The following is a 46,480-nucleotide window of genomic DNA, read 5'->3' on the forward strand; positions in this document are numbered from 1 at the left end:
AATATAATATATAATTGTGGATAACTAAAAAGGAATGGCCGGATACGGCGGATATGTTTCGACCGACTTGCGTCGATAGTAAATGCCGATAGCCTAAACTTCCGTGAGGTTGTCTGGAGATACCTATGGCTAAGGTCAAAGATAATAGACTTTAAACATAAAAGCAATAGGTTTTAATGATAAAAGCTATTATTTTTGAATATTGTCATCCCGGTGACGTGCCATCAACACCGGGGTGACGTTTCAATATCATCCCGGTGATAACTTACTCTTCTACCTGCTGGATGTATACAAATGTTAATGGTGACAAACACAAAGGCTAAAGTAGTATGTTTTTACCCCCGGTTGTAACCGTTTTTAAGGATAACTATTTGATAATTAGGTATGACAAACTCTCTGCTCGCCCCTATAGAATAAGGTAAATAATTTATACCTTTTTGTTGTCGGACGACTAAGTTTTGCTTTTGTTTTTCTGGCGGAAACGAATAAAGTTTTTACCTTTGCAAATTATCAACAAGATGTTAATAAATATACTAATAGTAAGAATATCAATAATAAAGATTGATGATAACCTTGTTGATAGACTATTGAAATCAGGAATAATATAATAGATATACTATGTTGACAAATCAATCGATTGGGTATATGGACGCACCGGTTCCGAAAGATATTGATCTGAAGGAAGCTATCGATAAGTTGCGTAAAGAAAAGAATGCGGTTATTCTTGCCCATTATTATCAGACAGGTGATATACAGGATATAGCTGATTATGTAGGCGATAGCCTGGCATTGGCCCAGTGGGCGGCTAAAACGACAGCGGATATCATTGTGTTGTGTGGTGTTCATTTCATGGGTGAAACGGCAAAGATACTTTGTCCGGACAAAAAGGTGTTGGTTCCTGATCTGAATGCCGGTTGTTCGCTGGCAGACAGCTGTCCCGCTCCCGAATTTGCCGAATTTGTAAAACAGCATCCCGGCCATGTGGTCATTTCTTATGTGAATACGACAGCTGCAGTAAAAGCGGTTACAGATGTGGTGGTAACTTCTACGAATGCCCGCCAGATCGTTGAAAGTTTCCCGGAAGGGACAAAGATGATCTTTGGTCCGGACCGTAACCTCGGAAATTATATCAATAGCATCACCGGACGTAATATGCTGCTTTGGAACGGAGCTTGTCACGTACATGAACAGTTTTCACTGGAAAAGATACTGGAATTGAAAAAACAGTACCCGGATGCGGAAGTGATTACGCACCCGGAATGTAAACAACCCGTAATACAGGTTTCAGACTTCGTAGGATCGACTGCTGCACTTTTGAAGCACACTATCAAGTCGGATAAGAAACAGTTCATTGTAGCGACGGAAAGTGGCGTTATTCATGAAATGAGGAAAAAGAGTCCGGATAAAGAGTTTATACCGGCTCCTCCTAATGACAGTACCTGTGCATGTAACGAATGTAATTTCATGCGGTTGAATACAATGGAGAAGCTTTATAACTGCCTGAAATATGAAATGCCGGAGATATTTGTAGATGAAGAGGTACAAAAGAAGGCTATCAAACCGATTCGGAAAATGTTGGAAATATCAGAAAAGTTAGGTTTATGATATAAAGAAGCCGGAGAATACTTAAATATCTCCGGCTTTTATTTTGTTGATTATTTGACAGGTCGGTTTATTTTACGACCATTATTTTGGTAACTACGCTTTCTTTGGCTTCCGGTGTAGCTGCTAACACCAGGTAGATTCCGGTGGCAACACGACTTCCGCCTCTTTTACGGCAATCCCAGGTGAATGTTCCACCGGCAGATTTGCCCTGGTAAATGATATTACCCCTTATATCTGTTATTTTTACGTTTGAATCGTTCATAAGCCCGACAATGGTTACACGGTCGTTATGTTCGGGACGGACAGGATTGGGATAAGCATATATATCCGAATAATCTTCATTGCCTTCTGTCGCATCGGTTATATAGGATACCAGTCCTTTTTCAGTACCGATAAAGACTTCTCCGGTAAATTGGTTAATAGTTAATGAATTTATCTGGTTGGACGGAAGAGGGGAATTGGCAGTAGTAAAGTTGGATATTGTTTCCATACCGTCTTCACTGACCAGGAAAACCCCGGAACTGTTTGTTGCAATCCATTTCCGGTTGCCTCCGTCGACAGCGATGGCATTGATCTTTTCACCATCCAATAGATAATAGGGCTCTCCGTTATCGTTTGTTCTAACAATACGGGATGCGGATATATTGTTTATATTGTTTCCCGGATTGGTACAAACGATCGGACCTCTGGAGGTCCCAATCCAGACATGACCGTTTTTATCTTCCGTTACACAATAATATCCGCTGGCATCGATGGTTCCGTTCGTATCGCTAAATGTTTCATATAAATGGGATTCATCATCACTTTTATCGTCTATGGTCCCTTTATCATCAAAAATGAGGATACCTTCGTCGGCGTTGATCCATTTACGGTTGTTGGAAGTGATAGTTATTTTATCTACTTTATGGGCATTGGTGAATTTATTAAATCCGAAGCTGGCCCAGGTTCCGTCTGTTTTCAGTACTTTAAGTGCATCCGTTACTTCACAGTTAGTGGCCCATAAATTGCCTTCTTTATCGAAAGTAACACCTCCTATACGGACATAATCCAAAGGGTTGAGTCCTGGTATGTAAGTAATCGGAGTTAATGCGCTGTTCGTATGGTCATATAATTGTACGACTTCATTATTTTTAATTTCGACTATACCTTCTCCGTAAGAAGAAATAAAATAGTGTTCAGGATCTTTCGGATCAACAGCTATTCCCGTATAATCTCTTACTCTTCTGAATTTATTGTTTACCTCGTTTTCATTAAAATTATACCATTTCCCATCCTCATATTCCATTAAAGTACCGGCTCTTCCCCAGCGATCAGTTCCACGTCCTCCTCCGGCTACTAATAATTTATTTTCGTGCATTGTCATGAAATAATTATAGTTTCTTTTAGGATATTTGGTGTTATCGTTGGTATTTTCCAGTATAATTTCGTATTGATTATTATTTTTTCTTATTCCTTTTATCCCGCTGGTACCCGAAGCGATCCAGAAAGTGTTGGGATCTTTAAGAGATGCAATATCGTTAATAACTACTGCATTCACGACATCTCTATCGGTAAAGGATGAATAAATATATAATTCGGAATAGGTGTAAGTTATCAGTTTGTTATTCTGAATAACCATCTGTTTTAAATCCCTATTTTTTAATAGGTTTTTTACAGTTCCGTTTGATTCCTGATAATAAATTCCTGTCTTGCTTTTATCACTGGGATCGGCAAGGAAACAGAGATTATTCTTAAATAAACCTATTTGACGAATACTTTCCGTACCAAACTCAGAAGAAGATAATGTATAGTTTTTCCATTCATTATAATCCAGTAAATTACTATCCAAAGAAGCAAAAATTAATCCGGCAGCAGTGGCAGCATAAATATGATCGGTATCGATAACGACAGAATATACTTTTTTATTTAGCTTATATGTATCTTTGATTTCTTTTTTGGCCATATTTAAGACTATGATTCCGAAATTGGTAGATAAATAAGCTAGTTCTTTATTAAGATAGATGTTATTTATAGTTTTATCTGTTATATTTGAATTATCGAGTAAATAGGATAAATTGTAAATACCGGAATCACTTAACAGATCGATATTTCCATTACTATATGTAATTAATAGTGTATTTACTTCAGGATTGAAAATGATAAAGTTTATATCGCTATCACTTAATCCTGTTTGTTTTGAATAATGAGTTATACTATTATCTTCTTTGTTATAACTGTAAAGAGATCCATCTGCTACTGCATACACATGATTATTTGCTTCGGCAATTTTAGTTGTCGTATAATATGCCAGATAAGTACTCCATTCTCCTACACTTTTTTGAGCTGAAGTATTAAATAATACTATGTATAATAATAGAAGAGTATATATTATTCTTTTCATAATTTATTTTGATAATGTGGATAAGAAAGCATTCAATTTTTTTACAGCTTCCGCCCGGTGGCTGATTGTATTCTTTATATCATTACCCATTTCGGCAAATGTTTCCGTATAATTATCCGGCATAAAGACAGGATCATATCCGAATCCGCTTGTTCCGCGCTTTTCTTTCGTTATCTGGCCATTAACGACCCCTTCAAACAGATATTCCTTATTATTCAGGATAAGTGCTATAACAGTACGGAAACGGGCTTTCCGGTTTTCTTTACCGTTCATTTCCTGAAGGAGCTTTTTCATGTTAGCTTCTGAATCATGTCCCGGACCGGCATATCGTGCAGAATATACGCCGGGAGCATTGTTTAAAGCTTCCACTTCAAGGCCGGTATCGTCAGCAAAACAGTCATAACCGAATTTTTCTTTGATATAGCGAGCTTTCTGAAGAGCATTACCTTCCAGGGTAGCAGCTGTTTCCGGTATATCATCATGGCAATCGATGGCGGCCAAGCTTACTATTTCTGTATGACCGGCTGTTATTTTTTGTACTTCATCCAACTTATGTTGGTTATTTGTTGCGAATACGAGTTTCATATGTGTGAATATCTAAATAAAAAAGCACTTCTGTACGATATATATAACGTATGGAAGTGCTTTTAATTGTTTGAATAATATTTTAAGTTTTTATCTGATCGAAACCTTCTCCGTAAACTCCCCGGACAATGCTTTGGGAAATGAAAGCCTGGTGGTCAATCTGTTTTACCAGACGGAAGATAGATACCGATTCTGACTTTTTTGCCAGTAGTACGACTACTTTTACCGGTTTTCTGGAATAACCTCCTACACCGTCCAATATGGTACATCCCCTGTCCAGATCGTGGATGATCCTCTCGGCTATTTCATCATACTTTTGGGAGAATATGAGGAACTGTACCGATTGACGGTTTCCATTCAAAACCATGTCAAGAACATAGTTGCTGATTATCATTTCAACAAAACCGAAAACGATCTTATCCACATTGTGGAAGAGGAAAAAGGAAGAGCTGATAATGAAAAAGTCGCAGAATAGCAGTGCACGTCCAATAGATATATTCTTATATTTATTGACAATCGCTCCGATAATATCCGTTCCTCCGGTACTTCCGTTTGCTGAAAATACCAATCCTAACCCGGCTCCGCAGAGGAGTGCCCCGATCATGATTGCCATAAATGGTTGATCGTGCAATATAGGATTGCCTTTCAATAACCATTCAAAGAATGACAGCGAAGCGGAAAGCGAGAATACTCCGAAGATTGTTTTGATAAGGAATTTGAATCCCAGGATCTTCAGAGCAGCTAATAGTAAGACTACATTGATAACAAAGTATGAAACCGATACCGGTATTGCACCGCCGGTGGCAAAGAATATCAGTGCACAGATACCGCTTACACCACCGGTGACAATTTCATTAGACAGGATGAATGCATTGAATCCGAAACCATATAATAAGGTTCCGAACAAGATCATCAGATAATCCTGTACTGAATAATAAACTTTATAAAACTGAGCCGTTTTCATCAAATAACGATATTAACGATCTTACCCGGAACGACAATGATCTTTTTAGGAGTCTTGCCTTCCGTCCACTTAGCGGAACTTTCGTGGTTGAGAGCTGCCTTTTCAACCTCTTCACGGGGCATGTCAGCCGGAAGTTCCATACTGAAACGGGCTTTTCCGTTGAATGAGATAGCGTAAGTAACTGAGTTTTCTTTCAGATACTCTTCGTTGTGCTGAGGCCATTGAGCATCGCAAACTGTAGTCGTATGACCACATTCATGCCATAACTCTTCTGCAGTATGAGGTGCAAACGGAGCCAACAGAATGATCAATTGTTCCAGGATGGCACGTTTATTGCATTTCAGGCTGCTTAATTCATTAATACAGATCATGAAAGCACTGATAGAAGTATTATAAGAGAAATGCTCGATATCGAATGTAACTTTCTTGATCAGTTTGTGTAATGATTTTAATTCTTCGGCTGTCGGTTCTGCATCTGTTATCTGCAGGCTGTCGGTATTTCCGTAGAACAAAGCCCAAAGTTTTTTCAGGAAACGGTGAACACCGTCGATACCGTTTGTATCCCAGGGTTTGGATTGTTCCAGCGGACCTAAGAACATTTCATACAGACGTAATGTGTCGGCACCATACTTTTCAACGATCATATCCGGGTTTACTACGTTGAACATGGATTTTGACATCTTTTCAACAGCCCATCCGCAGATATATTTACCGTCTTCCAGGATGAACTCTGCGTTGTTATATTCCGGACGCCAGTTCTTGAAAGCTTCGACATCCAGGATATCGTTGTTTACGATGTTCACATCCACATGAATAGGAGTAACTTCATACTGGTCTTTCAGGTTCAGTGAAACGAATGTATTGGTATCCTTTATGCGATATACAAAATTGGAACGTCCCTGGATCATACCCTGGTTAATCAGTTTCCGGAACGGTTCTTCTTCACAGATAACTCCCATATCATACAGGAATTTATTCCAGAAACGGCTATAGATTAAGTGACCGGTAGCATGTTCAGTACCACCGATATACAGGTCTACATTATGCCAGTATTCATTTACCTGTTTGTCTACCAATCCTTTGTCATTATGCGGATCCATATAGCGCAGATAATAAGCAGAGGAACCTGCGAATCCCGGCATAGTACAAAGTTCTAATGGGAAAATGGTTTTGTTATCTATTTGGGTCGTTTCGACTACTTCTTTCTTTACGGAATCCCAGGCCCATTTGGTTGCATGTCCCAACGGAGGTTCACCTGTAGCAGTCGGCAGGAATTTATCCACTTCCGGCAGTTGTAACGGCAATGCTTCGAAAGGTAACATCTGAGGCATTCCGTCCGCATCATAATATACCGGGAACGGTTCGCCCCAATAACGCTGGCGGCTGAAAATAGCATCACGTAAACGATAGTTTATCTTTACACGTCCTAACTGATGATCCGATACATATTTCTTGGTAGCAGCGATTGCTTCTTTTACCGTCAGACCGTTTAATGATAAATCGCAGTAAGGAGTAACATCGGGTCTCGGAGAATTGCAGACAATACCTTCTTTAGCATCGAAACTTTCTTCGCTAACATCGCAGCCTTCGATTAACGGGATGATAGGCAGATTGAAATGTTTTGCAAACGCATAGTCACGGCTATCGTGTGCCGGAACTGCCATGATAGCCCCCGTTCCATAGCCTGCCAATACATAATCGCTGATCCAGACAGGCACTGCATCACCTGTAAACGGGTTGATAGCGTATGAACCACTGAATACACCAGTCACAGAACGGTCGGCAATACGTTCACGTTCCGTACGTTTCTTGGTACGATCCAGGTAAGCATCGACAACTTGCTTTTGTTCGGGTGTTGTTAATTGTCCAACCAATTCGCTTTCAGGAGCTAACACCATGAAAGTTACGCCGAACATGGTATCCGCACGAGTCGTAAAGATGGTAAATTCTATATCGCTATCTTTCACTTTGAACAGGATTTCAGCTCCTTCGCTGCGGCCGATCCAGTTGCGTTGTGTATCTTTCAGAGAATCCGTCCAATCGATGGTATCCAGTCCGTCCAGTAAACGCTGAGCGTAAGCAGATACACGCAGGCACCACTGACGCATCATTTTCTGTTCTACAGGGAAACCGCCACGTTCGGAAACGCCGTTCACTACTTCATCGTTAGCCAGTACGGTTCCCAGTTCGGAACACCAGTTGACCATTGTGTCACCCAGGTAAGCGATCCGGTAATTCAGCAGTATAGCTTGTTTTTCTTTATTGCTCTTAGCTTTCCATTCTTCAGCAGTGAATTGCATTTCTTCTCCGCAGGCAACATTCAGACCTTCCGTACCTGTTGTTTCAAATGCTTCGATCAGGCTTTCGATGGGTAATGCTTTCTTTTCGTCGTTGCAATAATAACTGTTGAACATTTTGATAAATGCCCATTGTGTCCAGTGATAATATTCCGGGTCGCAGGTACGGATTTCGCGGCTCCAGTCATAGCTGAAACCTATCTTATCCATCTGCTCGCGGTAACGGGCGATATTTTGTTTCGTAGTTACCTCAGGATGTTGTCCGGTTTGGATAGCATACTGTTCTGCTGGCAGACCATAAGCATCGTATCCCATCGGGTGTAAAACATTGAATCCCTGCAAACGTTTGAAACGGGAATAAATATCAGAAGCAATGTAACCGAGCGGATGACCAACATGTAGTCCAGCTCCTGATGGGTAAGGAAACATATCCAACACGTAGTATTTGGGTTTATCTTTATTCTCCTTCACTTTATAAACCCCATTGGCAATCCAGTATTCGTGCCATTTTTTCTCAATTTCTCTGAAATTGTACTCCATAATATTTAATCGTTTTATATCGTTTTCAGTTTAAAGCCACAAAGTTAGTCAATTTATTTAGTTTTACTTCACATAACCTATTTTCGGTCGGGAGTTACCTGGCTTTTCTTTATTTTTTGTAGCAAGTTCTGCCAGGGCAAGATAGATATCGTCAAAATGTTGCTCGTAGTTTTCATGATCTTTACTGAGACTTTCAATGTCTTCCTGAAGAAACTTGACTTGCTGCTCCAGTTCTGACAGTTTCTTATTAGTTGGTGACTGATCGTAGTTTGCAATCAGTTGTTTTCTCATTTGGACGAAGGCACGCATAATGTTACGGTTTATTTCTATGGCAATGTCACTATTTAATACTGAAGATAACATGGCTACACCTAATTCGGTGAAAGCGAAAGGCATGTATTTGAAGTTTTTTCCTCTTCCTTTGTTCAAGGTCACAATTTGTGACCTTGAAAGTTCCTCTTTAGAAAGTTCAAACATAAAGTCCTCATCTTCAAATCGTTTTATATTACGTTTTACAGCTTGTTTTAGAACTTTGGTTTCAATACTATATAACTCTGCAAGATCGAAATCCAACATAACTTTTTGTCCTCTGATCTCATAAATTTTGTTTTGTATTACCTGTAAATTCATAGTTTATAAATTTTGGTGATTAATAAGTGGCTAAATGTATGAATAATATTTATTTATCAGAAGATTTTGATATACTTATTTTAATGGTTCATTCATCCTCAATCAAACCTCTGATAAGCGCAAACTAAATTTAAACTAAAAAATGACGAGTAATGGGAAGATATACTTTTATTTTCTTTATCGCCTTGTTGACAATGTCGATAAGTGCTGAACCTATTGATGTGAAACAGGCGAAGAGCGTAGCTCTCGGTTTCCTGAAAAGTAATTCTCTGCAGACAAAAGCTTCGGAATCAGGATTGACACTGGTTTGGTCGGATGCCGAGAATTTACGTTTTCCATTTGCTTCGATTTTCACAGGTCTTTAATCTATAGGTTTGCTACGTAAGTTACTGTATTAAGTCAGGTACGCGACGAAATCAATAATCTCGATGTCAACAATCTTACTCCGATCGAAGCGTTGGACAAGTTAAGCGAGATACGGAAGATTATCGTAGGAAAGTGAGAGATTAAGGATCACCGAATACACATATGGAGTGTAAAGTCTCGTAGATTTTTTATATAGTCTACGAGGCTTTACATATTTTATAATTGTGAATACTTTCTCTGTTAAGTAAGTTTTATTAAATATTCGTCTCTTTCTTTCTAAAGAAAAGCCAAAGTAAGAATATAGCGACGACTACATCTATTAAATTCCAAACTTCACGTCCGAGTGGTATTTTCAGAATAGGCTGAAACAGTAACGCCAATGCAAGGCACGTGACATACAATCTTTTTTGTCTATTTTGGAAATAATCATAGACCATTATACCAAACAGAATAGTAGCGGTATATCTTATCAGCATATAATAGCCGTAAGGCATAGGAGCTAAACATATCAGCAAGGCTATCGCCAATATTAACAGGGTTATCTTATTCTTTTCTACCATTGCCGAAAACAAATGATAAGAGGGAAAGGATTCCAAATATCCAATAGAAAACGGAATAGGCGGTAGTATGATCAGTGGCTTTATATAATACGTGATCAAAGATCAAACTCCGAATGAAGTTAATCGGCAAAAATAATCCGTGCCAGATACCCGAGTACCAAGAATATTTCTCGTAGGGTTCGATGTCGCATAACAGCCAGCCGATAAAACACATAACAGCTACTTGGATAAGGATTCTTATAATCATGGTATTTATTATATTTGATATTAGGAAAGAAATAGTTTATTTTATTGTATTTGTGATGGTTTTTACTAACCATGAATAATGTTCACAAAAAGGACCTGTAAATTCAACAAGATCAGATGTATCCAACTCATCTATTTTTCTTTCAGAAACTTCATCTACATATATGGTTAAAGGATTAGAGATCATACTTAAATATAAGTAACCAGGTAAATATTGTTTAGTTCTAGGGAAATCCGAATGCACTAATCCCATGATATCACGCATCCATCCATCTTTTCTAAAAATATAAATCCTTTCACATTTCTTTTCTGGAGGTAAACCTAGTTTCGAAGCCATTAGCTTTAAATATTCCTCAGTACTTTTTATTTTTTGTTCATAATCAATGTAGATACTATTATTTTCGGTAAGAAATTCTCCAAGCCATATATCAAACATTAATAATTCAAATCTTCCCTCTTTAGATATAGGGAAGTCGATATTATACATACCTTTTTCTGCAATTTTGAAAATAGAAGCTAATACGTCTTCTTTTTTTGAAAAGAAATTAAAAAAAAACATGTTATAGATAATTTATGTCTCCCCAGCCCCTTAGTAGACTTTTATAAAACACGAAGCGTGGAACTGCATGCCACGTTCTGAATTGGAGGTCCTAGGATAACCTTACGCACGAATGTAGAATAGCAGCCCACGCTATAGCGTGAGAACCACTATGCCATCCTTGTGCGCAATTGTGAAATTTCCTAGGTTTCCAATTCACAAGATAAGCATAACGCTTCTTTAATTTTTTATATGTCTGGACAAGTTTCCTTGATCCGGTCGTAAAAATACAGAAAAAAACGGAATAGACTGATATTCCGTCTTATTTTTAACGTCCGGAAATAAAACGGCACTCACTCTTTTAGTAAGGAAATATAGTGGGGTATAAAAACTTAATAGTTAAATATTTATTTGTTTTTCTGCCATCTAAACTTTTGTTTTGTGCTTAGAAAATAAAAGTTTCTCCTATAGGAAACTATATTTTCTCCCTGTAGAAACTTTTTATTCGTCCCTTTCCCCTTCGAAAGGGAAAGGCAAAAGTGATACATAAAGTGGTAGATAACGAATAATAATTGTAGATAATATACTATCTTCAACCATTATATAAGATGCTTATTTATAAAATGTTCGGGATGAGATTGTAGATGTTGTAGATACAATGAACTATCTAAATCTACCTCCAGGAATGTGACAAATTATTTTTTACCGATGGAATGTCGGATACTTGTTATGGAACCGGTATCCGATACCTAGCATTAAGTAATTGGGAGTATGGAAGTTTTGCAGATTATATCCGATATGGATAAATGAACTTCGGGTAACTTCTATTTTAAGAGCCAGAACCTGATATAAACCTTTCAGGTCACCTCCCCGGTGTATTACATTTCCTCCTAAACCTATTCCGACTGTAAAATAAGGCATTACGTATTCGGCACGGGCTGAAAGTCCCAGTGCCAGCTGGTAACTGAGTGGCGGCCGGTAAAACTGTTCGGTCGAAGACGATGACGGGTCGGCATAGATATTGGCACTCTCGTCATAAACGCCGTCCACGGATACACCGGCACGGAAGTTATATCCGAAATTATACATCGGATTGATATTGAACCCTGCTACCGCAAAAGCTCCCGGTGCAGCAATCTGTCCTTCTCCTACATAAACACCTTTTCGTCTCCAGGAACCGAACAGAACGACATCATAACTGATATGACGGGGAAAGCGGGGGACAGGAGGCTGGAAGAAAGGCTTGGAAAATAAATCTCCATTTCTGTTGAAGTTATATACCAATCCTACTTTCAGTCCGATCGTATTCAGTCCGGCATTCGGAAACCGGGTATTTCCATTCGAGAAGTGTGTTAGATCGACTCCCGCCGTCAGGTCCAGTTCTTTTGAGAGGATATAGTTCAGATAGAAGTTCGTATTGATATACGCATTGATTTTCGACCCGATCACTTTGTTGTATCGGTTATCGTATTCATCATAAGGCTTCCAGCCGAAAGATACCCCGAAGTTCCATTCATAGTTGAGCGATAAACGCGGATTGATCCGGGCGATCCTGGCTCCCTGGAACAGGTAAATGGCAAAAGGATTTCCTATCTCTTCTTTATCTTCAAACGAATACATGGACAATCCGATACCTTGGTAAGAGCCTCTGTAAATCCGGTCCGTATAGCTGTTCGGATAGTATTGGAAAGAGTATTTCAAATGGGCGGAGACGGATTTCCGAATTGGTTCCATATCCATATTATCTCCTCTCAGGAAAGAGTTGGTAGGGAAAATATAGGTAGGTCTGGCATCGATACCTATTCGATGAATCAAATGACGCGAGTAGGATATGGAATCTGTCATATCCTCCGGTACGTTTTTATGTATCCCTTCATCAGCGAATGCAATGCCGGATAGAAAGCACATTGCAATCAGGATAATCAGTACATTCAACCTCTCTGTTCCACTTTTCATACGTTTCTCTACTCGTTTGTTATTTGATAGATAATCAGGGTCAAATACCTAATATCTCGCAAATATAACATTTTAGAGCGTTTACTATAGCTTATAATTGCTTCATTTTTACTTTTGTACCATAAAGTTATAGATTCCTGATCCTATTTCTATTTTGATCCGTCTGTTTGTAAGAGGACTGAACTTCATTCCCTGTCGTGTTTTCAAGGGTATTCCGCTTTCCGATATTTGCTCGATAGTACTGGCGGGGAGACAGACTGAAGCCTGGCTGTTTGCCGGTATCTCGACTCGCAGTTCGAATGTATCCTCATTGTCTTTCCAGTCCGACCGGATCAGTCCGTAGGGAGATTCGTAGGATGTATTGGCATAGCGGATATCACCTACCGGTTCCGGTTTGATAACGATATTCCTGAAAGCTACCGACTCTTTTTCCTGGCGTATGCCGCCGAGTCCACTGAAAAGCCATTCCATCAGGTGTCCCAGCATACAATGATTATTGGAAACAAATCCGTATGCCTGCCATGATTCTGTCAGGGAAGTAGCGCCATGTGCGAGTTGCCAGCCATAGCCGGGAACGTCGTATTTACAATTCATATCGTAAATCACATCGGATGCATCATTCTCTTCCAGTGCGCGAAGCACATACCGATATCCGACATCTCCTGCTGTCAGGGCATTGTTCCTGTCACGGATATCAGCGATCAGATTCTTGAATACCTGCTCTTTGTTCTCCGGTTCGACCAATCCGGTATATAAAGCGATAGCATTGGCAGCCTGGCTGTTGCGATCGTATTTATGATTCGATCTGTTCCAGAAGGTATCGTTGAATGCTTTTTTGATCCGGGCTGCCTGTCTGGCATATTTGTCGGCATCAGCCGGTTTATTCAATAACGATGCTATCTTTTGCATGATCGTCGTATTATAGTAGAAAATAGCAGTCGCTGTTACTCCGTTGGAAGTCAGCTGTGATTCGCCGGGATGATTCGGACCGATGTCGTACCAGTCTCCCAGACCGTAGGAAATGATATAGTTATCGGCTTTCGATAGCAGGTAATCCAGATAACGCTGCATGTCGGGGTAATTCTTTTCGATGAGTTGTTTATCCCCGTACCATTGGTAGACGTACCAGGGAGAGATAATAAAAGCACTTCCCCATTCGGGTGTGTCTTTGAAACCTCCTTCAAACTCCACCAGTTCGGGGGCTGTGGTGGCGATCTGCCCGTTCTTTGCTTGTGTCGAACGCATATCGTTCATCACTTTCTCATAGAAACGGGCCATATTGTACCGGTATTGGATAGAGTATTGCATCAGGTGGGCCACTTCCAGCCAGCCTAGTTTTTCCCGGTGGGGACAATCCGTCAGGACACTTGCCATGTTGCTGCGGACAGACCAGTCGATCAGGTTATATATTTTGTTGAACATTTCATTGGAACAACTGAATGACCCCGTTTCCTCTGCAGAGTTGCAGGTATGGAGTCCGGTGATATTCACTATTTCAGGTAGTTTTTCCGGATTCGGTTCTCCGCTTGGAACAGCCCCTTCGATTTGTACATAACGGAAACCGTAATAAGTGAATTGTGGTTGCCATGATTCCGTTTGATTGCCTTTGGGGGTATAAGTGAAATAAAAAGGATCGCCGGAGGCACTTTGATTGATACTGTTATCAGGATTCAGTAATTCTGCCGGATAGAGTTTGACTGGCTGTTTACCGTTTGCCCGGACTGTCAGCCTGAGAATGCCGGAAAAGTTTTGTCCCAGGTCATACACCCAGCCTCCTTTTTCTGTCCGGAGGATACGGACTGTCGGGATATGATCGCGAACTTTTAACGGAGGGATACGTTGGGATAATAATGTTGTTTTCCAGTTGGAATCGATGGCTTTGTTCCAGTTTTTATCGTTGAAGCCGGGTGATGACCATCTTTCCTGTTCTTTGGTGGCATCGTAATCTTCTCCGCCGTAAATACTGCTGAAGGTAATAGGACTTTCGGTTACTTTCCAATCTGTGCCGGAGACGATATTTTGTACACTGCCGTCGGTATATTCCAGTTGTATCTTCATAATAAATTTAGGTGCTCCGTAGGAAGTGAGCATTTTGTAATACCGTTCTCTCGGAATATTGAAAAAGCCGTTGCCCAGCATGATCCCTACCGCGTTACTGCCTTGCTGTAACTGTCCGGTAATATCGAAAGATGCATAAAGAGCACATTTATCATACTTGGTCCAACCCGGATCGAGGAAATGATCTCCTACCTTATTTCCGTTCAGGAACAGGTCGAAATGACCGAGTCCGGAAACATAGGCGACAGCACGTTTTAACAGTTTGCCGACCATGAACTCTTTTCTGAATTGGGGCAGGCGATACATTCCCGTTTTCTTATCACCGAGAACGTTGTTTGCCAGCGGAGCATGGATGCCGGTAGTGATAATCTCATCCTTTTTATCTTTTTCTAAAGCGATCCATTTGGCATTACTCCAATCTTTTTCCGAAAGTAATCCGATATGGAACCGATTGACGGAACTCCAGGGAGATACATTCCCTTGTTTATCCCATATCCTTACTTTCCAGAAATAAGTATGTCCGGCTTTTATCCCGTTCCCTTCAAAAGGAACCAGGATAGAGGCCGGACTATTTACCTTCTGGCTGTTCCAGACAGTGCCGTTGTCGGAGTTGAGAGCTTCCGGAGTGTCGGCTACTAAGATTTGCCAGGCGGATTGCTCAAAGTTTCTTTCTTCCGCATTGATCTGCCAACTGAAACGGGGTTGAAGTTTTTCTATTCCCAAGGGATTCGTTTCCTGCTCGCATGTTAAGTGATGGACAGAGAAAGAACCTTTGGCAAATATTGCCAATGAGAGAAAGGAAAACAATATGGAGAGACGGAATGACCTTGTCTTTTTCATTTTGTACAGAATTAAAGTGTTACGATCCAAGCTGTACAAAGATGCTCATTTATAAGTAAAAGAAAGTATTAAAAATGATTTTATGACTTAGGAAAATGACACCTCCTGCCTTTTACTTATTCATTTCCTTCGTGATCTCCTGAATATCCTGCAAAGTAAAGTTGCCTGATAACCGGATCACATTAAAACTTTTGTCCGTATCGGCGAGCATGATCAGTTCGCTGATCAGGTCTCCCTTTTGTTTTACATAGAAAGTAGCACGTGTTTTACCGTCTTTTACCTTCATCAGTTCTTCATGATCCTTACCTATCAGGTTTTTGAAGTCGTTGCGCATAGTCTCTTTTATACTATTGTTCTCGGTCGTAAGGATTTGCAGACCTTCTATTTTCCCTTTCAGGTTCATCAGGTTGAGGCCGTTCGTTTCAAAATTAGGCATCATCTGGAACATCGCTTTCGAGATAGAAACGGAGGTGACATTATCCATTTCGGAATATTTGTCGAACAGTTTGTTTTGTGCAAAACAGATGCTTGTGCAGCATAGAAAGAGAAGGAGTAATATATTTTTAGTTTTCATCTTGTCAGTCATTTAAATGTTTATTCAGAATACGGTTTACTTTATTTATTTCCTGTTGGGCATCGTTTATCTGGTCGATTCCCTTGTTCAGGTTGGAAGACATAAAAGCGAGTGCTTTCTGGGCGGCTATGGCGGCTTCCTGCGGATTGGTATAGGTATCGGCCAACTGTTGTTTGCCTGTATTCAGGTCTGTCAGTCCGAAGATACCGACACAAAGCAGCAGGATAGCTGCGACGGCTCCGCTAAGCCAGTACAATGAACGGCGGTGAAAAGATGAACGGACCGTCTCTTTCTTTTCAGCGGCAGCCCAACTGTCGATCTGCTGCTCCAACCGCTCGGAAAGTCCTTCCGGCAACGTCTGGTCCTCCCGGAGGACTTTGTTGATTAATTCATCTATCTGTTTATCGTTCATATTCGTATATTTTATCAAATTGTTCCCGGATTACTTTGCGTGCCCGGGAGAGTAACACGCGTATGTTTACGGCATTCAGGCCGGTGATCTGTTCTATCTCGTCCATCGAGCAATCGTCTATTCCCCGAAGGCGGATGACTTGTCGCTGGTTTTCAGGCAGCCGGTCAATCAGTTGCCTGATTTTCTGTTCCTTATCCTTTGTTTCCAGTTCTTTTTCCGGGGAAGCATCGGTTGCCAGCGTAATGACTTCTCCTATTTCTTCTTCCCGGCGGGTGGCACGGGGCGACCGGAGGAAGTCGAGGCAGAGGTTTTTGACCAGCGTGACGCAGAAGGCTTCGGGGTTTGCTATATCGGGCAAATCATCCCTTTTATTCCATAACTTGAAGTAAGCATCCTGCAGGATATCTTCGGCGTCCGCTTTGTTTTCGACAAGTGCATAAGCGATCCGGAAGAGCTTGGGGTGGAAGGAGAGGAACTTTCGTTTAAAGCTCTCAGCATCCATTCCCATGATCTATCATCACTTTATCTATGTCGGACGGTTTGATTTTGCCTTTGATGCGGACCAGGGCATTCCTGCTGCCGGTCGTGAGAACTACCAGTTCGCGGATCATATCTTTTTCAATGCGGACCATTACTTTCGTGCGGCTGCCTTTCTCATTGGAGGTAAGCATTGTTTCGAAGTCTGGGTCTTTCAGTTCTTTGATCGCTTTGACAAAACGTTCTTTTATCTCGTTTCTGCAGTCACTGAATTCGATCACTTCAATGCCGTTCACTCCCATGGTTTCGGTGAATATACTGGCAAGTTTCATGGTGATATTACCTATCTTGACATGATTGATCTGTTCTATTTTAGAGAATTCTTTGAACAGGTCGTTCATAGTCTGGCTATTTCCTGCCTGGCAGATCAAGATCAGTGCCAGGATAACAAAGTATCGTTTCATCTTCCTATTGTATTAAATGATTACTAATCCGGTTTATTTCCGCCTTCCTTTTGCGCGCTTTGGAAGAGCTTCATAAGGGAGACGGGAGCAACGGATAAGTTGTTACAAAGAAAGAGAAAAAAATAATATGCCAATGGGGTAATGTGCCAATATGCCAATTATTTTGAAGCGGTGGCTTTGTCTTTACTTTCCGCTATTTCAACAAAATAGACGCTCGAACAAATCAGGAGGATGGCGATCATCTGGAACCAGCTGAAACGGTCCTGGCCGATGGAAAGGGAGACGATGGTGGCAACGATCAGTATCAGGTAGCCATACAGGGCAACCAGTGTCGTACTCAGATATTTCAGTCCGATAGGGATCAGCAGGTAGCTGATCGTCGTAGGGAAGATGAGGACAAACATCAGGACGAGGAAAGGAGTCCATTCAAAATGGCTGAATAGATGGGCGTCGAAGCCGGTAACAGCCATGACGGCCAGTGAAGAGAAAGCAGCTCCGAGGAAACTGTAACGTAGCATATTGAGTGAACTGACCCTACCCAGCACGACATTGCTTATGATTAAATAGGCGGCGTATGCAATGGAACTGAGCATGCAGAGCATGTTGCCGGTAAAAGCATCCGAGGCCAGGTCGTCGCTTTTCTGTGTCAGGATACAGAGTAGTGCACCACCTAATCCGATGGTAATACCGATGATTTTCATTGCTGTGATCCGTTCTTTCAGGAAGATAACAGACAGGATGAATACCCAGATCGGCTGCAGACTGCTGAACAGTGAACTGGATACCGGCGTTGTTTTGCTGACTCCTATCAGGTAGAAGAACATGAAGCCGAACAGTCCGATCGCTCCCAGAAGGAACAAGGTAACCTTTTCACGCAGCGTTGTCTTGTCCTGTTTCCAGAATATACTGATAATCCAGAACATAAGGGCTCCGAATACACATCGGAACATGACGCCTGTCAGCGGTGCGATCCATAAAGGAAGCAGATATCTGAGCGCGTTCGCATTCAGACCGCTGAAGGTTTTCGATATGATCATACTTAGGTTGGCTTCTGTCTTTTTATTCTTCATAAGCTTAGCGTTTATATGCACCTTTAATTACTTTTGAAACTATCGTTGAACAGGAACGAATCCTGTTTGATATAAGCCCAAACAGCTGCTGCCAGGGCAATGGTCATATTGAATATGAAGGCAAACTGTTGTGTTTCTATATGGAGCATATCTTTAAATATATTTATAATGAACGGGCATAACAGGATCGCCAGATAATTCATCGCCATCACGAAAGCCAGTGCCAGCGTTACTTTTTCAGGGATAGCCGTGCGGGTTGTCTTGTCGTAAGCGATCGGCTGGATAATGCCATAGGCAAGCCCAGTAAAAACACAGCCTAAACCGATCAGCCATTCCGTCCTTGAAATCAGGATCAGCAGCATCCCCAGCGCAATCGAGAGCAGGCAATAGAATTTTGTTTTCTTACCCAGTAAATCTACGATCTGGTTCAGTACGAACCCCGGAGCCATGATCGCCAGGAAAAACAGCGAGATCATGATACCCGAATTACCACTGGTAAAATGATATTCTTTCATCAGGAAAGGCAGGTTGAAACTGACAATGATGACGAGGTAAGTCGCCAGCCCGTAAAATCCCATGATCTGTACAAGGTGCCTGACCTGTATACCGAATTTCCCGAATGCCGGATCGCTTTCTTTTCCTTTTTCTTTGGTTGAAACAGTCGCGGAAGCGGGTAGGGGACTTATATTCTTTTTCAGGTAGAACGACAAGACGATCGAAATAAGCGGAAAGAGATAAACCAAGAATGGCAAATGCCAGTTGATCTCCGCCAGATAACCGGTCAGTACGGTTGCCAGCACCAGTGTCACGTTGGTGATCGCAGAACTCAGGCCGAATTGCTTTGTCCGGTATGTACCGATAAAGAATCGTGAAATAAGCCCGGTAGAAAGGGGAACGATCAGTCCTGAACCGATTCCAAGCAATGCGCTGACAGCGATCAGTTGCCACATTTTGGTCGAGAGCAGGTACAGGACACCGCTTACGGCAAAGATGCTTAACCCGATCTGTAATAACCAGATATTATTGATCTTTTCAGTCAGCTTCCCGGATAGGATTATGAACGGTATGATCAGCAGGGAAGGCAACGACGACAACATCTGTATATCCAGTTCCGTCGAATGCGGAAATATCACCGAAAGCTTCCCCAGGATAGGAGAAACGGCCAGTCCCGGCAGCGCGTTCAGTGCCGAGATCGACCATATACCTATTAATGTGATGAGGGGAATCGTCCCCTGTCCTGTCTGTATTCTCATACTTAAATAGCTGTTTTATAAGACAGAAAACAATTCTTATGACTGAATGTTCATTTGAAAGGTTATTTCCGTTACTAAAAAAACTATCGGTATCGGCAATCCTTAGAGGAAGCAAAGCTTCCTTGGAAAGGCCTCAGCGGGCGAGCGTTAAGCGCAGCAGCCGGAGTGAGCGCCCGGAGGCTGCGTTGTTTGAGCGAAGCGAGTTTCGCAGATGACAGCGAACGTAGGATGCGGAGTAGCGAGGCAGGTGCAGCCTTGATCTTTTGTTTACTTTTGGATCAAGCCAAAAGTAATTAAATATTGCATGTTTAACCAAAAACGGAGAACAATTGCCGTTGGAGGCTGTTTTTGCACTACAAATCGACGCACGAATGTCGGTTGCGCCAATTCTTAAATAATTAAAAACAAAAAGACATGAAAGATTCAAGTTTTAGAGAAGGTGATGCCAAAACCGCGATTTTTGGCTCTAATGCGATGTTGCATCCGGCTCCGGTAGATGTAATCCCCGATGGTCCTACCACTCCGGAAATTGCCTATCAGATGGTAAAAGACGAAACTTTCGCTCAGACACAACCCCGTCTGAACCTGGCTACATTCGTTACTACCTGGATGGATGATTATGCAACGAAGTTGATGAACGAAGCAATCAACATCAACTATATCGACGAAACTGAGTATCCGCGTATCGCTGTGATGAATGCGAAATGTATCAATATCATGGCCAACCTGTGGAACAGCCCCGAACAGGCGCAATGGAAAGCCGGTGCATTGGCGATCGGTTCTTCCGAAGCATGTATGTTGGGTGGTGTTGCCGCCTGGTTGCGTTGGCGTGAAAGAAGATTGGCCCAGGGTAAACCGGTAGACAAACCTAACTTCGTTATCTCTGCCGGTTTCCAGGTTGTATGGGAAAAGTTTGCTCAGTTGTGGCAGATCGAAATGCGCCAGGTGCCTTTGACACAGGAACATATTACTCTCGACCCGCAGGATGCCCTGAAGATGTGTGACGAAAATACAATCTGTATCGTTCCTATCCAGGGTGTTACATGGACAGGTCTGAACGATGATGTGGAAGCTTTGGACGCTGCCCTCGATGCCTATAATGCAAAGACAGGCTACGATATTCCTATCCATGTGGATGCAGCTTCCGGTGGTTTCATCCTGCCATTCCTGAAACCGGAGGTTAAATGGGACTTCCGCCTGAAATGGGTACTTTCCATCAGTACTTCCGGACATAAGTTCGGACTGGTATATCCGGGTTTAGGCTGGGTAGTATGGAAAGACAAGAAATACCTGCCGGGTTCCATGTCTTTCAGTGTAAATTATTTAGGTGCAAACATCACTCAGGTCGGTTTGAACTTCTCTCGTCCTGCAGCTCAGATCCTGGGACAATACTATCAGTTCATCCGTCTCGGATTCCAGGGTTACAAGGAAGTGCAGCAGAACAGTATGGCTGTAGCCGATTACCTGCATGCTGAGATCGGCAAGATGGCTCCGTTCCAGAACTACAGCAAAGAAGTGGTAAACCCATTGTTTATCTGGTATCTGAAACCGGAATATGCTAAATCGGCCAAATGGACATTATACGATTTGCAGGATAAACTGAAACAGAGCGGATGGATGGTTCCGGCATATACATTGCCTGAAAACCTTGAAAACTGGGTTGTTATGCGTATCGTTGTCCGTCAGGGATTCAGCCGCGACATGGCAGACCAATTACTGGGTGACATCAACAACGCGATCGTTGATCTGGAAAAACTGGAATATCCGACGCCGACCCGTATCGCACAGGACAGAAACCAGAAAGTAAAAGGTTCTGTATTCACTCACACAGGTATTCCAAAATCAACTAAGTAAGCTGTTTGAATATGGATAAAAAGATTTCCGTTTCGCAAATAAAGGAAGCGGCTCAGGAGGCCTATGAGATGTACAAAAGCAACACGGATGGAAAGAATGCCGATTATATCCCTTATCTGGCTAATATAGATAAGAACCTGTTCGGTATCAGCATCTGTCTGTTGGACGGAAGTATCATTCAGCTGGGCGATTCCGAATACCGCTTCGGTATCGAATCTGTGTCGAAGGTACATACCGCTGTGTTGGCTTTGCGCCAGTACGGGGCACAGAAGCTTCTTCAAATGATCGGGGCCGATGCAACCGGACTGCCGTTCAACTCTATCATGGCTATCCTGCTGGAAAAGGATCATCCGTCTACTCCACTGGTGAATGCCGGTGCGATCACTGCTTGTAGTATGGTACAGCCGGTAGGTGATTCCAATAAAAAATGGGAGGCGATCGTCTCCAATATCACCGATCTTTGCGGCAGCGCGCCTCAACTGATCGACGAACTGTATAAATCGGAATCGGCTACCAATTTCAACAACCGCTCGATTGCCTGGTTGCTGAAGAACTACAACCGTATCTATGACGATCCGGATATGTCGCTCGACCTGTATACCCGTCAGTGTTCATTGGGAATCACAGCCGCTCAATTATCTATCTGCGGTGCCACGATTGCCAACGACGGTCTGAATCCGGTATCCAAAAAGCAAATATTCGAGGCATCCTTGTCACCGAAGATCACTTCCCTGATCGCTACCGTAGGTTTCTACGAACATACAGGTGACTGGTTATACACTTCCGGCATCCCTGCAAAGACAGGTGTAGGTGGTGGTGTAATGGGCGTGATGCCCGGCCTGTTCGGTATAGCTGCTTTTGCCCCTCCAATTGACAGTGCAGGTAACTCTGTAAAAGCACAATTGGCTATCAAGTATATAATGAATAAACTGGGTTTGTCTATTTTTAATGGCGACCGGGTTACAATAACTGAATAACAAACAGTTTATTCTCTTAATTGGCAAGCCTCTTTGTCCCTTATTATAGGGCGGGAGGCTTGTTTGATATAAATAGAATGGGTTTTGTAGATTTCGTTATTTAGGTTTAATAAATCCTATCAATTATCGGGTAGCAACAAAAGCACGTGTTATCAGAATACTTGTTTGTACAGCGATATTACTGCGAAGTACACTTGACAGCATTACTACACCATGTTCGGTAAAAACAAATGGAAGAGCTGATTTTGGGCGTTTGGTATGTGATGTCATCACAATTTGTGATGACATATTCTCCCATTCCTGACTTGTTAATTGAAACATGAAATCTTCGGGAAATCGATCTATATTACGCTTTACTGCTTGATTTAATACACGTGTTTCGACTTGATATAATTCAGCCAGATCGCTATCGATCATGACTTTGTGTCCTCTTATTTCATAAATCTTGTTTTGGATTAATTTGAATTCTTCTTTGTTTTTCATAATTAATATATTTTGATTATTAAACTATGCCAACAAAGGTATAGTTTTCAATTAATATACAATACGGTTTAATTCTGATTCTTTCTATAGTTACTATTATTATGCTTATGACAACAACCTTTTTTCCCTATGTCGATGCGTTGGTGAAACGTAAACGCAAGGCTGGCAAATATTCAACTGCCGACCTTTACCGTGCTTCTTCCAACTGGTTGCTGCGGTTCTGCGGAACTGCCGACCTGTCGTTCGACGACATTACCCCTGGTATGATAGACCGTTTTTGTGACTGGCTCCTGGCGCTGGGGCATCTGAAAACGAACTCGGTAAACAGCTATCTCAGCAGTTTCCGGGCTATCTATCATACTGCAGTTCGTGAAGAATTGGCCCCTGTCAATCGTCTTTCGCCTTTCGCACATCTCAACCTGCGGCAGGAGGAAACAGCCAAACGGGCCCTTCGTATCCAGGCAATGGAAGAGATCGCCCGGATGGATCTCTCAGTCGAGCCGGAGTTACAGGCTGCCAGGGATTTCGCGCTTTTCTCCTTTCTTGCCTGTGGTATGCCGTTTGTCGACCTGGCTCATCTTACACACGACAATATCGTCGGTGATGAGTTGGTATATAATCGGTGTAAGACGAATGTACTGGTACGTGTCGGTATCACTCCCGGTATGCGGCGGCTACTCGACAAATATTCGTTGACAGGTAACCGTTATCTTTTTCCTGTATTGCAGGAAGAGGCAGACGGTGAACGATTATACGAGGTTTATAAACAAGCGCTGCACCGCTATAACGGTTGTCTGGCGGAGATAGGGAGTCGTCTCTCTATCCCGGTTTACCTTACCTCGTATGTTTTCCGGCATACCTGGGCGACAGAGGCTCTGCGAAATGATACTCCGGTGGCCGTCATCAGCCAGGCACTCGGGCATACTTCCGAGAGAACGACGCGCCACTATCTGGCAGCTCTTGATCAATCAAGACTCAATTCGGCAAATGAGATTATTACAAAAGGATTGGACGTCTTGATAGGAGTGAGGGCGTAACCTTATTTGTGAAATAAGGTATTTTGCCCCGTTTTATACAAGCTGTGAAAAACAAAGTTTATACTAATGTGGGAACAGGGCAAATATAGGAATTTTATTTAGACAAAGACAAACATATCTGCTTATTATTAGGTGGGTAGGGGATGATTTAGATTAAAAGATGAAATTCATACGTTTTTTCATGAATTATGGGTATAGTAAGGCGGAGGGTATCTTTTCCCTTCTCGAGAGGGGGCAGGGGGGGGTTAATACTCTAAATAAAGACTATCCAGATAGAAAATCACAGATAAAATAGTTAAATCCGCGTCAATCTATGTAGTTCGTGCTTTTGTATAGTAATTTACACACCCCCTACCCCTTCTCGAGAGGGGAGGAAGTTACTCTCTGTATATGATAATCGTAAGATAAACTGATACCTTATTTCACAAATAAGGTTACAGATCCATAGGTAACGCCTTGTCCAACCAGCAGGCTCAATCATTTATTATTATGGCTGAAAAAATTATTTTGACTGCCGATCTTTACGACAACGCCGTCACGGAGCGAAAAGGCGATTACACAGCGAAGCCCCGTATTACAGGAACAGTACGAAACCATCAGATTGCCGAACGCATCCTGGCAAGAGGTTCTGAATTACGTCTGGATACAATCGAGTATATCCAGGAAATGAGATAAAGTACTTAAATTCTAATATTTACCTATTTGCACATGAAAAAGATTAATACAAGCCAATCTAAACTAACCACCTCTCTGATTTGGCTGGTGTTTTTGGGAGGTATTTTAATATCGTTGCCTGCTAAGGCTCAAACTACTGTGAGCGAGTTACAACAATTGATTAATGATGTTCCGGCTAAAGGGACGAAAGTTATTGATTTAGAAGGAAAAACTTACCAACAAGCCGATATGCTGGAAATTACCGGAGGTAGGAATATTACTCTAAAGAATGGTACACTTTTAAGATATAACTTTTATTCTCCCGGAACATTTGTGCATGTGATGGATAGTTATTTGACGTTAGAGTCTGTTGTTGTAGATGGCAACGAAAAAAATATGAATGTAGAAGGTCCTCTCATTAGATTGCTTAGTTCTGACTTAACGGTTAAAGCAGGGACTATAATAAAGAATAATGATATTATAGGCAAAGTAACAGCCGGAGGTGTTATGGTGGACGGAAGTTCTTCTTTTGTTATGACAGGAGGAGAAATAGGTCGCTGTTATGATCATAACATGGGGCAAGTCTATGTTGCTAAAGGAGGACAGTTTACAATGACTGGTGGTACCATCCGTTCTGTTTGTACCGAAGGCAATGCTACAATAGGAGGTTCAGCCAAGATTACATCTTACTTTAGACTGAATGGAGAGTATCATCTGATGCTTTCTTCTGCTTTGGAAAATGTAATTCCTATTTGGAGAATATTGGCAAAAGAAGGTGCCATTGCTGTGACAGCTACGGATGGATACACTTTGACAACTGATGATGTTGCTAAATTCAAGGATTATCAAAATAATTGGTCTTTTGATCTAAAAGATGGCAATATTATATGTACCGAACGGTCTTCCACTGTGAACAGCGAAGACGAACTACAGAAGAAAATAGATGCGGCTCCGGTAGGAAGCACAGGTTCTCCCACCTCTATATCTATTGGAAATGTGGAAATTACGAAAGGTGTCACTATCGATGGTAAATATATTACATTGACAGGAGGGAGCATTATAGGAAACAGCAGTAATTCCTGGATTACCCTGAAAGGAGGAGGACTTAATTTGAATCAAATAAATATAACTCGAAAAGGATCATCAAATGGTTCACCTGTATATCTCGACAGAGGGGGACAATTGATTATCAATAATTCAATCATTGACGGCGAACGGGCTTTGGAAGGTGCTATCAATGTAGGGTCCCAGTCCGGATCCATAGTAATAAATCAGGGTACAATAAAGGGTATTATTTCCAATATGAATGCTTCATTAACCTTTAACAGTGGAAGTGCTACTACTATATTTAGCAAAGTACCGGTCAAGTTGAGTGGAAACGTGCAGATAAGCGGTGGTGTCTCATGTGAAATTATTTTGATGAGTGCCCCTCTTTACAAGTTGAAAATGGCGATATTAAACCAATCTTCCAATGTTATAGCCAGCGGTACAGGTGGTTTCATTCTGACGGAAAACTATCTTTCCATGTTTGAATGCATTGATACCGAATATAAATTGGTGTGGAAAAACAATCAGATCCTTTATGAAAAGACAGGTGGAGAGACACCCTCTGTAATAGAGACAGAAGATGAACTGCAAAAAGCCCTTGAAGCTGCATCCCCAGGTTCTGAATCTGCCCCAACGATCATACCCATCAAGAATGTGACATTGACAAAGCCTCTTACCATTGATGGTAAATATATAACCTTCAATGGAGGAAGTCTGGTATCTTCCAACAGCTCTGCTAAGATAAACATCAAGAAAGGCGGACTTATTCTGGATAATATTTCACTCTCTGCCGGATGGAGCAGTTCCGGTAAATTCATTACAGTAGGCAGCAATGGAACACTGGTAATTCGTTCGACAGCTACTATCAGCAGTAACTCCAAAGACTTGAATTTGATTTATATAGAAGCAGGAAGTACGTTGAAAAATGAGGGGATTATTACCGGATGCATATCGAGTAGCGGTATACTCTATTTAACCAATGGAACAATTCACGGTCAGGTGAGTTCTTTTGGCCTGTTTTACCTGTCAGGAACAGTGAAGATAGATACCGGAGTCTATCTTTCCGGAAGTGCCGCGATAACGATGACGAGTGTTCCTAAATATCTATTGCAGATATTAACCGACGGTGAATCATCAACTGTCGTAGTTAAAGGAGGAAGTGGTTTTGTTCTTTCTGAATCGTATTTAAATAAGTTTGTCTGTATAACGGAAAACTGGCAGTTTATCTGGAGTAACAATCAAATTTTGGTAGTAAAAATACAAAGTACGAATTATAAAGTAACCTGGAATATACCATCCGGTGTAACAGTCAAACCGGAAAGCGGATATAATGCAACTTCTATCGTAAAAGGTGCTGATTTCAAGTTTACAATCGTCTTTCCTTCCAATAAAAAAGTAATTGTAAAGCAAGGTTCTATCGTGATAACTCCCGATGCGAATGGGGTCTATACACTTACCAACATTCAGGCAGATATAGTATTGACAATAACGTTGGAAAATAAAATAGGATATACGGTAACTCTTCCTTCTCAAACCGGTTTTGATATTAAAGCTGTTGACGGATATGACGCTTCACTTATACTGGAAGGTGCTGATTTCAAATTTAGTATCAAACCGAAAGCCGGGTATGAAAAGTATATTGTAAAAGTGTTCGTCAATAATACGCTTATAACTCCTGCCGGCGGATCGGTATATACTATTGTAAATGTACATGCCAACCTGGTTGTGAGAATAGAGGTAACACCACCAGTCATTGAAGGAGTGTTCAATATTATTTGGAATGCAGACGAAGGAGCAACGTTAGTTCCAGAATCCGGCTATGATAAGAATACAGTGAAGCTGGGGGATGATTTTAAGTTCCATATTGTAACAGATGCCTTACATAAAGGTTGGGAGATACTGGTACGGGTTGACGGTATTCTTCTTTCTCCTGATATTTGGGGTATATATACCATATCAAACATTCGTTCGAATAAAATTATAGAGATTACTATATCTGAAGTATTTAATATAACATTCGTAAAACCGAGAGAAGATGTAAAAATGGTGGCTGAAACGGGTTATAATCCGGAAAGGGTACTGGCCGGAAATGATTTCAGATTCCGACTGGAGAGTAAGTATAAAGCCAACCAGTTACAGGTGATAGCCAATGGAGAATTATTGATACCTGTAAATTCTGTATATACTATTTACAATGTATACGAAAATAAGATTATAACTGTAACTGTCAATACATCTGTCGGAAATGAAGATATTCATTCCGACCGGGTAGAAATAGTAATAAGGGATCATAAACTCTGCATCAAGCATCAGGAGATGAAAAATATACCTTTATATATAACTTCATTCGGAGGAAGTATCGTTAAGACAAGCCTGCTGAATGGAACCTATACTGAAATAGATATTCCTGTCAAAGGGGCATATATTATTTTCTTTGAGGGATTCAGTCAGAAGATTGTAATAAAATAATAAAGTATTAATAACAGGCATGGGTTTTCATAAAAAGAAGTCCATGCCTGCTTTTTTAGACCATCCATTCTTTTGCTTTTTTCGGTAAGTATTGTCTCTATATATCGCACTCAGCTATATTTTTGATGAATTATTCTCTTGAAGTAACAGTAATCATCGTATAATAATTTAAATTATTTTGATTGCTTTCCCTTTTTCCGTAAGATAATATCCCTGTTTGGGATGATTGGCTTGAGGATATTTAGGGGCAATTAATTCTACTTCCAGTGCAGGGTTTAGATAGTGTTTACGAAAATAAGTCCGATGGCTCAATAAAAGTCTTTCCATTATCTCGGTTACCGACAAAGTTTCTTGTCCGATGACGGCTAATAATGATCTAACTTGGTCACTAACTTGGTCACTAACTTGGTCACTAACTTGGTCACTAACTTGGTTTGCATACCGAAATATAACCCATACGAAATTACCGTTTGTATGAAATTCCGGTTCCGGAAGTTCTACTCTTTTACATTCGTTTATCATTAGTCCGATGCCACGTCCCCAACTTTCCAGCACTTTTCTTTTATATAAAACATCCGCGATTAATGGATTTTGAGGTTCGGAACGATGTTCGGATTTTAGATTCTCTATGCTTATATCTGCAGGGAAAGTACCGATATTTTCTATTTCTATACGATCATCATAAATAGCTATTCCGACAGATCCACCCGGAGAATGGTATTGCCTGTGGCAAAGAGCGTTGATTATACTTTCTCTCAAAGCTTTCACCGGAACATTTAATTCTTCTACCCGTTCCATACTTTCTATCTTTCCGGATAAAGACAAATGTTTGAAAAAGAATGCCATAGCAGCATCCAATAGCTTGAAAATATTACCATGTATACGTTGATTGTCAATAAATTCCTCTTTGTTTATACCTTTAAATCGAGCCATTCTCAAAAGACATTGTGGATAGTTGGAGGTATCATCTGCAAACAATACAGCAGCGGCATTTTTCAGTTGTCCGCTTTTAGACAGTTTTAATTTCTCCAGAATAATGGATATATCTGTAAGTGCTGTAGATTCTGGTAACCGGCCACTTTCAATACCTAATCGCACAGTTTTTAAAATCTCGTCTTTATCGAGGTCTTCTTGTTTTAAATCTTCATTTATTAATGCTTCCCAACCAAAACGAACTTCATCCCGCTGCATGAGTAATTGATTATATGTAGACTGGGACATTGTAGAAGTCGTACTTTCTATTCGTATATATGGACGACCTTTATAAGTGAATGGGCGGGTATATCTTTGTTCTTCAACATGGATAGCTATGATTTTCTTTTCAGAATTATCAGATAGCGGAATATAACTTATTTCAACAGCTGCTAAAGGTTCAAGACGTTGAAGTGCATCGGCGATTATACGTTTTGTCTGGTCACTGATTTCCTGACCGGTAATTTTTCCTTTATCTGTAACTCCGAATAAAATAGTCCCGCCTTTTCCGTTTAAGAAAGCGCATAAAGTCTCCATTGCCCGTTCTAATTGTCCGGTAGTTTCCTTAAACTCTATTTGCTCGGTTTCTTTTTGGCTAACTAATTCTTTGATATTTTCGAGTGTTACTATTTCCATGTTTGTGCATTTCATATTTTAATCATTATAAAATGATTGATTTAAGTTGATTACAAAGATAACTTTTATAGTGAAGTAGGCTTGTTTCCTGCCATGTTATTTTTCTCCTTCTGCAGGCTTTGATACCGTCTGCTGTTTCGGTTGCAGTGTATTGTCTCCATTATATAATTCATTCTTTTTCTTATTCGCATTCTGTACCAGGCTGGTTACATAAACGGTAAAGATAGGGAACATCATCATCCCCAATGCAGCCAGCAGGACCGATAATATCCTTCCTGTCGGGGTGACGGCATATATATTCGAACCGACTGTCGTCACGTCCATAAAAGCCCACCAGAGGGCGTCGTCGTAGCCGGTTACCTGCGGGTTTACCTTGTGCTCGATCACGAAGAATATCAGGCTGGAGAAATAAACCGTTGCCAGCAGCATGGTCAGATAAGAGACGAACAAGCCCGAAGCTTTGTTCGACGACAGCCAGCCCACCACGATAGCCAGCGCATAGCCGCTACGTGCCAGCGGAATAAAACGCAGGAAATAGGTGATCTCCGGAGAGAACTCGATCCCGTAATAATTAATAATATTCAGATAAGGAATGGATACGATCAGGAAGATAAAATGACTCTGCAGATAATATAATTTACGTTTTGATAAGAAAAACTCTAAAACGAAATCGGCAATGAAGAACATACATATCCAGAATTGTATTTTCAGATATGACCCCTGCGTCATAAAGGGAATATTCTTGAATGTATCGATTGAAATTACAACAATAAGGAATAGCGAAAGTAACAAAATGACAACATGCAATACTCCGTATATTCCTCTTTTCTCATAAATAATATCACTGAAAGCAGACTTCATTGCGTTTAATATTTAGGCGTTTAGATAGAAATATTTTAGGCTATCTAACAGTAGAAAGACTGATTTTGTTTTTAACACTATTCTGTTAATTAACCTAGTTTGACATCTTGTTGACAAACTAACACAATACCGATTTGTTTTACTGACATATTTAAAGCGAAACTAAACAAAACAAAATTCACATTTAAACAGTAAATTCATGGCAAATGTAGGAAAAGCAGTAAAACTTGGAGTTTTTACTCTTGCAATTATGAATGTTACGGCGGTAGTGTCTCTCCGCGGACTACCAGCCGAGGCTGTATACGGATTAAGTTCAGCCTTTTATTATCTCTTTGCGGCAATTGTCTTTTTGATACCGACATCGTTGGTGGCTGCCGAGCTGGCTGCTATGTTCCAGGACAAACAAGGTGGGGTTTTTCGATGGGTAGGGGAAGCCTACGGAAAGAAGTGGGGTTTCCTCGCTATCTGGGTGCAATGGATTGAAAGTACGATCTGGTATCCTACCGTATTGACTTTCGGTGCCGTTTCCATCGCCTTTATCGGAATGAACGATGCACACGACATGACTCTGGCTTCAAACAAAATGTACACACTGGCTGTAGTGTTGATCATCTACTGGCTGGCTACCTTTATTTCACTGAAAGGATTGAGCTGGGTAGGTAAAGTTGCTAAAGTAGGCGGTATTGTCGGAACGATCCTTCCGGCTGCCTTGCTGATTATTCTCGGAATTGTTTACCTGTCTATGGGCGGTCATTCGAACATGGATTTCCACGGTGATTTCTTCCCGGATTTCTCTAAGTTCGATAATTTGGTGCTTGCTTCCAGTATCTTCTTGTTTTATGCTGGTATGGAAATGGGTGGTATCCACGTGAAAGATGTGGAAAATCCATCCAAGAACTATCCGAAAGCCGTATTTATCGGTGCGTTGATCACTGTTCTTATTTTCGTACTCGGTACTTTCTCTCTGGGGGTTATTATTCCACAGAAAGATATTAACCTGACGCAGAGTTTGCTGGTTGGTTTTGATAACTATTTCAAATTCATCCATGCTTCCTGGTTATCTCCGATCATTGCGATCGCATTGGCATTCGGTGTGCTGGCAGGTGTATTGACATGGGTTGCCGGTCCGTCAAAAGGTATCTTTACAGTTGGTAAAGCCGGTTATCTGCCTCCATTCTTCCAGAAAACAAATAAGATCGGTGTCCAGAAAAATATTTTGTTGGTACAGGGATGTGCTGTTACTTTATTGAGCTTACTGTTCGTAGTAATGCCTTCCGTACAGAGTTTCTACCAGATCTTGTCACAGTTGACAGTGATTCTTTATTTGATCATGTACCTGCTGATGTTCTCCGGTGCTATCGCATTGCGCTATCGGATGAAGAAAGCGAACCGCCCGTTCCGTATCGGTAAACATGGCAACGGCTTGATGTGGTTCATCGGCGGTCTTGGTTTCTGTGGTTCATTGCTGGCATTTATATTAAGCTTTATTCCACCGAGCCAGATATCTGTCGGTAGTAATACTGTCTGGTTTGCCGTATTGATTATTGGTGCTATTGTCGTAGTAGCTGCCCCGTTCATTATCTATGCTTCTAAAAAAGCATCCTGGGTCGATCCGAATGCACAGTTCGAACCGTTCCATTGGGAAACAGTTAAAGTACAGGCTCCTGCAGCAGGAACTACTGCTACTGCTCAGACTACCAATACAAATAGCACAAGCACAACAAAGGATACAACCAGTACTACAAATACACCCACGTAATCATACTTATGTAATTTCTATTCTACGTACTAAAGAGAAGAGGGGCGGAACCTGGGAAGGTCTCGCCCCTTTATTATACTTAGTGCGGGTGTGTATTAACGAACTATTTCGATGGAAGCAGTTCCCAGTAAACCGGCTTTCGTACTTCCCCGGTACATGGTCGGGACAGACAGGTAGTAGTTGGCTGCCGTATTGTAAAGTAGTATTTCGATCCGGTTGTCTCCGTCTTTTACATATTCTGTGATGTCGAACCGCCAGGGAGGCGTTAGCTTTAACCCGACTTTTTGTTTGTTTACCCAGACTTCGGCTGTAGAGATGACTTGTCCCAGATTCAGGTATATTTTATCGCCGGAACGCTTTTCCAGGCGGACATTTTTCCGGTACCAGGCACCGCCGGAATAGGTAGAAAGACCTTCTATCTGTGTCCAGTCTCCTGCAGATATCAATCCGTCTCCGCAGGTCTGCCTGATCGGTCCGTCGATAGCGGCGCCTCCGGCATTACCCCACGGCTCTTTTATCGATATGGCTATCGTCGATATACGTCTGGAAGGGTTGGTTACGGTTGCCTCGTAACGTGTCAGGCCGTCCGGACGTCTCTCTTTCACGGTCAGATCGCACAGGCTACCGTTTGCCCATACCTTTGTTTCACCGAAGGCTGAGAACTCCAGTTTTTGCAGGCCGGGAGCCGATGTAAAACGATATTGCCCGTAAGTCGGTTCTTCGGTTCTCTTTACGTCGAAAAGCAATAATGATAAGTCTCCCCGGAAATTCATTGCAAGCGGCTTTTCTGCGATAGTTTCTTTTACTATGCGCGGAGTATCTCCGGCTTTGCGTATCACACAATAGGTCACTCCGAATGTATCATAATGGAGGACGACTTCGTTGGTCCCTTTATTGAGCGGAACGGTAGGAGCGGATGGATTGCTTGCTCTTCCGTTTATATAAACCTTAGCCGGCTTGAGTTCTCCGAATACCAGTTGATAGTTACCGGCTTCGGGTGCCAGGACATTCGAATAGAGGTAATAGTTTTTATTCCCGCTGGGGTCTTCTACACGAATTGTTTCCCTGAATTCTTTTTCGAGTTTGCCCATACGGATAAACTCATCGTGCACAGTGGCTTTCAGTCCGTGCCATCCCTGATGCCCGTAGTCGTTTTCAACTCCCCAACGCCATGAGAAGTCATAAGGTTTCCAGGAATATCCTTTATTGTCGATGATTATCCTGTTACTCTGGTAAGGAAGATGGGAGAGAAGCTCTTTCTCCGATAATTCGGGTACGGCTTCCAGTATCATAAACTTGGTACCGTAAGTGAAAGTCTGGTTTCTCCATTCCGAATCGTCGAAAGAAGGAGATTGCCAGTCTTTTGTTTCGGAAGAAGCCTGGTTGTATCTGGCTTTATAGATATAGGCTCCCAGAAGTTCATCCGTAGCAGGCCAGTGGAAATCACCGAACTTATTGTTCAGGGAAGGGTTGAGGTCGAATGACCATTCTCCGTCCAGTAGAATGGTGTTGACGACTTTTTCCTGGTCAGGATTTGCAATTACTACCTTTTTAGCGGGGTCGAAGACGAATAGATGAAGATCCTGCTTTTCCAGCGGCATCCGGATAACGGTTCCCTCCGGTGTTACTTTTGAGGCAGTGATTTCTTTTGTTTTTCCTGTCCAGGGATCCCATAGTTCGAGTCCTCCGGTAGCACGGAAAAAGCATTCGCTGCCCGAAGGCACATTATACACGGCATAGAGGTCTTTGTTTCCCAGTTTGCGGTGCATGATATAGGGTGTATCTTTTTGCGGATGCTGTGACAGGATACGGAAATCGCGGGTAAGATTTGTGTCGATAATATCCAGGACCTCTTTGTTTTCGTTAGCAATAAATGCATTTTTGCTATCCGGCCCGAACAGTTTGTTGAGTATCGACCGGACTTCGGGATCGTTCAGTCCTTTCTTCTCTGTTGCTTCGGGCAGATCTCCCAGGTTGATGACGATCCCCCCGTTTTGTTTGAACCGGAGGGCCTTTTCCAGAGAAGAATGACGGATCGCTTTCATGGACGGGATGATCAATACCCTGAATTCTTCACCGGAGATATTGATCTTACCGTTTTTAATACTGGCTTTGGCAAGCGATTCATAATCCATGAAGTCGAAATCGATGCCTTCCTTATACAGATATTCTCCCAGGCTGAATGCTTTCTGAACCGCTGTGTTGTCATAACCGGCTACGACTGCTTCTACCGGATACAGGATAGCGACATCTGCCCGGTGATATCCCTGCGAAAGGATATAGCTAAGACGTTCGGTACATTCCAGGAATGGTCCCATCTCTTCCCAATAAGGCATGTGGGTGTGGTTGCAGGGAGGTGCCCATTCCCACCATCCTCCCATCGTGCTGTAGTAGAAACCATGCAGGCTCAGCAGGTTTTGTCCCATCACGAAGTTGGCAAATGTGGCATCGGTCAGATTGGCTGTATTGGTGTCCCAGTTACTACTGTGGAAACCTTCCAACCATACTCTGGGACGTTGGTAAAGATGGGCAATGGAAGAGGCTACTTTGTTCTTTATTATATCTTTTCCGAGATTCGGCTGATCGCAACCGGGCGCCTGGTTCCATCGCTGGGTACGGAAATAGTCGCCGAACTCGCTGACATCTTTTCCCCGCCCGCCGTGATCGCAGCCGTAGATCAGATTACGGTCTTCATGCCATTTATACACCGGTATAAAGAAGTTTTCTTCGCTTAACGAAACCATGACATCGTTGTAATCCAACCGTATTTTAGGAGTGGTACTACCGATATCTGTGAACAGGCCGGCAAGATAAGGCATAATATCGTACCCTTTCCGTTTTTTGAACTCGTCCCGGAAGATTGTATTCCATATATAGCCATGCAGGTTGAAGTTCAACTCATCGGAAAAGAAGAAGTTGAGTCCTCCTTTGGATTGTTCCGGAAAACGGTCTTCAAACCGTTGGAAGAAATGTTTGACATAGCTTTTTCCTGAGAGAGGGTGCATCGGATCGAGTGAAGGTGTTTTAGTAGCACTGTATACCTGTGTTACGATCCAGTCTCCTTCGGGTGACTGCCATTCTATTTTATTGCCTGTAACCTTTTTGGACAGGTCGATGCCGGAGTTTTCAATGATCTTTCCATCCGTTCCCAACCGGTAGGCATAGAGGGAAAGTAATTGTTCGTGGCAGGTCTTTTCATATTTGTCTCGGATGGTGTCGCTTTCGAATTTCAGTTCGGCACCTGTTAGTCCCGGATTCTCCTTCAAGGCATCGTCGACATAGGAACCTTGGCCTACTCCCAGTGTATAATCGCTGAGACTGACGGTCATATTTCTTTTTTTCGCTTCATCCATGAACCATCCGAACAGCTCCCACCATTCTTCCGTGAACAGGGCCGGTTTGGAAGGAAAAGTAAGACCGTAGCTGACTCCTCCTTTATCCGAATGGGCATAATTGACCTGTAGGCTGGTGACTTTTTTGGCAGCCATCTGGTCCAGATGATAAGTAAGATGTTCTTTGGTCAGTGTATCTCCCATCCACCAGTAAAAGGGCACTTCTCCATATCCTTTGGGAGGTGTTGCAAATCCGCTTTTCAAGTCTGTTTTACCGGAACGGTCCGGATGACCGGGAGCCAACTGTCTTGTCTGGGCAGACAGGATCTGTGACAGAACGCATAAGGTGAGGATAAGGAGCTTTTTCATGGGTGATTAGTTTATGTCCATAATAAAACAAAAATAGGAACTAATCAGGAGAAGAATGTTTCAAATATGATATTATTGTTATGTGTTTTGATCTAAAAAACAGAGAGATACTATGTTACGGTATCTCCCTGTCTTGCTATAATCAGTGTTGCGGGACGTTTTTTGCGTCAGCTATCCGTCCGTTGAGTATGGATTGTCTGCGATTGTCCCAGTATTTGCAATCAAGCTCAAAAAAGGTCGATGTGTAGGGCTTTGTCAATCCTGTTTTAATAATAACTACTTCGAATAGGTTGCTGATGCTATCCAGGCGGTCAATCAGGTTATCGTGTTCGATATGCATTATTTCAGATGGTGATAATACCTTTTTCATTTCCTCTTTCAGATTTGCTATTCCCGGACAAATGTCCTCTTCCAGGAAAGATAATTCTTTATCCTGGTAAGTATGGGCATACACATGTGAAGAGTTATCCAACATCTTTTTTACTGTGCCTAGCACTTCTGTATAGGGTTCGTTTGCATACAGGGTGGTGATGCCTTCTTTGGCTTGTAACGGGTAAGCCATGTCCGTTATGACTATCCAGTTGCGGTGGCCTAACAGCGGAAGTTTTTCCTGCAAGGCGGTTTGCCAATTTGCGGAGTACTGAGTCTGTAGCTCTGTTGCAGGCTCTTTTTGAATGCTGCAGCTTAGAAACAAGTTGGCCAATAAACAGTATATTATGATCCGTTTATTCATGATTCTATCGTTTGATAATTTGTTTATCTCCTTCCAGCAGGCTAAAATCTTTCAATCTTATCTCTTTGTTATTACCGACGATAAGAGATTTCAGTCGAAGTGAACCGTTGATCACTTCGATGGTAACATCATTTTCAGTAACCTGGATAGTTCCCCATGCATATCCGTTACTCCAGAAATAATTTCCGGGGTGGTCTGTAATTTTCATACTTTTATCGACACCCGAATATTGGAAGTCGCTTAAGGCGATAATGGCAGACCAGCTTGCCATTGAACGGGCGTAATGGTGTCCGCATTCCGGTTCGCTGAAAGGGTTCCGTTTGGCTCCGTCGTGGCGTTCACGTACAGACCGGATACAGGTGAGGCCTTCTTTTTCCATACCTTCGTAAATCATACCTACGGCGGCACAGTATTCAAATCCGGTCATTACCTCTGCAAAGTAAGGAAATGGAACATCCAAACGTCCTTTGGGCCAGGAAGCCATAAGCAAGCCGGATTCATTGCCCATTACATAAGAACGCATATTATTGAAGTGGCGGCTGAAGTCTGTTACATAGTTATATTTCATAATGCTGTTCATAGTCGTATGAATGTGATCTTTGTTCCCCAGGTAACCCAATCCGCACAGATGTGCCATGTATTGGCCGACCAACTGATCTGCCAGGCAACCGGGACCTAGCTGGAAAGGCGGGATCTTGACATTAGGATTATTCATGTCCAGATATTCGAATGTTTCCGGATCGGTGATTTTATGTTCATAATATTCGCCATTGAACAAATTCTCATCCATCCAGTTACTGCCTTTTTCAAATAATGTGTGACACTTTTTCGCGAAGTTTTTGTCTTTCATGGCTATAGCCATCTTTTCAGCAGCTTTTAATGCTCCCATATACCAGAAGCCCATTTGAGGGTTTGGACCATAATAGTTCACATCCATAGTATTATGCTGGGAACCTTCCATGACACCATCCTGATTGCCGTCCCATCCTTTTTCCGTCCAGGCATAGGAAAGAACTTTCTTTATCTGTTCCCAATTGCTTTTCAGGAAATCGGTATCGCCTGAAAGCTGCCATTCACGGTATATCTTCATAATACAGCCCATTTGTCCGTCAGCTGCTGCACTGTTCTCTTTACTCGCTTCCGAGAGCGGCAAAGAGGCCCTGAAGTTCATCAAACCGTTTTCTTTGGTGGCATAATTGAATTCTACATCCCGCATGGTTTTTGCCAGTTCTCCGAACAGATAAGGAGTTGCCACTTCATAATTCCATACATGAGTGCATGAACCGGCACATGAACCGAAACGATCCATTACACCTTCCCATCCCATCATATGCCCGCTGGGTAAACGAAATACGGTCTGTGACCGCAGAGTGGCGAGGTTAAACAGAGCTGCTTCTTTTACAATATCCGGATAAGATGTATTGAGCAGGGCGTTTACGAAAGATAATGTTTTCTTTTCCAGTCCGGGTATTTGTGGTATAATTGTCTCTGCTGCTTTCCAGGCATCAGGATATTGCTGGCTGTAATAGTTGCCGACAACAGTGGAAGACCAGGCTTTCCGGTTCGGAAAATTCCAGGTGATATAGAAAGTAAATGTTTCCGTACTTTGTGCTCCTACGGTTTTTTTTACAGACAAAGAGGCCATCGGGTCTTCATCTTCCTGTTTGTTCTGTTCCGTCAGCATGCCGTCTGCGCTGAAATCGTCCCAGAAGTTTAGGATGCCGTTGTTCCAGCTATCGGCTTTGGAGGAGGTCCGGTAGGTTACGCCGTCGGTAGCCTGGGTGGTAAGGGCGACAGTTCCCCAGGCCGGATCGTTTTTATCCACACCGTCCGAATAAAGATAGATTCCTTTTATTCCGTTGCTTTCAATGTATTTGTTCTTATTGTCTTTCACGCCGACAGGTATGTAATCACCTTTCCAGTCTGTGCGGAATTTACTTCCGTCTTTACCTATGAAGTTGCGCATGGAACCACAGATGGCAACGTCCATCGGTTGGTTGGTGGTGTTGGTAACCTCGTAAGAGAGAACTGCTACAGGTAGTCCGCTCGCTTCCGCATCGCCCGGAATCAGCGGGTTAAAACCTTTTATTTTCACTTTTACAGGCAGATCTTTATCAGACAGGTGTACTTGCCCGAAAGGATAGGCAGCATCGAATGACGCCTGTGCAAAGCGGGGAAGACCATGATGATTTACCGGACGACCTTCATAATGAAGATATTCCTGGGGATATAAAGGACCCGCCAGTAATGTCGTAGTAGCTTCCCGGTTCTGCGGTTTGGCATAGATTGCAAAAAACGGAGCATTATTACCGGTTGTTACCGTACTGTATTTCTTTGCCGGAACATTCATAATTTCCCAATCCCGGAGTTCTCCGCGACCACCGAGTGATACTGTCCCGGTCCCGATTCCACCTAACGGCAATGCGATCTGGTAGAGGTGTCCCTGGTCGTATTTTTTAAGTACGGGCCATTGTTGCGGCTTCCATTCCTGAGCCGCTATGATACCGGAAAGTAATGTTCCGGTTACGATCAATTTGAATTTATTCATGCGTAAAATTAAGTATATTAATTGAAAGGCTGGTTATACTATGCCTTACTAACCAGCCTTTCGGTTTTACAATCAGATTACCAGTTCGGATTCTGTGTCAGATTCGGATTATTATCTCTGGCGTTTTGCGGGATAGGCCACAAATAATGCTTGGAAGAATCGAAAGTCCTGTTTTGTCCCAGGAATTTTTCCTGCGTATAGTCTCCGATTGCAGCCTTTTCATCCTTATTAATGCCATATCCGGGTTCATTCAGAACTTTTTCTGCGGTTTTCCAGCGGAGGATATCGAAGTAACGTTTATGTTCCGCTACGAATTCATGACGTCTCTCTCCACGGATCTTTTCACGCATTTGTTCCTGGTTGCCCAGTAGTTTATCGACAGAAGGCAAACCGGCACGTGCTCTTACCTTGTTCACATTCGCGGCAATTTTTGCATTGCCCGGATCATACTCATTCAATGCTTCCGCCTGGATCAACAAGACTTCCGCATACCGGTAAAGGCTGAAGTTGGTCCATGAGTTTGCTGGCTTAGCTAATGTTTGATCGTTATATTTCAGATACATATATCCCGTAATGCCGCCTCCCTCATTGTTTATGCGTTCAGGGTTGTTAAAGGCCGGATGGGGCATATAAGGTTCATATTTACCGTTCGGACGGAGACATTCGTAACCCGGGAGGAAGAATGTCTTCTTCAGGCGTGCATCCCGGTTCTCCCATGGATTGTTCATGTCATACTCTTTCGATTCGTAGATGCTTTCACCATTCGTCATTTCGTACGAATCGACCAGCTGGCGTGTAGGGCAGAAGCTGGCCCAGCCTTGTCCGGTTATTCCTGTTCCGGCAGGCGAACAAAGGATCGGCAACATGTGAGTAATCTCGTCTTCCAGGTATTGTTTAGCCAGGATAACTTCTTTATTATTGTTATTGGCTTCTGATTTGAAGATGTAGGCAAAATCTTCTTCAAGATCATACATGTTCATATCGATCACTTTCTGGGCAGCATCGGCGGCTTCTTTCCATAGGTCGGCAGCATCCTGGTTATTATGGAATTTTTTGTAACTGGCCATATCCAGATACATGTCTGCTTTTAATGTAAGCGCGGCTGCCTTATTGATACGGCCGGTATTGGCTCCGCTGTAACTATCCGGCAGATATTCGATAGCTTTGGTTACATTTTCCAGTGCATAATCCAGGACTTCCTGTTTAGAACTTCTGGGTAGTGCTGCATTTTCTAATTCGATCGGTTTTTCTTTGATCAATGGAATATCACCGAAATGACGTGTCATTCTGTAATATTTCAATGCCAGGATAAAACGTGCTTCTCCCTCGAAACGCTGTTTTTTCGTCTCGTCGATGGTCATACCGTTCAGTTTGTCAAGATAATAGAGGATGCGGTAGATATCGCCGTAAGTCCATTCTTCTTTCAGGTAACCGGTTGCGGCGTTATGGATACCCTGGCAAATGTAACCCAGGCCACTTTCACCCCATGAATTTGTCATTAGAGAGTTATCGCTTTCACAATCTCTCCAGAAGTCGCGTTCGCCGGGTAAAAGAGGATAAAGAGCATTTATCCCTTTCTCTGCGTCTGCTTCTGTTTGCCAGAAGGTATTTTCTGAAGCCTGGGATAACGGATCTCTGTCAAGAAAATCGCTGCAGCTGCCTAATATGAGCGCTGAGGCCAACATGATATAGATACTGTATTTTTTCATATTTTATCAGAATTGAAGATTTAAACCAAATGCAAATGTTCTCGATAGCGGGTACCAGCTACCTTCCGGGTCGAAGCCGTCATAACCGGTAATGGTTCCCAGGTTCTGTCCGGATAAGTAAAGTCTGAGATATTGAATATTTACTTTCTCCAGTAGTGTTTTCGGGATCGTATAACCGATCTGTACGTTCTGAATTTTCAGGAAGTCGGCTTTACGGAGCCAGTAACTGTTGTATTGAGTATCGTTGGCTGTATTTGTCAGGGTCAGGCGTGGATAGGTTGCATCAGGATTTGACTCGCTCCAGGCATCCATATGCATTGGGCGTGCATTCTGCGACAGATAGAAAGCCCATCCCTCGTATCCGCTGATATACTTTTTGACATTTAAACGGCCATACATATTCATGGAGAAGTCGAATCCTTTGTAACCGAAACGCAAGTTGATACCGTAATTTACAGGTATTTTTCTGTTCAAAACGGTACGGTCTTCTCCATTGATTTCCTTATCTCCGTTTTGATCTTTAAATTTGATATTGCCTGGCAGTACATTACCCTGTTTAGCATGATTGGCAATATCTTCTTCGTTTTGGAACAAACCTTCGGCCTCATATCCATAAGGTAGCTGGTAACGGTCGTTCAGGTAAGTGATGGCATTTCCTTCTATCCATTTATCTGATTCTCCCATTTCCAACACTTTATTTTTTGAAAAGCTGGCATTCGCATCGATACCCCATGAAAAATCACCTCGACTGTCATCGTAACTTACCAGAAAATCCATACCCTGATTTCTCATTTTCAAAAGGTTGGAAAGAGGTGCCGATAATCCGAACTCTGTCGGGACCGGTGGTGTGTACAGGATATCGCTTCTCAGGTTGTTGAAGTAATCTACGGTTAATTTGATCTTTTGATCCAGGAAACCAAAGTCGAGTCCGACATTTGTGAATGTTGAAACTTCCCAGGAGATATCCTTATTGATTGCGACGTTATTGTATGCGCCGCCGACCAGGTTATTGTTGAAGGCATAAATCTTAGGATTGTAAGCCAGTACCTGGGCTGTCGGGTAATAACCGACCTTTTCTGCATCTCCCAGTTTACCCCAGGAAGCTCTGATCTTCAGTTCGGATAGCCAGTCGATATTTTCCATGAACGATTCACGGTTGATATTCCATCCGGCAGAAAATGATGGGAATGTACCCCAGCGATGTCCTTTTGCGAAGCGTGACGAACCATCCCCCCTGATGTTCGCTTCAAACAGGTATTTGCCCTCATAGTCATAATTCAAACGACCGAACCAGGATTGGATAGCAACATCTTTCGCATTTCCTCCATTTTGTTTATTACTGCTGCCTGTATCGAGAACGTCTATATTGTCAAAAGGCATATTGTCGCGGGAAGCCCAGAATGTTTCATATTTGTAATATTCCTGGGAATAACCAGCCAGCACTTTGAAATTGTGTTTCGAATTGATACTGAAAGCATAATCTGTCGTAAATTGTAACTGGGTACGGAAATCATAGGCATTCGTATTTTTTAGTGACGATACCATATTCTCTGTTTTTGCAATATTTCCGTCCGCATCGTACAGGTAGTATGTATTGACCCTGTCCTTGTTCGTCTGGTCGTGGGTATAGCCGGATACACTACCTTTAATATTCCAGTCTTTCAAAGGAGAATAGACAACATCGAAAATAGCCAGCATTTCTTTATGCCTTTCTTTGGAATAACCTGCTTCGTTTACTCCGGCTATCGGATTACTTGCCATGGAAGAACCGATTGCATACAGTCCGTTTGGTTCTCTGATTGCTGTAATCGGAGATATCCGGCTGGATTGGCTTTGCCAGTATTCTGTTCCTCCGTTCGGATTTTTGATATTCGTTTGCGTATATTGCATATTTAAACGGGCCGTCAGATTCTTTAATATCTGAAATTGCAGGTCCGGTTTAAAAATGAGACGGTTATAATTGTTATTCGGCAATGTTCCTTCCTGATAGTCGTTGGACACGGAAACACGGTAAGTGATTGACCTTTCCTTTCCCGACAAGGCGATATGGGTATTGTTGATAAGGGTATTTTTATTGTAAATCTCTTTATACCATTTATTGTCCGCATACTTTCCTGCTCGCAGATCCTGAATACCTTGTTCTCCAAAATAAGCGTCTTTTCCATCGTTCATCAATGCTTCGTCGTACAATCTCATATAGTCTTCCACACCTACAAAATCAAGTTTGAACTGTGGATTCTGGATACCGATATTTGTAGAGAATTCCACTACCGGACGATCGGAAGCCTTTGCTGTTTTTGTAGTAATGAGAATAACGCCATTGGCTGCACGTGATCCGTAGATGGAAGCAGACGCAGCATCTTTTAGCACGGAGATGCTTTCGATATCGTTGGGGTTCAGGGTATAAATGTTACCCGGTATTCCGTCGATCAGAATTAATACACCGGAACTGCTGCCTATAGTAGATGTACCTCGGATATTAATACTGGCTCCTGATCCAGCGGCACCACTACCTTTACTGACCATCATGCCCGGAACGGAGCTGGCCATCAATTCCTGGACATTGGTTACGGGGCGTGCTTTCAATACTTCATCTGTTTTTATCGTTCCTATGGCACCGGTCAGATTTACTTTTTTCTGTGTGCCGAAACCGACTACAATGACTTCATCCAGTGCTTGTGTATCTTCTTTCAAACTGATTTTGACCATGCTCTGGTTACCTATGCGGATTTCCTGGGGAATATAGCCGATATAGGAGATGAGTAATGTGGAATTACCAGGTATATCCAAGCTGAATTTTCCATCCATATCCGTGATTGTCCCTGTAGTGGCTCCTTTTATAGAAACATTGGCTCCAATAATAGGCTCTCCGTTTACATCTGTTACAACGCCTGTTATTTTTTTTGTGCCTTGTTGGCTGATAAGAGACGGTTTGTCCGTACCATTCTTTTTGAGTAATAAAATGTATTTATTGTCAAATTCGTAAGCAATATCCGTATCCTTGAATGCATCTTCCAGATAAGAAATGATTTTTCCTGTTTTTTTGTGAACAGTGATTGAACGTTCGGTATTTACTTCCCGGTTTCTGAATACAACCAGATAGTCAGTCTGTTTTTCTATTTGATTAATAAGTTGACCAACGGAAAGTACGTCTGTCTCCAGTTTTATGATGGTATTTTGTGCTTCAGAATTGACCGCAACCATCTGGAAAATGCAGACGAAGAGCATAACAAGTGATATTCTCATGATTCTAAAATATTCTTTAAAGTGTTTATCATGTACAATAAAGAGTGGTAACAAAGTTTTTATTTTCATATCTTTGCTAATTGTTAGGTGAATACTAATTTTAACTGCTAGTGTTTACTTGCTTCTTAACGGCGGATGGTTCCAACATCTGCCGTTATTTTTTCTAAAAGAGTTTTCCCATAGGCATACTATTTAAAAGGTTCGACATTCAATTAATTTAATGTGATGATATTGCTTTCTTCATCTTTTTGTATTTTAAATTTATGTATTTTCTGTATCATCCGGAGAATTTCGTCGATGCCGTCCCGTTGACGGAATTTACCTGTGTATTCCCATTTGAAAATAGAGGGGTCTTTGACTTCTATTTTTACATCGTAGTAGAGTTCCAGCTTTTTTAGGATGTCGATAAGAAGTTCATTCTCAAAACTATATATTCCATCTCTCCAAAGAAAATAGTCAGGATGAGGTATAGAGCTGATTTGCATTTGATTTTCTTTTATTGTCACTTTTTCATCAGGCTTAAGGATCACTCCTTTCTTCCCGGAATGTGGAAAATAGACATGTAACGATCCTTCGAGCAGGCTTGTTTGAATATCTTTTTCGCCAGGATAACTGTCTACATTGAACTTTGTACCTAAGACCTTCATTTCTACTCCCTGGGAAGATACAATAAACGGTTTTTCCGGATTCTTAGCGACATCGAAAAAGGCTTCTCCTTCCACGGTCACTCGTCTTTCTTTTCCGGAGAATAAAGCCGGGTAAGTCAATTTGGTCTGAGAGTTCAGCCAGACTTCGGTTCCGTCCTGCAAAGTTAGTCTTACACGTTGACCGGCAGGTACATAAAGGGTGTTTTCGATGTTCGCTACAGGTTGTTGCGCCTCATAATGACTGGCAGTGAGCCAATAGGTCGATAAAACGAGTAATGCGATGGCCGCAGCATAACTGGCTGCATGCAACATGGTTTTACGTATCTTTTTTGTCCGGATGATTTTGTTGAATAATATATATCCTTGCTTATTCTCCTCCTTATTGTCTGATCGGTCGGAAAGAGTCAGCAGGGCATTCATATTTTTATATTCGATGAATTGTTTTTTCAATTCACCGTCAGTCTCCACCAGTCTTAAAAGCTGCAACCTTTCTGTTGTATCGAGCTCTCCCTGGAAATATTTTATTATTTGTTCATTCATAATTTTGTCCTTATATATAGTAGACACCTGAACGAAAAAAAATCGTTAAACAAAAAATAATTTTTTTCGAAATTCTTATAAGGAAAGTAGAAACAGCAGTATCGGGAGGTAATCTTTGAGTTCGTTTCTTAGTTTTTTATAGGCAATACCTATTTGACTTCCAACGGTATTAATAGAAATATTCAGTTCCTGAGCAATCTCTTTCTGTTTTTTACCTTCAATTTTGCTCATGATGAATATTGTCCTGCATCTTTCAGGAAGGGAGTCTAATACGCGGCTAATGAGTTTTTCAATATCCTGATCGGAAAAAAGATTGTTATCGAAGGCTTCCAGTGAATCTAAATTCATTCGTAGGGAGATGGCGTATTCTTCCTGTAGTTTACTGGCTGTATCTTGTACGACAAGTTGGTGGCGCAGGTGATTCAGGCATTTATTTTTGATGGTTGTGAATAAGTAGGCTATGAGATTCATATGCATATTGAGCATTTCTTTGTTTTCCCAAAGTTCAACGAAGACATCCTGCACAATATTTTCGGCATCTTCATCCAGGATGACGTACTCTTTGGCAAAGTGTTTCATTTTTGAGAAATAAGAGAGGTAAATGTCTTCAAATCTGACATCCTCTCTTTGTTCGCCCAATACCTTTGTTTTCATTGATTGATAACTTTGTTCTAGAAGAACTACATCTAAAATATCTATTTATATGATTGATAATCAGATGTATAAATATTTGTATCATTTATAAAAAAACTTTGTATACTGTTCTTTGGATCAAATGATTTATTCCACACA

The 46,480-nt window shown here is 41.9% G+C and carries 32 protein-coding genes and 1 pseudogene; 8 read left to right on the forward strand and 25 right to left on the reverse strand.

Features of this window, described 5'->3' with window-relative positions; genetic code table 11:
• Positions 1-618: 618 nt before the first annotated feature.
• Positions 619-1,605, forward strand: coding sequence for a quinolinate synthase NadA (nadA, locus tag DWW23_RS19320; RefSeq protein ID WP_122355218.1), 987 nt, complete (start codon positions 619-621; stop codon positions 1,603-1,605).
• 67 nt (positions 1,606-1,672) lie between these two features.
• On the opposite strand, the gene DWW23_RS19325 is transcribed toward nadA, so the two are convergent.
• From DWW23_RS19325 to DWW23_RS19345, 5 genes are all read right to left on the reverse strand, one after another.
• Positions 1,673-3,985: a two-component regulator propeller domain-containing protein gene (locus DWW23_RS19325; RefSeq protein ID WP_122355220.1), complete on the reverse strand. Its 2,313-nt coding sequence runs from the start codon at positions 3,983-3,985 to the stop codon at positions 1,673-1,675.
• A gap of 3 nt (positions 3,986-3,988) precedes the next feature.
• Positions 3,989-4,570 (reverse strand): non-canonical purine NTP diphosphatase, encoded by a 582-nt coding sequence (locus DWW23_RS19330; RefSeq protein WP_122355222.1) that lies wholly within the window; start codon positions 4,568-4,570, stop codon positions 3,989-3,991.
• An 82-nt stretch (positions 4,571-4,652) separates the two neighbouring features.
• Positions 4,653-5,534, reverse strand: a complete 882-nt coding sequence (locus DWW23_RS19335; protein ID WP_122355224.1) for a YitT family protein — start codon at positions 5,532-5,534, stop codon at positions 4,653-4,655.
• Positions 5,534-8,371, reverse strand: a complete 2,838-nt coding sequence (gene leuS / locus DWW23_RS19340; RefSeq protein ID WP_122355226.1) for a leucine--tRNA ligase — start codon at positions 8,369-8,371, stop codon at positions 5,534-5,536. The genes DWW23_RS19335 and leuS overlap by 1 nt, the downstream gene beginning before the upstream one ends.
• Positions 8,372-8,434: 63 nt before the next feature.
• Positions 8,435-9,001, reverse strand: coding sequence for an ORF6N domain-containing protein (locus DWW23_RS19345; RefSeq protein ID WP_122355228.1), 567 nt, complete (start codon positions 8,999-9,001; stop codon positions 8,435-8,437).
• A 152-nt stretch (positions 9,002-9,153) separates the two neighbouring features.
• Between DWW23_RS19345 and DWW23_RS19350 the strand changes: the two genes are divergently transcribed.
• Positions 9,154-9,366 carry a hypothetical protein gene (locus tag DWW23_RS19350; RefSeq protein WP_122355230.1) on the forward strand — a complete coding sequence of 71 codons (213 nt, stop codon included), beginning with the start codon at positions 9,154-9,156 and terminating at the stop codon, positions 9,364-9,366.
• 255 nt (positions 9,367-9,621) lie between these two features.
• Here the strand turns inward: DWW23_RS19350 and DWW23_RS27065 are convergent, their stop codons facing one another.
• From DWW23_RS27065 to DWW23_RS19405, 10 genes are all read right to left on the reverse strand, one after another.
• Positions 9,622-9,927, reverse strand: coding sequence for a DUF6804 family protein (locus DWW23_RS27065; protein ID WP_316251384.1), 306 nt, complete (start codon positions 9,925-9,927; stop codon positions 9,622-9,624).
• 283 nt (positions 9,928-10,210) lie between these two features.
• Complete coding sequence (locus DWW23_RS19365; protein ID WP_122355234.1) at positions 10,211-10,732, reverse strand: hypothetical protein; 522 nt, start codon at positions 10,730-10,732, stop codon at positions 10,211-10,213.
• Between the two features lie 681 nt (positions 10,733-11,413).
• A complete protein-coding gene (locus DWW23_RS19370) occupies positions 11,414-12,667 on the reverse strand; it encodes an acyloxyacyl hydrolase (RefSeq protein WP_122355236.1) in 1,254 nt (417 codons plus the stop codon).
• Between the two features lie 108 nt (positions 12,668-12,775).
• On the reverse strand, positions 12,776-15,565 hold the full coding sequence (locus tag DWW23_RS19375) for a glycoside hydrolase family 78 protein (RefSeq protein ID WP_122355238.1): 2,790 nt from the start codon (positions 15,563-15,565) through the stop codon (positions 12,776-12,778).
• 112 nt (positions 15,566-15,677) lie between these two features.
• Positions 15,678-16,139 carry a DUF4252 domain-containing protein gene (locus tag DWW23_RS19380; RefSeq protein WP_122355388.1) on the reverse strand — a complete coding sequence of 154 codons (462 nt, stop codon included), beginning with the start codon at positions 16,137-16,139 and terminating at the stop codon, positions 15,678-15,680.
• A 4-nt stretch (positions 16,140-16,143) separates the two neighbouring features.
• A complete protein-coding gene (locus DWW23_RS19385) occupies positions 16,144-16,551 on the reverse strand; it encodes a hypothetical protein (RefSeq protein ID WP_122355240.1) in 408 nt (135 codons plus the stop codon).
• Entirely contained in the window at positions 16,541-17,053 is a 513-nt protein-coding gene (locus DWW23_RS19390) for an RNA polymerase sigma factor (protein WP_122355386.1), read from the reverse strand. The genes DWW23_RS19385 and DWW23_RS19390 overlap by 11 nt, the downstream gene beginning before the upstream one ends.
• A complete protein-coding gene (locus tag DWW23_RS19395; RefSeq protein WP_122355242.1) occupies positions 17,043-17,492 on the reverse strand; it encodes a DUF4252 domain-containing protein in 450 nt (149 codons plus the stop codon). Before DWW23_RS19395 ends, DWW23_RS19390 begins: the two co-directional genes overlap by 11 nt.
• 158 nt (positions 17,493-17,650) lie before the next feature.
• A complete protein-coding gene (locus DWW23_RS19400) occupies positions 17,651-18,562 on the reverse strand; it encodes a DMT family transporter (protein WP_122355244.1) in 912 nt (303 codons plus the stop codon).
• A gap of 23 nt (positions 18,563-18,585) precedes the next feature.
• A complete protein-coding gene (locus DWW23_RS19405; protein WP_122355246.1) occupies positions 18,586-19,815 on the reverse strand; it encodes an MFS transporter in 1,230 nt (409 codons plus the stop codon).
• 414 nt (positions 19,816-20,229) lie between these two features.
• Between DWW23_RS19405 and DWW23_RS19415 the strand changes: the two genes are divergently transcribed.
• A complete protein-coding gene (locus DWW23_RS19415) occupies positions 20,230-21,669 on the forward strand; it encodes a glutamate decarboxylase (RefSeq protein WP_122355248.1) in 1,440 nt (479 codons plus the stop codon).
• 11 nt (positions 21,670-21,680) lie between these two features.
• Complete coding sequence (gene glsA / locus DWW23_RS19420; RefSeq protein ID WP_122355250.1) at positions 21,681-22,646, forward strand: glutaminase A; 966 nt, start codon at positions 21,681-21,683, stop codon at positions 22,644-22,646.
• Positions 22,647-22,772: 126 nt separating this feature from the next.
• Here the strand turns inward: glsA and DWW23_RS19425 are convergent.
• A pseudogene (locus DWW23_RS19425) lies at positions 22,773-23,129 on the reverse strand (ORF6N domain-containing protein); the annotation flags it as partial.
• 107 nt (positions 23,130-23,236) lie between these two features.
• On the opposite strand from DWW23_RS19425, the gene DWW23_RS19430 reads away from it, so the two are divergent.
• The 3 genes from DWW23_RS19430 to DWW23_RS19440 all read left to right on the forward strand — a co-directional run bounded on the left by DWW23_RS19430 (position 23,237) and on the right by DWW23_RS19440 (position 28,336).
• Entirely contained in the window at positions 23,237-24,166 is a 930-nt protein-coding gene (locus DWW23_RS19430) for a site-specific integrase (RefSeq protein ID WP_122355390.1), read from the forward strand.
• A gap of 489 nt (positions 24,167-24,655) precedes the next feature.
• On the forward strand, positions 24,656-24,841 hold the full coding sequence (locus DWW23_RS19435) for a DNA-binding domain-containing protein (protein ID WP_122355392.1): 186 nt from the start codon (positions 24,656-24,658) through the stop codon (positions 24,839-24,841).
• A gap of 33 nt (positions 24,842-24,874) precedes the next feature.
• The gene (locus tag DWW23_RS19440; RefSeq protein ID WP_122355254.1) at positions 24,875-28,336 is read left to right on the forward strand and encodes a hypothetical protein; all 3,462 of its coding nucleotides are present in this window, start codon (positions 24,875-24,877) and stop codon (positions 28,334-28,336) included.
• 168 nt (positions 28,337-28,504) lie between these two features.
• On the opposite strand, the gene DWW23_RS19445 is transcribed toward DWW23_RS19440, so the two are convergent.
• Positions 28,505-29,944, reverse strand: coding sequence for an RNA-binding domain-containing protein (locus tag DWW23_RS19445; protein WP_187576538.1), 1,440 nt, complete (start codon positions 29,942-29,944; stop codon positions 28,505-28,507).
• Between the two features lie 96 nt (positions 29,945-30,040).
• The gene (locus tag DWW23_RS19450; RefSeq protein WP_122355258.1) at positions 30,041-30,805 is read right to left on the reverse strand and encodes a potassium channel family protein; all 765 of its coding nucleotides are present in this window, start codon (positions 30,803-30,805) and stop codon (positions 30,041-30,043) included.
• Positions 30,806-31,004: 199 nt separating this feature from the next.
• Between DWW23_RS19450 and gadC the strand changes: the two genes are divergently transcribed.
• Complete coding sequence (gene gadC / locus DWW23_RS19455; protein ID WP_122355260.1) at positions 31,005-32,564, forward strand: putative glutamine/gamma-aminobutyrate antiporter GadC; 1,560 nt, start codon at positions 31,005-31,007, stop codon at positions 32,562-32,564.
• 95 nt (positions 32,565-32,659) lie between these two features.
• Here the strand turns inward: gadC and DWW23_RS19460 are convergent, their stop codons facing one another.
• The 7 genes from DWW23_RS19460 to DWW23_RS19490 all read right to left on the reverse strand — a co-directional run bounded on the left by DWW23_RS19460 (position 32,660) and on the right by DWW23_RS19490 (position 46,342).
• On the reverse strand, positions 32,660-36,265 hold the full coding sequence (locus tag DWW23_RS19460) for a glycosyl hydrolase (protein ID WP_122355262.1): 3,606 nt from the start codon (positions 36,263-36,265) through the stop codon (positions 32,660-32,662).
• Between the two features lie 142 nt (positions 36,266-36,407).
• Positions 36,408-36,998, reverse strand: a complete 591-nt coding sequence (locus tag DWW23_RS19465; RefSeq protein WP_122355264.1) for an RbsD/FucU domain-containing protein — start codon at positions 36,996-36,998, stop codon at positions 36,408-36,410.
• A gap of 4 nt (positions 36,999-37,002) precedes the next feature.
• Positions 37,003-39,546: a GH116 family glycosyl-hydrolase gene (locus tag DWW23_RS19470; protein ID WP_122355266.1), complete on the reverse strand. Its 2,544-nt coding sequence runs from the start codon at positions 39,544-39,546 to the stop codon at positions 37,003-37,005.
• Positions 39,547-39,623: 77 nt separating this feature from the next.
• A complete protein-coding gene (locus DWW23_RS19475; RefSeq protein WP_122355268.1) occupies positions 39,624-41,255 on the reverse strand; it encodes a RagB/SusD family nutrient uptake outer membrane protein in 1,632 nt (543 codons plus the stop codon).
• 6 nt (positions 41,256-41,261) lie between these two features.
• Positions 41,262-44,501, reverse strand: a complete 3,240-nt coding sequence (locus DWW23_RS19480; RefSeq protein WP_233564394.1) for a TonB-dependent receptor — start codon at positions 44,499-44,501, stop codon at positions 41,262-41,264.
• A gap of 212 nt (positions 44,502-44,713) precedes the next feature.
• Positions 44,714-45,688: a FecR family protein gene (locus DWW23_RS19485; RefSeq protein WP_122355272.1), complete on the reverse strand. Its 975-nt coding sequence runs from the start codon at positions 45,686-45,688 to the stop codon at positions 44,714-44,716.
• A 75-nt stretch (positions 45,689-45,763) separates the two neighbouring features.
• Positions 45,764-46,342 (reverse strand): RNA polymerase sigma-70 factor, encoded by a 579-nt coding sequence (locus DWW23_RS19490; RefSeq protein WP_122355274.1) that lies wholly within the window; start codon positions 46,340-46,342, stop codon positions 45,764-45,766.
• Between the last annotated feature and the right edge of the window lie 138 nt (positions 46,343-46,480).

Origin of the sequence: Parabacteroides sp. AF14-59 (assembly GCF_003479515.1) — a bacterium.
In the GTDB taxonomy this organism is placed as follows: Bacteria; Bacteroidota; Bacteroidia; order Bacteroidales; family Tannerellaceae; genus Parabacteroides; species Parabacteroides faecis.

Bases quoted from the DNA above. Each gene is read 5' to 3' on its own strand.
- nadA (WP_122355218.1), top strand. From the start codon at position 619: ATGTTGACAAATCAATCGATTGGGTATATGGACGCACCGGTTCCGAAA.
- DWW23_RS19325 (WP_122355220.1), bottom strand. From the start codon at position 3,985: ATGAAAAGAATAATATATACTCTTCTATTATTATACATAGTATTATTT.
- DWW23_RS19330 (WP_122355222.1), bottom strand. From the start codon at position 4,570: ATGAAACTCGTATTCGCAACAAATAACCAACATAAGTTGGATGAAGTA.
- DWW23_RS19335 (WP_122355224.1), bottom strand. From the start codon at position 5,534: ATGAAAACGGCTCAGTTTTATAAAGTTTATTATTCAGTACAGGATTAT.
- leuS (WP_122355226.1), bottom strand. From the start codon at position 8,371: ATGGAGTACAATTTCAGAGAAATTGAGAAAAAATGGCACGAATACTGG.
- DWW23_RS19345 (WP_122355228.1), bottom strand. From the start codon at position 9,001: ATGAATTTACAGGTAATACAAAACAAAATTTATGAGATCAGAGGACAA.
- DWW23_RS19350 (WP_122355230.1), top strand. From the start codon at position 9,154: ATGGGAAGATATACTTTTATTTTCTTTATCGCCTTGTTGACAATGTCG.
- DWW23_RS27065 (WP_316251384.1), bottom strand. From the start codon at position 9,927: ATGGTAGAAAAGAATAAGATAACCCTGTTAATATTGGCGATAGCCTTG.
- DWW23_RS19365 (WP_122355234.1), bottom strand. From the start codon at position 10,732: ATGTTTTTTTTTAATTTCTTTTCAAAAAAAGAAGACGTATTAGCTTCT.
- DWW23_RS19370 (WP_122355236.1), bottom strand. From the start codon at position 12,667: ATGAAAAGTGGAACAGAGAGGTTGAATGTACTGATTATCCTGATTGCA.
- DWW23_RS19375 (WP_122355238.1), bottom strand. From the start codon at position 15,565: ATGAAAAAGACAAGGTCATTCCGTCTCTCCATATTGTTTTCCTTTCTC.
- DWW23_RS19380 (WP_122355388.1), bottom strand. From the start codon at position 16,139: ATGAAAACTAAAAATATATTACTCCTTCTCTTTCTATGCTGCACAAGC.
- DWW23_RS19385 (WP_122355240.1), bottom strand. From the start codon at position 16,551: ATGAACGATAAACAGATAGATGAATTAATCAACAAAGTCCTCCGGGAG.
- DWW23_RS19390 (WP_122355386.1), bottom strand. From the start codon at position 17,053: ATGGATGCTGAGAGCTTTAAACGAAAGTTCCTCTCCTTCCACCCCAAG.
- DWW23_RS19395 (WP_122355242.1), bottom strand. From the start codon at position 17,492: ATGAAACGATACTTTGTTATCCTGGCACTGATCTTGATCTGCCAGGCA.
- DWW23_RS19400 (WP_122355244.1), bottom strand. From the start codon at position 18,562: ATGAAGAATAAAAAGACAGAAGCCAACCTAAGTATGATCATATCGAAA.
- DWW23_RS19405 (WP_122355246.1), bottom strand. From the start codon at position 19,815: ATGAGAATACAGACAGGACAGGGGACGATTCCCCTCATCACATTAATA.
- DWW23_RS19415 (WP_122355248.1), top strand. From the start codon at position 20,230: ATGAAAGATTCAAGTTTTAGAGAAGGTGATGCCAAAACCGCGATTTTT.
- glsA (WP_122355250.1), top strand. From the start codon at position 21,681: ATGGATAAAAAGATTTCCGTTTCGCAAATAAAGGAAGCGGCTCAGGAG.
- DWW23_RS19430 (WP_122355390.1), top strand. From the start codon at position 23,237: ATGACAACAACCTTTTTTCCCTATGTCGATGCGTTGGTGAAACGTAAA.
- DWW23_RS19435 (WP_122355392.1), top strand. From the start codon at position 24,656: ATGGCTGAAAAAATTATTTTGACTGCCGATCTTTACGACAACGCCGTC.
- DWW23_RS19440 (WP_122355254.1), top strand. From the start codon at position 24,875: ATGAAAAAGATTAATACAAGCCAATCTAAACTAACCACCTCTCTGATT.
- DWW23_RS19445 (WP_187576538.1), bottom strand. From the start codon at position 29,944: ATGGAAATAGTAACACTCGAAAATATCAAAGAATTAGTTAGCCAAAAA.
- DWW23_RS19450 (WP_122355258.1), bottom strand. From the start codon at position 30,805: ATGAAGTCTGCTTTCAGTGATATTATTTATGAGAAAAGAGGAATATAC.
- gadC (WP_122355260.1), top strand. From the start codon at position 31,005: ATGGCAAATGTAGGAAAAGCAGTAAAACTTGGAGTTTTTACTCTTGCA.
- DWW23_RS19460 (WP_122355262.1), bottom strand. From the start codon at position 36,265: ATGAAAAAGCTCCTTATCCTCACCTTATGCGTTCTGTCACAGATCCTG.
- DWW23_RS19465 (WP_122355264.1), bottom strand. From the start codon at position 36,998: ATGAATAAACGGATCATAATATACTGTTTATTGGCCAACTTGTTTCTA.
- DWW23_RS19470 (WP_122355266.1), bottom strand. From the start codon at position 39,546: ATGAATAAATTCAAATTGATCGTAACCGGAACATTACTTTCCGGTATC.
- DWW23_RS19475 (WP_122355268.1), bottom strand. From the start codon at position 41,255: ATGAAAAAATACAGTATCTATATCATGTTGGCCTCAGCGCTCATATTA.
- DWW23_RS19480 (WP_233564394.1), bottom strand. From the start codon at position 44,501: ATGAGAATATCACTTGTTATGCTCTTCGTCTGCATTTTCCAGATGGTT.
- DWW23_RS19485 (WP_122355272.1), bottom strand. From the start codon at position 45,688: ATGAATGAACAAATAATAAAATATTTCCAGGGAGAGCTCGATACAACA.
- DWW23_RS19490 (WP_122355274.1), bottom strand. From the start codon at position 46,342: ATGAAAACAAAGGTATTGGGCGAACAAAGAGAGGATGTCAGATTTGAA.